Here is a 56805-nt window from a genome sequence, read left to right on the forward strand (position 1 = left end):
CCCAACGCACATCCTGTCGCGATGGCGATCTATCATCTTCACGTCAAGGTCATTGGCCGCAAGGCTGGGAGCAGTGCTGTGGCGTCGGCCGCCTACCGCTCGGCCTCCCGGCTGCGCGACGAGCGCATCGAACGCAGCCATGACTTTTCTGCCAAGCGCGGTGTCGTGCATTCCGAGGTTCTGCTGCCGGAGAATGCACTTGGGGCCTGGAGTGACCGCGAACGGCTGTGGAACGATGTTGAGGCGTTTGAGGTGCGCAAGGATGCGCAGTTGGCCCGCGAGGTGGAGTTTGCCCTTCCACGCGAACTGAGCCAGGCGCAAGGCATCGAACTGGCGCGCCACTTCGTGCAAGCCGAGTTTGTCAGCCGGGGCATGGTCGCCGATCTCAATGTACATTGGGACAGGGCAGAGGATGGCAGTCCAAAACCGCATGCCCACGTCATGCTCACCATGCGCTCCGTGGACGAGAACGGTTTTGGTCCAAAGGTGCGCGGCTGGAACCAAACCGAACTTGTCGAGCGCTGGCGCGAGCGATGGGCCGAACTTGCCAATGAGCGCCTTGCCGAACTCGACATAGACGCCCGCATCGATCATCGCAGTCTGGAGGCGCAGGGCATAGCGCTGGAGCCGCAGACCCAGATTGGTGCACCGGCTCAACGCATCGAGGGAAGCGGCCTTGACGCTGCCGGCATTGAAGCAGATCGCGCCGAACTGCACCGCGAGATTGCGCGCAACAATGGCGCGCGGATTATCGCGGATCCATCCGTGGCGCTGGATGCCATCACGCATCAGCAATCGACCTTCACCCGAAAGGACATGGCGAAGTTCTCGCATCGGCACAGCGACGGAATGGAGCAGTTCAATGCAGTCATGGCAGCCATCAGCAACGCGCCCGATCTGGTCGAACTCGGCAAGGACGGACGCGGCGAAGATCGCTTCACCACGCAGCAGATGATCGAGACCGAACAGCGCCTGCACCACGCGGCGGAACGCATGGCCGGACAGGAGCGCCATGCTGTGAGTGACGCACATCGCGAGGCGGCTGTGGCGCGGGCAGTGCAACGTGTTCTTGCTCTTTCAGGCGAGCAGATCGACGCCCTTGATCACATCACCGATGGGCGCGGTCTCGGTGTCGTTGTCGGCTTTGCCGGTACTGGCAAGAGCGCGATGCTGGGGGTTGCGCGCCAGGCATGGGCGGCCGCAGGCTACGAGGTTCGAGGTGCGGCACTCTCCGGCATCGCGGCCGAGAATCTCGAAAGCGGATCAGGCATTCCGTCGCGCACAATCGCCAGTATGGAACATGGTTGGGGACAGGGCCGCGATCTGCTTACCGCGCGCGATGTCCTGGTGATCGATGAGGCTGGCATGGTCGGCACGCGCCAGTTGGAGCGCGTGCTCTCCCATGCGTCGGACGTTGGCGCAAAAGTCGTGCTGGTTGGTGATCCGCAGCAGTTGCAGGCGATCGAAGCGGGCGCTGCATTCCGTTCCATTCACGAGCGACATGGCGGCGTCGAAATCGGCCAGGTGCGTCGGCAGCGCGAGGACTGGCAGCGTGACGCGACGCGCGATCTGGCAACTGGCAGGATCGGCGCGGCGATCGGCGTCTATGACGCGCAAGGCATGGTGCACCAGGCTGCAACGCGCGACGAGGCGCGCAGCGATCTTGTCGAGCGCTGGGATCGCGACAGGCAGGCAGAGCCCGAAGAGAGCCGGATCATTCTCACCCACACAAACGACGAGGTGCGTGCGCTCAACCAGGCAGCGCGTGAGCGCATGCGCGCTGCCGGCGATCTCGGCGACGATGTTCAGGTGGATGTCGAACGCGGGGTGAGAAGTTTTGCGCGCGGCGACCGTGTCATGTTCCTTCGCAACGAGCGCGGGCTCGGTGTCAAGAACGGCACGCTTGGCATCGTGGAGGACGTCAGCACACAGAGCGTGACGGCACGCACCGACGACGGCAGGTCGGTGCGTTTCGACCTGAAAGACTATGCCCACATTGACCACGGCTATGCCGCGACCATCCACAAGGCGCAGGGCATGACCGTCGACCGAACCCACGTTCTAGCGACGCCGGGCATGGACGCCCATGGGAGTTATGTTGCCCTATCGCGGCATCGAGACGGGATGAACCTGCATTATGGCAGCGATGACTTCGCGACAAGAGACCGGCTCATCCGCACGCTGTCACGCGACCGCGCGAAAGACATGGCGTCGGACTACGAGCAAGCCGATCCAGCTCAGAGCTATGCCGAGCGGCGTGGCATCACCTTCCGCGAGCGTGTGGTCGAGATCGTGCGCCGGATTGTTCCGGAAAAGCTCCGCGACCGGATCGACGGGCTGCTGGACGGGTTGCGCTCACCCGGAGACGCCGAGCCCGGGCGGGAGCGTGCACGCAGGCCGGGAAGGGAAGATACTGGAGCGCAGATCCGAGATGTTGGCGCCACGCCCGGAAGAGAAGTTCCCACCACGTTAGTGCCACGCGACAGGGATGTGCCGGGGGACCCGGAAGCGGTGTTGCGCAGCGCCCGCACGAAGGCGCTTGTGCGTCACGCGCGGGCACTTGACGCAATCCTCAGCACTGGAAATGCTGACGGACAGGGTAGCCCCGAGCAGATGCGCGAATTGAGGGATGCCCGGAGCGCGTTTGAGAAGGTTCGGCCGCACGGCTGGCGTGACGCCGAAGCGGCCTATGTCAAAAACCCCGAGCTTGTCCGCGAGGCGGGGGCCGGCCGCGTCAGCCGCATCGTGCTGGCGCTTCAGCTTGAGACGGAAATCCGCACCGGATTGGATCTCGATCCCGACCGCCGCGCGGACCGTTTCGTGGAACGCTGGCAAAAGCTCGAGCGTACGGGCCAGCGCCAATACCAGGCCGGCGACACGTCTGGCTACAAGTCGACCCGTTTGGAGATGTCCGATATGGCAAAGAGCCTCGAACGCGATCCTCAACTTGAGTCACTCCTTGCCAATCAAAAGAAGGCGCTTGGCATCGAAGTCGAATCCGGCCGGCGTCTAGGTGTGGAGCTCGCGTTCAATCATGGCATCAGCGTGGGAAGGGGGCGCGGCATAGGAATCTGATCCATCCGATTTGCCGCCATTTCCACGCCGCAGGCGGCTGAAGCGACAAACCTGATTGTCTCCAGCACGGGTTCGTCCTGTCTGTCTCAGCGGATACCAGCAACAACCACTGATGAGCAGGGCAAGCTATGTTCGAGCCGGATCGCATTATACGCCTCAGAACCGTCCTTCACCGGACCGGCCTGTCCCGCTCGACAATCTATCGCAAGATCGCCGAAGGCACGTTCCCGGCTCAGATCAAGATCAGCATAAACGGGGCTGGCTGGCGGGAATCCGATGTCAATCGGTGGATCGCCGATCCTGTTGCATGGCGAAAAGAGCGTCAGTTCTGATTGCGAGACAGACGAACGCCAAGGCCGCCGCCATTCTCTGGAATGAATTCAATGCCGGCGCTTTCGAACGTGCTTCTTATCAAATCCATAGTCGATTGCTTCAACGCCTCGCCTCTTTCGAAGCGAACAATCGTCTGGGTTGATATTTTGGCCTCTTTTGAGAGGTCTAAAACACCCCATCCTAATGCAGCCCGAGCCATGCGGCACTGCATCGGATTCATAAAATCACCATATTATGGTGATTTTGGTTGCTTAGGTAGTGCACTGTGTGTAGTCTCGGTTTCACTTGGCGGCCGGATGGGTGATGCAACCACCAATCCGGCCTGGCCACGCCAAAGCTGTTGAGGAGCTCGGATCATGGCTGATTCCGACAATAGCACGACTTTGCCTTCCGTCACGCACGGGCGAGGGCAACGGCAGATGGCCCACGGGGTAGACCGTTTCGACGAGGCGGACCCGGCTCTTGCACTGCTCCAAGGCTGGTTGCGAGCACAGCATGTGTCGCATGTCCTTTGCCGACTTCAACAGCGTCTAGAGAGGCGCGTCCTCGACGCTGCGGCCCCGGACGCGATGGATAAGAAGGTCGGCTATTCGATCGCCTGCCAAGCGGAAGTCGAGGCCACAACTGCTGCCCTGAAGCTTCAAGACAAAATCCCCCACGTGAAGGCCCGATCGCTTCTTGGCGTTGTCGCCAAGCTTGAAATCATCGCTGGGGCCGATCGCGACATCGACGATCCAACAGACTTTCCCTGGCCGCACATTGCTTCCGTCCTTGATGACTTGAAAAAGATTGCCGGGAGGCTCCCACTTGAACGGCCTGAGCGATCCGTCGTCCAAGGGGATTGCCGGCGATATCAAGCACTCGCGGCCGACAAAGTCGGTCTGAAAAAGCAGACAGCCGATCTGCATTTAGGGCAGTTGGCTACCATTGGCATTAAGTCGGAGTAGGAAAAGAACCTTAGGCGTAAAATCCGGCTGTGTGGCGCTGGAGCCGATTTGCGCGACTCCGTCCGAAGCAAATATGGTGCGACGTAAATAGTGAAAGCGGCGCGTTTCGAAAAGCGGCATTCAGCGCAACGCCCAGATCCATCTATTTCGTGCCAGCGCGCCATTGACAACGAATTCTTGGAACGCCGTTGAGCTATTTAAGGTTCTCATTGAGCTTCGCAATTTGGAACGCTAGGTGGACGGTCAATCCGGCCACTAGGCATTGGGTCAGCAGGAAAACGGCTGAGACATCGTCATAGCGGCAGCCATCCCTGCCCATACAACGGACCACGACGCATAGGAGTTGGAAGCTACGTGGTAAGAAAAGGATGAAAACGAGGGCTGCAGATATCGCTAGGGGGAGCGCGCGGTAATTTCTAATACGCCGAATGTCTCCCTTTTCTTTCGCCTTAATCGTAGCGTTCGCGGAGAACGTCTTGTTGATGGCTGCCTCTATGGAGGTGCTCCACGCGCCATAAACGAGCGCGAGCGCCGCGAGGAGTAGGCTTGCCGAGGCGAGTGCGTCGCTCATCTATTCAGGTTTCGCGACGCGAGTAGCTGCCACCGCGTCACAAAGCTTGTTGTAGGCCAGCTCGTTGATTGCGTATGTCGCGATGCTGTCGGGAACACGTTTGACCGACGGAAGCGTCGCGTCAAGCTCGGTCAGGCGTTGATTTATAAGCTCGATCACATTCTGTGCCTTGGACTCGACGTAGCATTTGTCTCCCTCCCAGCGAATGCTTTCCAGCAAAGATTTCACTGTTGCTTCCGAAGCCGCCTTTAGCTCATAGCGAAATTTGGACAGCGCATTGCGAATGATCGTCCGGCTCGCTGCTGGGGTCGTTTGAAACAGCCGTGATACGCGAGCATCGTCTGGTATCTGATTGTCAAATGCATGCTGTGTCAGAAGGCTGAGCCTGAACTCCAGAACATCGCCACCACGCGAAAACGAGCGGCGACCAAGGTAGCACTCAAGATATTCGCGAAGCGCCGCCTTGGCGTGTTTCGAGATTGTCAGGCCTAGTTCAGCGGCATTGCAGCCTAACGCTGCCATCAACGCATCTTGGTCGGCCTGATCCAGATCGATCTCAAAATCCACTTGCATGTGGTCCCCCGGTGTTCACGTCTCGGACGGCGCTCAGCCCGTCAAAATTCCTATTATCATTCCTAGCTTTAGCAGTCTCGGTGAGGAGCAAGAGGAAAATAGAAAAGTGCCATCTCAGTTTCTCGTTGCATAGCCCTTGCCAGTTCCTCAGTCCCAACTTTCAGGCATCATAGCCGGCCGCTTGCGAAGAATTATCGGACCGATTTGCTATTCTTCGACCGCAAGCCCTTTTGGACCGGAATGCCGCCCTTGAGCATTGCTGGGGCAGACCGATCGGCGGCTTGTCGCAGATCCAAGCTGTTAGCGGAGAGACGGCAAACGATCTCTTTAACTTGACCGGGTCAGGCGTTGGCGCATCTCCTGACCGATGCCGGTGCGAGGCGTAGCGTTACCGACGGATCTCCTACAGCTACAGCTTAAGCACATCGCGATGCCGCCAGGCTTGCCCTTCAACAAGAAGGCTCAACTAGCTATGAGCCTGGGCAGGGATTGCTACGTCGATCCTCGGCAATGGATTTGACGTGCAGCAACTCCTTGCGGAGTACTGCCTGCCATTACCCTCCTAGCGAGGCCGGAGCAACCACGAGGCAATGTCAAAGCAAAAATTGAAAGAAAAAGGCATGCTAGCGCCTTGCTCCAGCCTTGCAATTGGCCTTGAGTCCCCCTAGATAGGTGCTATCGGCTCGCTTGGAGCAGATCAGAGGAGCCTCTAATGAAGATGTATATGTTTGAAGGAACGCCCGAGGAAATCAGCCATGTCATACAGACGATGCAGCCTGATCAGCAGGTCATCGCAATTCCGGTTAAAAATGCCCCCGAGCAGCCGGTGCCGTTGGCTGCAGGCGACGGCTCAAAGTTCGTGACATTTGAGTTTGCGCGGCGTGTGTTGACGCGCATCCCACTCTCGGCCGGAGTCCTAGCTGTGCTCAAGAAGATCTATGAGGCCCATCCTGATTGGGCTTCAAGCGCGGACCTCTACGCAGCAAGCAATTATACCAATAGGCAGTTCTCCGGCCTTATGGGTGCCTTCGGCCGGCGCATGGCCAATACGCCGGGTTATGACGATCAGGCGAACTTCTTCGAATATCAATGGGACCATACGGCAGAGGCATGGCAATGGCGCCTTCCCGATTCTGTTCGCGAAGCGCTGGAAGCCGAGCATCTTGTGTAGACCGCTGCCTGAAGGCCCTCTTGCGAGGGCCTTCAGGGCCTTCTGGCGGAAAGCGTAGTACGATTTTACAATTTTGAGACGTTGCCCGTTGATGGCTTCGTCCGAACTCGGCGAGCTTGCGCCTCTCCTTTGAGCGATAAACCCGCGTACTCCTGATGACTGGCGTCTGATAATCATCAGCGCGGTTGCTGCCGCAGCCAGTAGTTAGTTTGGCGGAGAAATGGAGGCTGACTCGACGGCGATCGATATACGGCTAAGCCCAAACACAATGCCGCCTGCTTCCGTGGTGCTTCCGCGACGTCTTTCCCGATCTTTTCCCATCAAGAAATGGTCTTGCTAACTATATGTTTTTGCGATATAAAAGTGGCGCATCCGACAGGATTCGAACCTGTGACCTCTGCCTTCGGAGGGCGACGCTCTATCCAGCTGAGCTACGGGTGCCTCTTGCTTACGCAGTGCTTACGCGGAATTTCCGCGACTGTGAGGGACCGGACACCCCTCGCGTAAGTCCGAGGGTGTGGGGTGCCTCTTCGAGCGTGAGAAAACTCATTGCGGTACTTTTTGCGCTTTCGGATGGCTGGAATATGTCCTCAAGATGGGTGCATCAGGCAGCCGAAATCCGTGAGTTGGACGTGGGCCTTTCTTCCGGCGCAGAGCCATCGCGGCTATGCCTTAGCCTTCCGCTTTGCCGCGGCTTTTTTCGCGGGCTGAGGTGCTGCCTTGCGGCCGAGCCCGATCGCTTTCGCCAGCACTGATCTCTGCGCGGCGTAGTCAGGAGCGACCATCGGATAGTCGCGCGCTAAACCCCACTTCGCCCTGTATTCGTCCGGCGTCATACCCAGCAAACCAAGGTGGCGCTTCATCGACTTGAACTTTCGGCCGTCCTCCAGGCTAATTATGTGGTCCGGAAACACTGATTTCTTCGGGTTGACCGCAGGGATAAGCTCTGCCGCAGGTTCGATAGTTGGCTGACCCACACCCAGCAACGCTACGTTCACAATGGCGATCAGATTGGGGAGATCGGCGACGGGAACAGGATTGTTGCTGACATAGGCCGCCACAATGTCAGCGGTCAGTTCGATAAGTTCAATTTCATTTGACAAGTGCGGTCTCCTAAAGTTGTCGCCGATCCCTATTAGGGATTAGTTGCGAGAGCAATCGATAAGACGCGGTTCAACGAACCCTCTGGCGGCCGCCACAATGAACGAATTCGTAGGTTGCGGGCGCCCTACCGCGCGCAAGCATGTGTTCCCATTGGCGCAGTTAATCGACGCCAGACCCGCGGCGGGAACACGGCAAGTGCTGTCCTTAATCCTCAATCCTCGGCTCGCGTGGCTTTGGCTGATCCGCCCTTCGCCTCCTCTGGATGGTCGTCTTCCCATAGAAATGCTCAGGCAGGATTTGACGGCAGAAGTCATCCTGGCCGCCCCAGAATTTTCCGCGACATGAGTTGAGCTGACGAAGCTAGACTTTGCAAATCGGTTCATCGGCAATCGGTTGGCCGGGCCATGCCCCCCGACAGCTAGAGGGCTCGACTTCCGCGGAAGCTCTTGGACTTTGAGCAAATTCCCTCAGGAAGTGTTCGGGCAGTTGTGGCGATAGAATAGTGGGCGGTATAAAGTCCTTGGCCAGATGTACTTCGTGTCTGCTCACCGGTTCCACTGCGGGTGGCCACTGCATGGTCGGGAGGAACGTCGGGGAGGATCAAATGCGCAGGAATTTCCTTGGAAGCTGGGGGGCGGAGCTCGACGACTCCGAATACGCTTGCGCGCTCGCGGCGCTCGGCATTCTGGAGGCAAGAGCCACGCAGCAGTATCCGCACGCTGGCACGCCGGAGGATGTCGCCGACGCTATCCTCAAGGAAACCTGGCGAGGCACCGTGACGTGTGGCTGGCGGGGCGCTCAGCACATCGGCACCGACCCGGAGACGATCTACTCGGATGCCAACCTTCTTGCCGAGGGGTGGAGGGAAGTTCTCATGAGAGCAGAGCATCGCGCTATGCCCTCGATCTCTATTGATCCTTTGAAGTTCCGAGACACGAGCGACGCCGACGCGCTTATGGAGGCGCTTATGTCCGTCTGGGGCATCCAGGGGCTCGTTCTGAGGTCCCGCACCATCGGCAGAGAACGCACGACATGGCATTGGCCGGTCTCGATCGGCATTCTCGGCGGTCCCAGTCGTGAACCGCTCAGCCAACTGTTTGAAGAAGAATACGATGGGGACTGGCTCCCACGTCTTGGCGTTGAGGTGCGGATCGGGCGCGCGCACGACGCCTGCGACATTCTCCTGCTAACCCGGGACGAGGTCGAAGAGCTGCTGAAGCCGCCGCGGCCTCGCGTCCGCGCCAGCTTCATCGTGGTGTTCGATGATCCGATAGCCGCCAGCAAAGCGGCTGGCAGTTCCTACGACGCGCTAGCTCAAAGGGTTGGAGCGGCGGGGATAGCGCTGGTCGGCGCCCAGGCAGACTACCGCAAGGGGTGGTATAGGGAGTTCATCCGCAACTTGTCCCATGATCTTCCAGTTCATGCCGCGGTTCGCACTCCGACTTCGGCGCCAGCACCTACGATCATCGGCGTTCCCCGTGCCCTGGACAGGTTGCGGATCGCCGCGGTGGCGCAGCGGATCGATCGGGCAGCGGCGGCCTCGGGTGCGGAGCCATTCCTGGAGGCGTTCGTCGCCAACCGTGCGATGATCAGCGAAGGGGACGACGGCGTTCCAGTAGCCGAAGCTTTCAAGAAAGAGGCGCAAGCGGTCGCCGGGACTGCCCCGCCGCGCCGGATACAGGCCGCTTGGGCCGATCCTCATCTCGTGCCACCTTTCGCGTGGGAGCACTATCGCCCGGTTCCTGACGATGAAACGTTTTTGTCGATCCACGTCGGGCCATCGACTGACGGACTCCGAACGGATGTGGCCTTTCCCTCCGAGGGAATCGACTACCGAAGCGGAGCCGTCAAAATAGGTGTGAGCCTTGCGCTGGAAGGTGGCGTCGTTCACGGGTTCAACGAGAGAACGGGGTGGCAGAGAGAGGTACCCGCGAAAAAGGCGGGCGAGGCGGACGAAGGCGACACGGTCTCGACGGCCCACGGGGAAATCGCGTTGCCCGCGGCGGGCGCCAGCACGGCGGCTCACTTCGTCGTTCAAGGCGACGGGTCGTCAAAGGGGCGCATCACGCTTTCCCATGGCAACCGGATCGTGCAGACGGCACGGATCAACATTGGCGTGATGCCGGCCAGCCGCGATATCGGTGAGGGGGAGAGGACGCTCGAGGTCGTCCCCGAGGCGCCCATCGTTCCAAGCCTCGACGATCTCGACGAGCGGCGACAGTTCGATCTAGCCATCATCGCGGACGACCAACTTGGTGGACGCCTGCGGTTGGACGCCACGGCCGACGGTGACGACACGCCGGTGCTGCTCGACGATCTCGCGGGGCCGATCAAAGTGCTGCGCAAGGCCGTTGGTGCCGCGGCCTATCGGCTGGGCGACACGCTGACGCTCGACGAAGAGAAGATGCGGGGCGTGATGCTCTCGCTGGCGAACAACGGGCGCCTTCTGTACGACCACCTCAAGAAGAAACTTGGCCACCGTGTCGATGACGTCGAGAGAGTGCAGATCGTCAGTCGCGGCACAGCCTTCTTCCCGATCGAGTTCGTCTATTCCGGCCCGCGCCCGCGCGATACGAAGGTGTCGGTGTGTGAGCAGGCCGCGAGCGGACTGCTCACTGGGGATTGCACCGGTTGCCCAAACCACCAATCCGTCGACCGGACCTGCCCCCTTCATTTCTGGGGGTTCTCCAAACTGATCGAACGCCACGGTACGCCGCCCGATTTGCGGCGTGCGCCGGGCGGCGGCTCCCGTCGGGCGCCGTTGCCGACCCGCACATCGTTCGGCCGAGTGGCGTCAGTCGCCTATGCCGCTAGCACAAGGGCTTACGACTACGGCCCGAAGGGCAACGCGAAGAAGGCCGAGGACGCGCTCCATGACGCGCTGGTGGCGCTCGCCAGCCGGGTCAACCGCGCGGAAACCTGGCCCGGATGGCTGGACATCATTAGGAAGCACAACCCGAATCTCCTGGTGCTGCTCCCGCATGCGGCGCTGATCCCACCGGCTGACGACGAGGTGCTACGGATCGGAACCGAAGATGATCTGGCGAAGGGCTCGATCGACGCACCCTACATTGGCGGCCTCGAGGCGCCGCAACTGCTTCTGCTGCTCGGCTGCGCGGTCGCGGATGTCAGCGCTCAGTTTGCCCCCTACCCCGAGCTTTTCCGGGACCACGGCGCTGATATCGTTGTCGCCCCGATCGCGCCAATCCGCGGCGCCGACGCAGTGCCTATCGCCATTCGAATCGCCGAACTGCTGCGTGGCGCGCAAGACGGCCCTGAGATTGTCTTCGGCGATCTTCTTCGCGGCGTGCGCCAGCGGCTGCTCGCCGAGGGCCACCCCGGGGTCCTTGGTGTCGTCGCGTTCGGGGACGCGGACTGGATATTTGGCAATGCTGCGCCTTGAAGTACTGCCGGCCGGGTGTGGCGATTGCCTCTGGATCGAGTACGGCGAACCGCGTGACCGGCATATCCTCGTCGTCGATGGCGGTCTCAAGGAGACAGCCGAGGTCCTGACGCTCCGTATCGCTCGGGCGGCGAAGGAACGCAACGTCAAGCGCCTGTTCATCGACCTTCTGGTCGTGACGCACATCGACAACGACCACATCGGAGGAATCCTGGAGCTGTTCCAACGCAGCGACGTCACCGTGGATTTCGGCGATATCTGGTTCAATGGCAGCCAGCAGCTACGCAACCTGCTCGGACTCGCCGAAGGGGAGGCGATGTCAACGCTGCTCGAAGCGAGGGGCGGGCCGTGGAACGATGCTTTCGGCGGCAAAGCCGTCATGGTCGAGGACGAGGGCGAGTTTCCCTTCCGCATGCGTCAGGACAAGCTCCGGCTGACCATCCTCGGGCCGTTTCGATCGCGGCTGGACGCCCTCTGGGGCAAGTGGGAGGACTTCCTGCAGAAGGAGGCTGCCCGAGAGGCAGAGGAACCATCGGACCTCTTGGGCGAGGAATGGCCGCCTGTCTGGACCGAGCGGGAGTCGCGAGATAACTCGATCGCGAACGCGTCGAGCATCGTGCTTCTCCTCGAATACGCCGGCCGCCGTCTGCTGCTTGCCGCTGATGCTCATGCAAACGACATCGCCGCCGCCGTTGGCCGGCTGCCCGAGAGGTATCTGACGAAATGCAAGCTGCCCCTCGACGGCTTCAAGCTCTCCCACCATGGCAGCAAAGCAAACCTGTCGCGCGCGTTGCTGGAGAAGCTTGACTGCTCGCGCTACATCATCTCGACCGACAGTACGGCTCACGAACATCCCCACGGGCTCGCGCTACTGCGCGTCCTTCGCTACGGTACCGGCCGGCCTTCTCTGATGTTCAACTACGAAACGACCGCGACGGCCCGATGGCGGGACCAGAAGGACGAGATCGTGGGATTTGCTGATTTCGACACGGCCTATCCTGACCGTCCGGAACGCGGGCTGATCATCGAGTGGAACGACCGACCATGAGGGCAGCGGCGAGAGCCTCGGGTACTGCCGGCCGTCTCACTCTTTTTAGCTACGCGATAGGTGGGGTTGTGTCCGAAGAAACTGCCTCTGTGCGCAGCACCTCCTCATGAAGTTGCGAGGCGAATGTCGGGAAACCGTCCGGCGCGCCCATTGCCATTCACGACCGCTTAAGTCGGCGGTCACCGAGAACAATGCCCTATGGGCAGCGCTCAAGCGCCGCCGATGGCCAACTCAGGAATTCGATGGTGCGGGTGGCCGGGGTCGAACCGGCACTCCTCTCGGAACTGGATTTTGAATCCAGCGCGTCTACCAATTCCACCACACCCGCATGCTACCCACTAAGTCCGTTCGCGGTGTGTGCGAGACCCCGCGACTCCTGTGTGGCTCTTGGAGCGCGTATGTGCCACAAGGTGTTCCATGAAGTCCAGAGCGATTTCCCAGCGAAATTCGTGCCTTTTTATTCGCTCATGAACCGAACGCCCCCAAACTAGCCATTTGGCACCGACTCCTAGTTCGACCTAGTCCGCTTAGCATGACCCAAAGGCCGAGTTTGTTTCATGCCTCCGAGCCGGCTTTGAGCCGGGGCGGCCAAACACTCCCAAACCAAAATCGGCGCGTTGCCTTTATGTGATGATGACACGATTGTTCAGCAGCGCTACGTCGAAGTGCACGAAGTCGCTAATTTCGATCTGATCTCGCTTTCCACCATCGACCACGACGTCGTATATCGGCTTGGTGCCATCGCGCTTAATGAGTGGGTCCGGTGGCGGTTGACGGTACGCTCCGGACGGTGGAAGCCAGGAAAGGTGATACGCATTGTCTACGAAGGCGACCCTTCGTAGCAATTTCGGCGAGACATCGAGTATTCGTTTATTGGGAATGACTATCCCTGAGGTGCCAGTGAGGACCGCGTCAGTCCAGAAGGCCGGGCGTGACGCCAATCGCGCAACGGAATGAAAACTGGGCGCGCCGATGATGTGGTGGTCGATGAAGACATCGTCCGCATCGCCATACACTATGTATCGCAAACCATCGGGGTACTCCGCGTCAGGATCGAATTGGTGGAAGTGGAGCACCTTGTCGATCTTCACTGGAATTTTCTCTTCGAGTCCCGGTAGCGAAATTCCGCCGGGCGCTTCGAGGGGGTAGTACTCAACGTCGCATTCAGGAAGGTCAGTAATTTTTCCTTGTCCAACATCAACCAGTGAGATGTGGTCATGAAGGATTTGAACTTCGCGATTGCCGAAGGCTGATGCTCTCAACTTATCATATATCGCTGCGTGGTCGGGATTTACGAAGTGAGCGCGTAAAATAATCTGGAATCGATGGCGGTCATCCGCAATTACCGGAGTATGAGTCATGTAAAGTTTGCTGCCGGACCGGCCGCCGGTGACGAAGCCATGATAGTGTTGCAAGCTCATGTGGCCGGTGTGGTCCATGCCACCCATCGAGCCGCCATGTGGGATCGCAGTTTGAGCGGGTGTGACCTGTACGTTCGCGGCCGATGACACGTTCACTTCTCCATTCATGTCGAAGTGAAATCGGCATTGATACGGATACTTGCCCTCGTGATTGAACAGGACCGGGCTGGAGACCTCCCCCGTGGCGAGAGGTCCGACATTGAAATAGTCCGGTGATCGAGGATCCGTTTCTACGGTATGTGGTACAGGATCCAAGTTTCGCCAAACCACATACGTATTTGGCGGAATAGTTACAGAGGGAAACGAATTGTTCGTGATGTCGGCTATCACTGTCTTAACCATGGGAAATCCTGTCCTGCTTGAGCAACATAGAGGGCCAATCTGGGACGATTTGCCGGTAGAGCGAGGCCAAGGCGGCTGCATCACGTTCCCACCACTCGACTACCCAACATCCATATCTTTTGGCAGCAGTGGTTGGGGAGGTGGTGCCAGCGGCCACTTGGTGGATCTGATATGATGCCATCATGCCAGTCATAAGTGCTCGCAACACACCATGCGAGGATGCGGGGTCGAGTTGTGCCGCAGCATCGCCAACGACGTAGTACCCAGGAAACGCAAGTTGCGAAGCACGGCGCCACGTCACATCGGCTCCCCGCGCCGTTCCGATGTCCTCGAGAGGGTCAAGTTCTGCGGGTTTTCGTCGCTGGAAGGCGCCGTCGAATGAAAGGCGGACCCATCCAACGAGCTTTGGTGAGACTTGAGCTATCCAGGACCAGCCGAGTGCGCCGCCAAGCATTCTCGGCGCTTGCAAGAGGCCGGGCAAGGCTCCCGCACAATAGCCGTACGACGCGATGAGCGTTGGGGATTTCGCGCAAATGCCCAGGCCAAGTCGGCGAAAAAGAGGCGACTGACCTCCGGTGGCGTCAATTACATAGGGTGAGCGTATGCTACCGAAATCCGTCTCGACCCCAACGACCTGCTCGCCTTCGAGAAGCAGCCTTTCGGCCCTACACGGTTGATATACGTCCACCCCGAGAGCTACTGCGTGGTTCAGAAGAATAAGGTCGAAATGTTTGCGGCGGATCTGAAAGCCGCGCCATAGAACGCCTGCCTCGGCCCCATGGAAGCTTGATTGCGAGCGATCTCCCCACGCGACCGAAATTCCCTCATGTCGAGCTGTTGAGGCACGGACAATGGGTGCAGAAACCCCTAGACGAGTGAGTACAGACTCCGCTCCAGGGTGTAGGGTCTCGCCAGGTTTATGACGCGGAAAACGCTGGCGCTCAAGGAGTGTGACGGTCAGCCCAAGTTGACGCGCATGGATCGCCGCGGCAAGGCCCGCCGGCCCAGCACCGACGACGACGATGTTAGCGGCGCAGTTCACTGACGGTCCACTCACCCTTAGAGTCGCGCATCAATGCAAGCGTCGGGTCGACCAAACACAATTGAAGGCTTCCGTACTTCACCAAGACTTTCTTGAAGTCCTTGGGAGACGGGCTCCCACGGTCAGCGTGATCAAATATAATGTAGCGGTATTTGAACGCCCGATTGAGCCGTCTTCCCGTCGCTGCTTCGGCCGCGGCCAGGTCGGGGTCGTTGTCCTCAAGCGGCCGAAACGAGAGAACCGACCATTTGAGCTTGTCATCGTGTTTCTCCACACCAAGGGCATGATATACTAGCCCCATTGAGAGCGTGCGTGCCACATAGTCCTCGACCGTCGTCTTACCTATCTCGCTGATGTCAAAGCCTTGCTTGAGCGCTGTCTCAACATAGTCCGCGTAAGCGAGCGTCGGGTACTCAACGACGCCGTCTGCTTCCTTAAGGACCGGGCCGCAAACTCCATCCCATGGCGCAGCCGCGCCGAGTCCGATGACCTCGTCGGTAAGTGGCGTTGTGGTCGCATAGCTTCGGCTGGGCGCAAATGTGCGCGTGATATCTGGAGCGGCGGCAGGCCAGAAGGCGGCCAAGGCGGCGCAGAGCTTGGAGTCTTCCATAAAGGGAGAGCCAAGGCCGTAGTTGTTTAAAAAGGTGATACCAGGGTCTAAGGATCTTCCATCATCATCCTGGTCAGACTCGGAAGTCCGATCGTACGAGACATCCCAGCCGGGAGCGAATACGCCAGCTGCGGCGTCGGGAAGCATCGATACGCGCAAGCGAGTTCCGTTCGTTAACTGCGCTTGAGAAGTATCGCCAGAATCAAGGCACCCCACAATGGCGGTAATGGTATCGTCCAGCGGATCGAAGCTAGCACCTGTGAGTTGAAGATTTGCGGCATATCGCTGATCCGAGAGCGATTGAGGCAGCTGCGGCATCGTAGATTGCGGTGCATCCCAGAGAAGATTCAGCAATGAAGGAAGAACGGATTGATCGCTCCATTGCATGAGCGCTGTTTGATCAACAAATGGGAAAAAGTCTGGTGCAGCTACGATTGAATACGCAGGCAGTCGCTGAGGGAGGTCGAGTGCCAGCTCGCTGCACTCGACGTCGATCCAGCCGTCCCCGGTGTGATCGACGTAGTGTCGAGCCCAGTAGCCACCCTGACTAACCAAGTTGATGATATCAGGCAAATCGTTGAGATCCTCAGTCCTGCCGTCTGGATCGAGACGGTGCCTCGCATGAAGATACTCTGGTGCTGTGCGAGCACCACTCGGTTGGGCGGTAAGATTTAAGCTCGATTGAAAGGCTCGCCACGGGCCATCACCCGGCAAAGATTGGGGAACAAGGTAAGTCAGTGCTTTCCCTTTATACTCAGCTGGTTCGGCAAGGCGCTCATGAGGCATAGGCTTGAGAAGCCAGCTGCCGTCTGGCGAGGCGTTAGAGAACTCAGCAATTCCATCGTTGAATATGAAAGGAGTTTCGCTTATGTCGGGCTCCGACCACCCGGCGAAATGGCCGTTCGACAGAAATCGAAGATGCGCGCGCCGGATTTTTTCGTTGCGGTGCGTCGCGGCCAAACGGACACCAATCGTGCGATCTCTAACGCATTCGTTGCCGGAAAAGAGCTTGTGGAGTGGCACCCAGAAAAGACGATCTGCGTCTGTGACACCCTTGTCGGATACCGCGCTCGGTGCGGATCGACGACCTGCTGAGTTCCCGAGTAGGCTCAAACCGTTTGCCGCGTCCGTGCCGTCAATGAACCTCATTGGTCCATGGCCACCTTTCGTTCCGGGCACGAGGGCCGCAATGAAAGCGCTGTATCGGCACGCCAGCGCGCGGACTCTGTGGCCGTCGTGTGGAACAAACGGGGAAAAGCCTCGAGCAGCGTCGTCGTAGCGCGCTTCGTCGGTCCCTATGCGCGCAATGCCCGTCCGGGCGAAGACCAGATCGGCATGCTTCTGATGAACCGTTCCTACCCCCGGACGGTATTCGAGTGCGTAGACCGCAATAGCAAGGCGTGCTCCGGCGGCGGCGGCGCGCAAATCCTCGATCGACGGCGGCTCAACGCCAAAGACGTAGTCTTCAACTGCTTCGATTTCCGCAAGCGTCGGGAAGCCATTTAGAGGCTTCGCGTGAGCACCTCGTCCCACCACTCCCACGAGTGGAGAGGCGAGTGCATGATAGAGGAGACTTCGAGCCGGCGAACGCGGTTCAATTGCCCGAGCCCCTTCGCGACTGAAGTCGCCGAAGCCGCTAGCTGACCGATCTATATCCGGAAGTGGTCGCCTAAGTTCTGCAGCCAAGTCCTTCGCGTTGAGATCGAGGCCGTGCTGGGCCATTAGTTTAGTCCAACCGAGCGGACCCAATCGTTGCAATGCTGTTTGGACCCCGCTCAAAAGAGTATTGTGACGTCCACTATTCGCAGATTCGACAAATTTTCTGAAGGATGACATCACAGTAGTTCTCCCAAGCTAAACTTCGAAGCACGATGATTATGATCACATCAAAGACCACTACACTCAACTGAAATTTGCTCTTGGTCTGACGAAGAAGCCTCCCCATGCCCCAGCAACTCCGTTGTCTGATCGCACGCGTAGAACCAGACAATTGTTAGCGGAACCTTCCGCTCATCAGGTGCTCAAGCCAGTTATTGGATCGTCAAGCGCTCCAGCATTGATCCAATCTTGGATGACCTTGATCTGATTGGCAGTGGCAAATGGGCCTCTGAAAGGCATTTGCGGCAGGTCCTCCTCGTCAATCGGACCAGAGAGTATGCGGACGAGATATGTTTCGTCAGCCTTTCGATTGCCTACGAATTCGGGGGGTATCAGCCTGTAGGCTGTACCGCCAATCTGTGCCACGGCGCTTCGAAGTTCCCCGGCAGTGGTCCAACTGAAACTGTCGCCGCCATGACGCAGCTTCATGCGGCTTATGTCTTTCATTGCCACCAGAGCATCCAGTGTGTTCTTAACGTCTGTAAACGTTGCCATCGATGGACCTCAATTCGCCGCTTCGTCGAGTACTTCCAGAACCATGGTGAGCGCGGTCTTGAACTCTGTTGCACTGGCGGGGGTACTGTCGCTCACAGCTCGGATCCTGGTCTTCCAATCGTCGATCTGCGACGGCGGGAAGGGTTTGAATGATTCGATCGTCACCCGGAATGCGCCCGCCGCCTCGATCTTTCTGGATTCCGTCGGCGGAAGTGGGCTCTCCAAGTAAACGAGCAGTTTGGGAATAACGTCGCTCGTCTCGTGCATCAAACTCCGCATCGCCGCACGATTGATAAGCGGATCGATGTTGTCATCGTCGCGTTCTGTCAGTTTCAGACGACGAGCGCGACTATCGGAATCTCCCGCCAAGGCGCGGATCACAGCCAAGGCTGTTTCGGTATCGTTTTCCTGAAGAGCTTCTTCCAGCACGTCACGCAGTGTGGGAGCTACATTCGCTGGCGCGAGCGACATGGCTGCAATCAGCTGAGCTCTCGTTCCACCTCTAATGCTAGTGTTTTTCAGCAAACCGGTCAGATGCATTTCCGCGTCAGGATCCAGCATCTCGGCGAGAGCAATCGCGGCCGGAACGGCCAGTGTATCGTTCGGGTTCGACGCGATGTCCCTCAACAGGTGGTGCACCCGGTGGGCAACATGCATCGGCACCTTGGAATTGTGGTGCACCAGGAATCCAGTTTCGACAATGGCAGATTCCATCCCGTTTCTTGCTATCCCGCCCTTGTCGATGAGATCCAGAACGGTTTCCGCCCCTTTGGCCGGATCGGTTTCTATCAGGCTGGCTGCAGCTTCTTCGCGGACTTGTAAAGGTGCGGAGGTGTCGGCCGCGACTGCACGAAAGACATCTACCGGTCCAATGTTGCCGACCGCACGTAGGCTTGCCATTGCTACCAAACGCCGATCGGCGGGCGCGCTGTTGTCTCTGGCGGTGTCCTTGAGAAGCGCGGCGACCAAGGCCGAAGCGCCCGTCGCAGCCGGGGAGGCAGGTGGTGGTCGCACGCCGTAGGGAATATCGTCGTATGCCACACCATGCGGTAGTCGCGAACCGGACAGACCCAAATAGTCTATCATGTCAGCCGGTGTGGGTTTCGAGTCTGCCCCAGGCCAAAGGCCAGCTGCGGGGGCCGCGGGGAATGCGGAGAAAGGGTTCTGATCAGGACGGTTCGCGCGGCTTTTCGCATCGTCCATGATCCGGCCTTTGGTTCCGTCCCAGGGCCACATTGTGTCTTTGAGATTGTGCCCCAGATTAGTCGTGTTCGGGTCGTTGGGCACGAACGCGCCAGTATAGTCATAGCTGTCCTGGTTCGCGCCTTCCGCATCAAACCGGCCGTGAAACCACTGCCACTTCGCCCACAGCCTGTCGTGTTCGGCGTGAAACGGCCAGAAGGACGGGTCCGACGGTGAAATTAGGCAGTTAGCGTGCCAAGCTCCAAGCAACCCATGTCCCCTGTTGTGGGGGTCGGTTTCCAACGCATTTGTAAATGTGCCGAACTTGTCGGCATTGGCGTATGGTGGCACTGCACCGAACAAATCAGTATCCCCGATCAATGTTGCGCCACTGCCGCGACGCAGCAGTGAATCGTCCTTGGGGGCGCGAATGACCGTTTTGAGATTTTTGTACGAAATGTTCCAGCCGTATAGCCAGTTCGCGGGTGAGAAGATGACCTCCGTCTGGAACGTATCAACCGAGCGCCGATTGGTGCCAAGGAACATCGGGTCGAAGGCTTTGGTCGGAACATTGAGGCGCCAGTAGGGAATTGTAACGGCCGGGTTGATCGCCTGCAGACGGCGTTCAAACAGCAACAGAAACGCACGATGCCACGGCAAAAAGGCCGAGCCCTGATGGGCCGAATCGGGCCAGAATTTTGGATTAAGTGACCCGTCAGGAAAAGTTACATTTTGATACGGGAATTTACCTTGGGCCGCAAGATCGTGCATCTCCGGGAAGCTCTCGAAAGCCTTCTCCTTTACTTGCAGATCATGCATCGCCTTCAGAAACGCATCCCGCTCAGTTTCGGTAAGTCGGTCTATGTTCTTTCTCACGCGAACCATTGCGGCTTGAGAGCCGATGATTGGCCCCGAGGCATTGTCGAGATGGATCTCAACAACTGCATCTTTGTCGGCGCTGCTGGCCCTTGGAAAAGCTCCCGCGACAAAGAACGACACCCAGCCACCGTCGCCAGGCAGCGTCAAAGTCAACGTTTGCAAGGTTGCAGTTTCGCCCCGGACGAGTTGCCCTGCGAAAGCCACGTTGCCGTCTAACGGCTGATCGCGACCTGCCGGAACGGGTTGTTCGGGATCGTTCGTCAGCGTCACCTTCAAGGCCTGAGAGCTTGGAACTGACAGCCGTATGCGAGCCGGAGTCGGCGCCCACGTCAGGTAATCGTCGACCGGGGTCGGCGTATTGTTGATCTGGATTTCCGCCTTTACCTCCGAGGCTTGCGCACGCGCATCTGCGGCCAAAGGTGCCAGGATGAATGTGGTGCACAACAAAACATGCAACGACATGCCACGAAGCCATACGATTTTCATTCTTGCCTCCAAACTTTGAACCGCCTCGCCAGACGCCGCGGCACCATAGGATTTCCGATCGACTGTTAGTGTATTGAGAACGCTCTCGAAGCGATCTTGCGGTGGAAATCCGCGTCCCCTTGTAGGGTCGTCATCGAAGCGGCGCTGGCTGTCTGGAGGGATTTGCTTCGCCGCCGCTGCAAGGTCGCCTAAATCATCCTCAACCGCACGCCGGGATGCGGCGGGCCGCCGCCTCTTGTCGTGTGCTCGTCCCAACGATGAAACCGTTTGACCAAATCGTCACGTCGTCACCGCCGCCGCTAGCCGTGTAGCAGACGCCCGCCCCAAGCCCGGCCTCTCTCTCCGGGTTCAGGGTCGCGGCGCGCCTGTACGCAAGCACCGAAGCGCAATGAAGCATCAGATCCGTCACGGCGTGGTCGTCAAGTTGGCCTTTGCCCAGTGCGTCTTTGATATCCGCAACCTTCTTGGCATCGCCGCGAAGGGACTTCGTTGGTTTTTTCATCGTCAAGCACCTCTATTGGAACGGTGTCACCAAGTCTTTCAGTCCTGTCTGCAACTGCGAGTTCTGATGCGTCGCCTCAGCCAACGGGATCAGGCTTGTCGGCTTGCCTTTCACAGACTTGTCGAGCGGTCCAAACGTGAACACCAACTCGTGGGTCCGATCTCGACCTGTGCTGAACAACGTTCCGCCAGGATTTATCGTCGCCCGCACCAGCTTCCACGCCGGCGTCAGATTGCCCGACGTCACGATCTTAAATGACACTGACTGCGACAGGACGTTCTGATCCCCATGGATTGGCACAGGGTCCCCAGGGCTATTTGCGAAGTGAAGTATTGCGGCATCAAGGCGGCCTTGCAGCAGCGAGTTCAGTCTTAGATCACTGTCGACCAACAGCGAGCCATGCTTGTTCCCGCTCGGATCGCGGCATCCCCGCTCTTGCGAGTGAATGTCAAAGTGCTCCGGCCTGTACAAATCCGCTACAGTGAAGAAGACATTTGTCTTTTGAGTCCGAGTCGCTTCAGCCGAGCCGGTCAGTCCGCCCGCCAAGGTAAAGACGGATGACGGCCCCGATGCCGGTGCCAACACGGCCGTCGGATTTACCGACGTTCGCTCGACGATTGTGAGGTTGAGGGCGACCTCGACCCCCCAATCGCGGAGAAAGTCGGCATAAAGCTTATGGCTCTTGCGGTCGTTGGCAAGAGCCTCGTCATTCTTGATGACCTCCGTTACTGTATAGCTGAGTTCACAACCAACGCTTCGGATGATTGTGGCAACCATGCTGGCTTCGTCCTCATCGGTTGTGGCCGGCCATTCGCGCGTGCTGGGAACGTAAGTTCCGCAGCCTGCCAAGATGAGACACAGCAATGACGTCGAAACGTGACTCCGAAAGCTCATAACACTCCCCCAAGAGCCACCCAGCAAACCCTGAAGGCTCGCGAGAGCGCTGTTTTGCCCCTTTTTTGATCTATTACTAAATTCCTGAATTATTTCATCATTTTACCGCAAGCGTATCGTCGCCACACGGTGGTCAAGACGGCCACGTCTTCTAGTTTTTCTATAAACTATCGTAATTTATTATTTATCTGATTTGGCGCTCCTCTTGGATTGACAAAAGACGACTGTTTCCCGCGACGAACCAGCAGCGAATGATCGATCCTTAGGATTTTGCGGACGCTCGCCAGCGCCGCTTCATTCACCTCGATGTAAGCGACGATGTACCATTCGCCGTTTTGTTCCCTAGCCATACCCATCGGCTCGGCCCGCCATTTGAGTGCGCCGTGATGGGGCATGAAGTAGGTTTCCTGGACCCCGCCCACTGCACTGAGGCCCTCGTCGAGAGCGTATTCCATCACCGCACAGCATAGCTGGGTCAGCGTACCCCGCAGCCCGGTGGAGCGTTTGTCGGGAAGAACGAAAGTGCGGGTCCATTCGGCCCAATCGGGACGTCTTGGGACGCCCGATTTTTCACACATGTGCGAGAAGACCTCTGAGACCATGTGCGGCTCGCTCGTTGGGATCAACCGAGCCGAGGTCACCACCCGACCGTCTTCTAAACCCAGCAAGTAGGTCGCCGCATTTGTATCGAATTGGTCCAGTTCGCGACCGTCTGGGCTCGCAGGGCGCCAACGTTTCTGATGCACGAAAAAGTCGTGCCTCCTGCGCAAAAACTCGTCGAATTCGTTTTCGTAGAGATGCTTGTTATGCGCATTGACGACATGGGCACTTATCATTGCGCAGTCTCCCGACCATTCGCCGGGAGAATGATTGCAGCGATGCTAAAATACACCTGTCCGATCGGACAGTTGACGCATTCACGGGTGGATCAGGCGCCTGCGCACGGCCTCGACGACAGCCTGCGTGGTGGTGGCGACACCGAACGCTTCCCGAGCTCGGGTGGAATGCCATTTGACCGTGCGCTCACTCAGGCCGAGAATTTGAGATGTTTCCGACGAAGTCTTGCCGGCCGCCGCCCACAAAAGCACTTCCTTTTCCCGATCGGTCAACGTGCCTTCATCCCGGTCATCGTCATCCGACAAAGCTTGAATCGACATGCCGGCATAGACCGCCATCGTCACCAACTGCACTTGCTGTCGCGGTGAGAGCATGCAGGACTTCTGCGAGGAGGCGAAGGACAGGACGGACTGCCAATGGTGGACGCTCAGCATCGGCACGGCAAAGCCGCTCCAGATACCGAACTCCGTCGCCTCGCCCGACACGCGTCGGGAGCCTTCCGTGGTGGACCATTTTGCTGGAACATCGGCCCACAGGAAGGGCTTCAGCGTTTTTGCCGAGTAGATGCAAACGCCGTCGACAGCGGCATGCTCCGCTTCCACATAGCGTTCGAACCAGCCCTCGGGCCAGCCGTTCAGTTCGACCATCGGCGCCAGCTTCTGCCCACCGAGGGGAACGCCGCTGAGGATAAGGTGCTCGAAGCCGAGATTCCTCACGGTTCCGAGAAGATCACCGAGAAGTGTCGCGGTTGCCGTGTGTTTTCGGCAGCGCTCCACAAAGTCAAACACGTCAGCGTCGATCATGTAAAAGGCCCCCTCCTCATACAAATCAATCTAAGTATAGCTTAAATTAGGATCTCCGAATATCGGAAATCGCGTCGGCGAGGGACTTGGCCTGTCAGACGCAATGAGCTGAAGCCGTGCCGGGGCGCGATAAAGACCCTGCGTTTCGTCGCAGAATCGGCTTGCTCCGGAGCCCAAGTCTGGGCCTCCGTGTGCAGTCCTCCAAGATCAGCGAAACGCATCGCCGATTGACGACGTGCTTTGGACGAATGCCTTTTGTACGCCATTGGTGCCGGGAGCACTTGTGGTCGCGGCTCCTATTCTGCACCTACACGACCTTGCGACATTTCAAGGGGTGGAGGGGCTGATTCAGTACAGCATTGATTTTATTATTCATTTTTGGATTTGCGACACTCCGTCGCATGGTAGACAAACCCCTTTTTGAGTCGAGCGCGTCTACCAATTCCGCCATAGGGGCTCAGGCCGGGCGGCCTGGATGGGCGCGGACTATACGGTCGGAGGCCTGTTCGTCAACTGGCCAAATCTCGAGATCACCAGGATGCGACCAATCTTCGCCTTTTGATTTCGTGACCGCGCTGCCATTGTGCGTCGCGGAAAATCTTTCTAGACAGGCGGCGCATCAAAGCGAGGCGCGTCCCGGCGGATGGATGGCGCGCTTTGGGTTTTTTGTTTTGTGCATGCCATTGCCCCGAAATCGCTGCGCACCGTTTGGGCGACACGCATAGGAGTGCCGATGCTTCGCGGACTTTACGACTGGACCTTGTCGCTGGCGGCCAGGAAATCCGCGGAATGGTGGCTTGCCATCATCGCCTTCATTGAAAGCTCGTTCTTCTTCGTGCCGGCCGATGTACTCTATCTTCCGATGGCGTTGGCACGCCCCGACCGCGCCTACCGCTATGCGCTGACCGCCACCGCCGCCTCGGTGCTGGGCGGCATCGCGGGCTGGATGATCGGCTATTTCGCCTACGACACCATCGCCCGTCCGATCCTGGAGCATTTCGGCGGCCTGGAGACCTTCGAGCGCTGGCAGAATTCTGGCGTCGGTCTGATGCTGGTGCTGCTTGTTACTTCCGGTCTCGCGCACCTGCCGCCAATCAAGGTCGTCACCATCCTTGCCGGCGCCCTGCACGTCAATTTGCTGATCTTCATCATCTCGGCCATCGTCGCTCGCGGCGCGCGCTTCCTGCTCCTGGCCTGGCTGCTGCGGCGCTATGGCGAATCGATCCGCGAATTTATCGAAAAGCGCCTCGGGCTGATCGCAGGCGCCGCGGCGGCTGCCCTGATTTTGCTCTATATCATCGTCAAATACGCGTTCTAAGCGGGCCGGACCAACGGACAAAAGACCCATGACAGCGACCATGAATGCCGACACCGGACGCCAGCGGACACGGACCGCCCTGTTTCTCGCCGTCGCCATGGCCGCGACCGTCGGCTCGGCGCTCGGCTTCCAGTATATTGGCGGCTATATCCCCTGCCATCTCTGCCTCGAGCAGCGCACGCCCTATTATATCGGCGCGCCGCTGATGGTGCTGGCGGTGATCGCATCGATGCTGCGGGCGCCGGCCTGGCTGACGCGCGGCTTGCTGGGCATTGGCGGCCTGTTGATGCTCTACGGCCTCTATCTCGGCGTCTATCATTCCGGAGTCGAATGGCAGTGGTGGGCCGGTCCGACCGACTGCACGGCGGGCGCCGGCCCGGTCGACACCGGCGGCAAGGGCGTGCTCGACGCGCTCGACAAATTCGTGCCGCCCTCCTGCGACAAGGCGGCTCTGCGCATCCTGGGCCTGTCGCTGGCCGGCTGGAACGCCATCGCCAGCCTCATCCTGGCCGCCGTCGCCTTCCGCGGTGCGCTTTCGCGCGACTAGACCTGCGCGACGCGGAGTTCGTCCAGAAATTCGGCAGGCTGAGTCGAATGGCGCGGTTTTCGACTTCCGAGCCAGATCGACCCCCACTCCGTCTCGGCTTCGCCGAGCCACCTCTCCCCCGATCGACGGGGTAGAGGAAGGCGCCAGCCTATTGCAGCCAGCGCTCCGCCATAGGCTCCCTTCCTCTCCCTCCGGAGGGGGGAGAGGTGGCGCTGCGAAGCAGCGACGGAGTGGGGGAAGCCGGTCCTTAATCGCGAAGCCGCTGACAAGTAAGCGCGCCCGAACTGGTCCGATATCAGATTATCATGGTCAGGTAGACATGCGAGCACCGGAAGCGCAGAAAATCGCTTCAGGCGGCCAGCCTGCCGAATGATCGAACCATCTCAAGGTTCCAGCTCGACATCCCAGTAGAGATAATCCATCCAGCTTTCATGAAGATGGTTCGGCGGGAACAGGCGGCCGTTGTTGTGCAGATCATGCACGGTCGGCTGATAGGGCTTCTGCAGCGGCCACATCTTGGCATGCGCCGGCATCATGCCGCCCTTCCTCAGATTGCAGGGCGAGCAGGCGGCGACGACATTCTCCCAGGTCGTCGCACCGCCGCGATGGCGGGGGATGACATGGTCGAAGGTCAGGTCGTCGGGCGTGCCGCAATACTGGCACTGGAAGCGGTCGCGCAGGAAGACGTTGAAGCGGGTGAAGGCCGGGTGCCTGGACGGCTTCACATAGGCCTTCAGGCTGACCACGCTCGGCAGCTTCATCGAGAAGGTCGGCGAGGACACCGCATGCTCGTATTCGGCGACGATGTTCACACGGTCGAGGAACACCGCCTTGATGGCGTCCTGCCAGGACCAGAGCGACAGGGGGTAGTAGCTGAGCGGACGGTAATCCGCGTTCAGCACCAGTGCTGGAAGCCCATCCGGAGATACGGCAACCGTCACGTGTTTACCTCCTTGGTTCTAGACCCGAACGGCGCGGATACTGTAAGCCCGACATGACAGGGATGTGAAGCGGATTGTCGCTTGCCCAAAGCGTCAAAAAACCCCGATTTTTATGCTTTTTTGTAGATTCAGGACGGCGGCGCGGCATCCCTGCCCCTGGTTTCGCGATAATAGGACCAGAAAAGCCGCGATGCGACACCTCGCCACGGGCTCCATGATTCGGCCAATGCGATCAGTGTTTTCTCCGGCGGACGCGGGTCGATACCGAGCGCATGGCCGACCGCGCTTTGCAGCGCAACGTCACGCGCGGGGAAAATGTCGGAGTGCCCGGCGGCAAACAGAAGGTACACTTCCGCCGTCCACGGACCGATACCGGGCACCGCCGTCATCGCGGTGATCGCCTCGGTCGCGTCGAGCGAACAGAGGTGATTGAGGTCGAGCCCGTCGGCCACCGCCTGGGCAACCGCGATCAGTCCGCGCTGCTTGGGCCGCGACAGGCCTGCCTCGCGAAACATGTCCTCGCCGGCGGCCAGGATCGCCTGCGGCGTCAGCGGATCGACGAGCTTCGTCAGCCGGCCGAAGATGGCGTCGGCGCTCGCCCGCGACACTTGCTGCGAGACGACGATCGAGGCCAGGCTCCTGAATCCCGGCTCCGAAAGCCGGAGCGGCACCTCGCCGGCCATGCCGCGCACCTTTTCCAGGCGCGGGTCGATGATGCAAAGCGCATCGAGCCCCCGCGCAATGTCGTCCAGTGTCGCGATGCGTTGCATGGTATCCTTGTCCGCCAATGTGCAGCAAAGTAGCAACCGCCAAAAGCACAGCACAACCCGATTGCCGCCTCAGACATGACGCTCCTGACATTCCGCTTCGCGCCCAGCCCCAACGGAGAACTGCATCTCGGCCATGCCTATTCGGCGCTGCTCAACCAGAAGCTCGCGCAGACCCACGACGGCCGCCTGCTGCTGCGCATCGAGGACATCGACACCACGCGCTGCACGCCGCAATTCGAAGCCGGCGTGCTTGCCGACCTGAAGTGGCTGGGCCTTGGCTGGGAAGAGCCGGTGCGCCGCCAGTCGGAGCATTTCGCAGAATATCAGGCGGTGCTCGACCGGCTGATCCGCGAGGACCTCGTCTACCCCGCCTTCATGAGCCGTGGCGAGATCAGGGCCTTCATAGCCGACAGCGAAAAGCGCGGGCGTGACTGGCCGCGCGATCCCGATGGCGTGCCACTCTATCCTCCGTCCGACAAGGCGTTGCCGCTGAAGGAACGCAAACGGCGTATCGCCGAAAACGAGCCCTTCGCCTGGCGACTTGATGTCGATGCCGCTGTTACACGCGTAGGCAGGGACCTCGCATGGACCGAATTCAGCGATGAGACGCTATCGGCGACGCGCTCGGTCGAGGCCCGCCCGCACGACTGGGGCGACGTGATCGTGGCGCGCCGCGACATCCCGACCAGCTACCACCTGGCCGTCATTGTCGACGACGCCCTGCAAGCGGTCAGTCATGTCGTGCGTGGGCAGGACCTGTTTTCCGCCACCGGCGTGCAGCGCCTGCTGCAGGAATTTCTTGGGCTTCCGCAACCCGCCTATTTCCACCATCGGCTCATCCTTGGGCCGGACGGGCGGAAACTGTCGAAAAGCCTTGGCGACATCGGCCTTGGCAAGCTGCGCGAGGCCGGCGCATCGCCTGACGACGTCAGACGGATGGTCGGTCTCTGAGCCGGTGGAGCTCTGGGCACGCGTGACGAATCCGCCACCGATTGAATTCCGGTGATGCATGGATCAATCGTTTCGTTTTGCGCGCCGGGTAGAACGGGATTAGAGCAGCGCCACGGTCAGTTTTTCACCAGCGTGGCGGTCTCCGGAAAATGCAAAGCATCAAGCGGTTCATCCCCGCCACCTTCGTCGTCCTGTGGGCAACGGGCTTCATCGGCGCGCGCTATGCCATGCCATGGGCGGAGCCGTTCACCTTCCTCGCCGCCCGTTTCGTCATAGCGGCCATCCTGCTGGCAGCCCTGATGCCCGTTCTGGGTTCGAAGCGAGCCACCCGCAAGGAGGCGCTACACGCCACCGGCGCCGGCGTGCTGATGCATGGTGTCTATCTCGGCGCCGTCTTCTGGGCCATCCACAGGGGCATGCCGGCCGGGTTTTCGGCCCTGATCGTCGGCCTGCAGCCGCTGATCACCGCAGTGCTTGCCGGCAAGTTCCTGGGAGAAGCGATCCTGCCGCGCCACTGGCTCGGCCTTGGCATTGGCCTGATCGGCATCGTCATCGTGCTGTGGCCAAAGCTTGGCGCGCTCGGTGGTGGCGTGACCGCGGCGACGCTGACCGCCTCGCTGGTCTCGGTGCTCGGCATGAGCGCCGGCACCATCTGGCAGAAGCGTTTTGCTTCCGGCGGCGACCTCGTCGCCGCGACGATGTGGCAATATGTCGGCGGCGCCTCGCTGATGATCCTGGCCGCGCTCGCCTTCGAAACGCACACCGTCATCATCAACGGCGAACTGATCTTCGCCATGGCCTGGCTGGTGCTGGTGCTGTCGCTCGGCGCCATCTTCCTGCTGATGGTGATGATTCGTGACGGCGAAATGTCGAAAGTCGCCTCGCTGTTCTACCTGGTGCCGGCGGTGACGGCGGTCATCGCCTGGGCCCTGTTCGACGAACAGCTCAACGCGCTGCAGATCGTCGGCATGGCGATCACCACCTTCGGCGTCGGCCTGGCGACGGCGCGGCCTGCCAAGGGAAGAATTGAGGGATTGAAAAGAACTGAGGAATTGAGGAATTGAGGAATTGAGGAATTGAGGAATAAGCACACGGCGCCAGATATGGCCCCTTTTTTCTTCAATTCTCCAGTTCTTCAATTCCCCAATTCCTCATCGGCGCCGCCTCATCCGACCCGGGCACGCGCCTCGAGATAGCGACTGATCGCGGCATTGAGCTCGCCGCCGAGGATGAAGATCGCCGAGACGATGTAGAGGAAGACCACCGCGATCATGATCGAGGCCAACCCGGCGTAAGTCGTCACATAGGACGAGAAATGGTCGAGATAGGTGGCGAACATCGTCGAGCCGATGAGCCATGCGGCCAGCGTGAAGACGATGCCCGGCACCAGCGAGACGAAGCGGCGCTTGCCGGCCGGCAGCCAGTAGTGCACGGCAAACAGCCCGCCGATGATGACGGCCGAGGCAATGACGTAGCGCCACAGCGTGATCGTGCCGGTATAGGGCTTTATCCATTCGAAATGCGCCTCCGCCAGCCGCGCCAGCAGGGGTGCGAACACCAGAAGCACGCTGATCGCCAGGAAGCCGGCCGTCGCGATCAGCACGAAGAAGATGCTCTGCACGCGGCGATAGATGATGCCGCGCGTCTCGGTGACGCGATAGGCGCGGTTGAGCGAAGTGCGTAGCGCCTCGATGCCGTTCGAGGCAAAATAGGCGGCAAGCAGCACGCCGTAGGTCAACAGGTCGGTGCGCCGGACGGTCAGCACGTTCAGCACCTCATGCGCGATCGGCTTGGCGATCTGATCGGGCCAGGTGTCGAAGACCAGGTGCACGGCCGTGTCGGCAAAGGCCTGGGCGCCGAGGAAGCTGCCCAGCGTCGTGGCGAAGATCAGGAACGGAAACAGCGCCATCAGCGAGGTAATCGCCAGATGGCTGGCCATCGCCCAGCCGTCATCGGTGTTGAAATGGCCGAGCGCGTCGTAGAGCACGCGGCGCAGGGCGACTATATTCCGCAACAAGAACCCGCGTTCCCTTCGATTGTCTCGACGCCGCGAATATGGGAAGTGAATGCGGCAAATGGCAACCCTTGGCGAAACCACGAGTCCGACGGCGCAGCAATTGCGCACCATCATCATCACCGGCGCCTCGTCCGGCATAGGGGCATATTGCGCCCGGGCACTCAAGGCGGAAGGCTGGCGGGTCTTTGCAACAGCCCGAAAACCCGAGGACATCGCCGCCCTCGAAAGCGACGGCATCGAGGCTTTCTATCTCGATTACAGCGAACCGGACTCCATTGCAGCCCTGGTAACGGCGGTGCTCGAGCGCACCGGCGGCCGGCTCGATGCCCTGTTCAACAACGGCGCCTACGCCCAGGCCGGTGCGGTCGAGGATCTGTCGGTGGCCGCGCTCAAGCAGCAATTCGAGGTCAATTTCTTCGGCTGGCATGACTTGACCCGCCGCCTGGTTCCGATGATGCGCCGTCAGGGTCACGGCCGCCTCGTCCATTGCTCGTCGATCCTCGGTCTGGTGCCGGTGCGCTTTCGCGGCGCCTATTCGGCATCCAAACATGCGCTCGAGGCGCTGATGCTCTGCCAGCGCCAGGAACTGGTCGGCAGCGGCGTCCATGTTTCACTGATCGAACCGGGGCCGGTGAAATCGAAAATCGCCAGCAACGGCCTGCCCTGGTTCCTGAAAAACATCGACATCGACAATTCCGTGCACAGGGCGGACTATGCCGCGCAGCTGGAGCGTCTGCGCGCCGGCGGCAGCCAATCGGCGCTGAAGCCCGGGCCGGAAGTGGTCCACAAGGTTCTGCGTCATGCCCTTCTGTCGCCGCGCCCGCGTCCGCACTATGTGGTAACTGTGCCGGCCAGAATCGGCGCGGCGCTCAAACGCATCCTGCCGGCATCGATGCTCTACCGCCTGATGGCCAAACGCGCCTGAACGCGAAACAACTGGAAACGCAACAATGGCAACCGTCTTCAACATCCTCGCCATTCTGGTCATGGCCGCCGTGGCGATCGTGCTGATCCGAGGCCTCGTCAACATGATGCGTGGCGGTTCGAGCGTCACCTCGAACAAGCTGATGCAGGCGCGCGTCATGCTGCAGGCCGTGGCGCTGTTGCTGATCCTGCTGGCCGTGTATTTCACCCGCAAGTGAGGCCGTTCGGGAGGCGACATGGTCAAGCTCAACAAGATCTACACCCGCACCGGCGATGACGGCACGACGGGTCTCGGCACTGGTGAGCGGCGGCTGAAATCCGACCTGCGGGTGGACGCCTACGGCACGGTCGACGAAGCCAATGCCTGCATCGGCATGGCGCGCGTGCATACCGCAGCGAACCACCCGGCGATCGATGCCATGCTGTCGCGCATCCAGAACGATCTCTTCGACCTCGGCGCCGATCTCGCCGTGCCCGATGACGGCAAGCCGCTTGGCTACGAGCCGCTGCGTATCGTTGCCGCGCAGACCGACCGCGTCGAGAAGGACATCGACCTCCTCAACAAGGATCTTCAGCCGCTCAAATCCTTCGTGCTCAACGGCGGCACGCCGGCGGCGGCGGCGCTGCATCTGGCCCGCACGGTGGCGCGGCGGGCCGAACGGCTGATGGTGGCGCTGGCTCAAGACCCGGGCGAGCACGTCAACCCTGAGGGGTTGAAATACATCAACCGCGTCTCGGATTTCCTGTTTGTCGCCGCCCGGGCGGTCAATGACAATGGAAATGCCGACGTGCTATGGGTTCCCGGCAAGAACCGCTGAGCTGAACGGATCGAAAAGGCGGGAGGGGACCAGGCACGCATGTTCATCCCGCTTTACGACACAAACAGGCTGCGCCACATCCGCCTGCAATATGTGACGATCGGCCTGATCGTGGTCAACGCGCTGGTCTATTGCGCCACGGCACTCGGCGGCGAGAACTTCACCAATGCCGCCGTGCTTGGCCTCGGCTTTATTCCGTCCGTGGTTCACAACACGGCCGAGCTTGATCCTCGGTTCATCATCATTCCGGAAAGCCTGAGCTACCTTACCTATTCCTTCCTGCATGCGGACATCTTTCATCTTGGCGGCAACATGCTGTTCCTGTGGGTGTTCGGCGACAATGTCGAGGACGCGCTCGGCCACATCCGCTACCTGATCTTCTATCTCCTGTGCGCCATCGCCGGCGCCGCCTTCCAGGGGCTTGTCGCCTGGGATTCGCAGGTGCCGCTGATCGGCGCCTCCGGCGCCATCGCCGGCGTGGTCGTCGCCTATCTGATCCTCTATCCCAGGGTTAAGGTCTGGGTCCTGGCCTTTGCCCGCATCCCGCTGCGCATTCCGGCCTTCATCCCGCTTATCCTGTGGGTGCTGTTCCAGGTCTTCATGTTCGCCGCCGGCGGCGAGGACCAGATTTCCTGGGCCTGCCATATTGGCGGCATCATCGCCGGCGCGGTGCTGGTGCTGGTCCTGCGCAGCCGCGGCGTGCCGCTTTTTGCCGGCGCGGACGAGGATGCCGTGGCTCCCAAGCTCGACCAGCCGCCGGTTGCTGCCGAACCAGCGGCGCCTGAACCGCAGGCCACCACGACGCGCTGGGGCCGGGGAACCCCCCCTGGCCCAAACTGAACCGATTTGAGCCGCTTTCAGCGTATTGACGGCAAGGGTTACCGCAACTACGGAAACGTCTCCGTCCGAGCCCCAAGGCTGTTAAGGAGCAGTCCAAGACGGGCAAAGACCAGAATTTCCATCCGGAATGTCGGCTTTCGACAACTCAGAAGGGGCGCAAGCTGTTATAGCGCGCCCAACTAGCGTGAAGAGGTGACAGGCAAATGAAGATCCTTGTGCCCGTGAAGCGGGTTGTGGATGCGAACGTCAAGGTTCGCGTGAAGGCCGACGGTTCGGCGGTGGAACTCGCCAACGTCAAGATGGCGATGAACCCGTTCGATGAGATCGCGGTGGAAGAGGCGATCCGGCTCAAGGAAGCCGGCAAGGCGGAGGAGATCATTGTCGTCTCGATCGGCCCGCAGCAGGCGCAGGAAACCCTGCGCACCGCGCTCGCCATGGGCGCCGACCGCGCCATCCTGGTCAAGACCGACGAGCAGACCGAGCCGCTCGGCGTCGCCAAGGTGCTGAAGGGCGTCGTCGAGGCCGAACAGCCCGGCCTCGTCATTCTCGGCAAGCAGGCGATCGACGACGATTCCAACCAGACCGGCCAGATGCTGGCGGCCCTGCTCGGCTGGGCGCAAGGCACTTTCGCCTCCAAGGTGGTGCTCGACGGCGACAAGGCCAAGGTGACGCGCGAAGTCGACGGCGGCCTGCAGACGGTGGAATTGAAGATGCCGGCGATCGTCACCGCCGATCTTCGCCTCAACCAGCCGCGCTATGCCTCGCTGCCCAACATCATGAAGGCCAAGAAGAAGCAGCTCGACGAAAAGACTCCGGCCGACTACGGCGCAGACGTCAAGCCGCGGCTGAAGATCATCAAGACCGAGGAGCCGGGCGGCCGCAAGGCGGGCGTCAAGGTCAAGAGCGTCGCCGAACTGGTCGACAAGCTGAAGAACGAAGCCGGCGTTTTGTAAGGAAATCCGATGAGGCCGGCCTGCAAACGGCCGGTTTCTCCGCTTCCGGTGCTCACGTACAAAAGTACGCTCCGCTCCGGTTCTCGAAACCAACCGTTTTCGACTCGGCCTGACCGGATTTCAGGGAGCCTCGAAAACGAAAGTCAGGAATATCATCAATGGCTATTCTTCTGATTGCTGAACACGACAATGCCAGCCTTTCCGACCAGACCGCCAAGGCGCTTTCGGCGGCCCTGCAGATCGGCTCGGACGTGCATGTGCTGGTGGCCGGCAAGGGCGCCAAGGGTGCGGCGGACGCTGCCGCCAAGCTCAAGGGCGTCGGCAAGGTGCTGCTTGCCGAAGCAGACGAGCTCGCCGAGCGCCTCGCCGAACCGACGGCAGCCCTCGTCGTGTCGCTTGCTGGCGGTTACGACGCCATCATCGCGCCGGCGACCTCGTCGGGCAAGAATGTCGCGCCGCGCGTCGCGGCCCTGCTCGATGTCGCGCAGGTCTCCGAGATCATCGAAGTGGTCTCGCCGGACACGTTCAAGCGCCCGATCTATGCCGGCAACGCCATCCAGACCGTGCAATCGACAGACGCCAAGAAGGTCATCACCGTGCGAACCGCCTCCTTCCAGGCGGCGCCCGAGGGCGGCTCGGCCCAGGTCGAGACGGTCAACGCCGCAGCCAATCCCGGCCTGTCCACCTTCGTCGAGAACAAGCTCTCGGAGACGGACCGTCCGGAACTGACCTCGGCAAAGATCATCATCTCGGGCGGCCGCGCGCTCGGCTCGTCGGAGAAGTTCCAGGAGGTCATCCTGCCGGTCGCCGACAAGCTCGGTGCGGCGGTCGGCGCCTCGCGTGCCGCTGTCGATGCCGGCTACGCACCGAACGACTGGCAGGTCGGCCAGACCGGCAAGGTGGTCGCTCCGGACCTCTACATCGCGGTCGGCATCTCCGGCGCCATCCAGCATCTCGCCGGCATGAAGGATTCCAAGGTCATCGTCGCCATCAACAAGGACGAGGAGGCGCCGATCTTCCAGGTTGCCGACTACGGCCTCGTCGGCGATCTCTTCGTCATTCTGCCGGAGTTGCAGAAGGCGCTTTGACGCTCTCTGGCAAAGCGTATTAAATGCTTGGGGTGGGGTAGACGAAGTCGCCCCGCCCTTTTAGTTTGCACCGCACAAAAAGCAGGCTGCAAAAGCCTTTGGACGGGATCGGTGTAATGAGCAAGATCGAGACGATCGGCATCATCGGCGCAGGCCAGATGGGTGGGGGTATCGCCCATGTCTCCGCGCTTTCGGGCTACAAGGTGCTGATCTACGATATTTCGCCCGACCGCATTGAAAAGGGCATCGCCACCATCAGCGGCAACATGGCCCGCCAGGTGGGCTCCGGCAAGCTCGACGAGAAGCTGCGCAACCAGGCGATGGCGCGCATTGCCTCCGCACCGACGATGGCCGATCTTGCCGGCGCCGATCTGGTGATCGAGGCGGCGACCGAGGACGAGACGGTCAAGCGCAAGATCTACGCGCAGCTCTGTCCGCAGCTCAATCCTGAAGCCATACTGGCGACCAACACCTCGTCGATCTCGATCACGCGGCTCGCCGCGCAGACCGACCGGCCGGAGCGCTTCATCGGCATACATTTCATGAACCCGGTGCCGCTGATGAAGCTGGTCGAGCTGGTGCGCGGCATCGCCACCGAGGATCAGACCTTCGAGGCCGCCAAGACCTATGTGAAGCAGCTCGACAAGACGATCACGGTCTCGGAGGATTTCCCGGCCTTCATCGTCAATCGCATCCTGCTGCCGATGATCAACGAGGCGATCTACACGCTCTATGAGGGTGTCGGCTCCGTCGACGCCATCGACACCGCCATGCGGCTCGGCGCCAATCATCCGATGGGACCGCTGCAGCTGGCCGATTTCATCGGCCTCGACACCTGCCTGTCGATCATGCAGGTGCTGCATGACGGCCTGTCGGATTCGAAGTATCGCCCCTGCCCGCTGCTGGTGAAATATGTCGAAGCCGGCTGGCTCGGCCGCAAGACCGGGCGCGGTTTCTACGACTATCGCGGCGAGCACCCCGTTCCGACGCGCTAGGCCAATTCCACGAAAAGAGTGAACGGTTTCCCGGGAAGAGCGCGAAGCGCTTTCGCTTGGGAATTGCGTTAAAACAAGGAGATAGAGCGCGTCCGTTCACGACGCCGCGGCAAGCGGCGCCTGCGGCTCCGACTTGTCGTCGGGCGCCACGCAGACGCACCCGCGGCCGGCCGCCTTGGCGGCATAGCAGGCGGCGTCGGCCCTTGCGATGATCTCGTCTGCTTCGCCGCAATTGGCGTTGATTGCGGCAACACCGATGCTGGCGCCGATGGCATGCGGCCGGCCATCCCAGCTGAAGTTCAATCCCGCTATCGCATCGATGATGGAGCGCGCCGCGACCCTGGCGCCGGCGGTCGAGCCCGATTTCAGGATGACCGCGAATTCGTCGCCGCCCAGGCGCGCGACGAGGTCTTCGGGCCCGACTACGCCACGCACGGCCTGTGCGACCCGCTTCAGCAAGGCGTCTCCGGCGGCGTGACCGCCGGTGTCGTTGACCAGCTTGAAATGGTCGAGGTCGATGAACATGAACTGATGGCGGCTGCTGCCAGCCCCGGCGGCATCCTTGCGGGCCTGAACGACCAGTTCCTCCATGGTGCGGATGAAGCTCGAGCGATTGGCAAGGCCGGTCAGCGCATCATGCGCGGCGGCGTGTGCAAGCTGCCGCTGCAGGGCGCGTGCATCGGTAAAATCCTGGAAAACGATGACCAGCCCGCAGAATTCGTTGCGCTCGTTCATGATCGGCGACACGACCTGACGGATACTGCAGCGTGTGTCGTCGCGGCGGACCAGCACGGCGCGGCTGTTCTGGTCGGAGGGCGTCTCCGCACCGATCGCCGGCCGTGTCACGCCGATCCTGTGTCCCGTCTCCTCGTCCACCGCCCAATAGACATGACCGAGCGTCTTGCCGAGAGCCGCCTCCGTCGGGACGCCGGTCAGCTTCTCGGCAACCGGATTCATGAAGGTGACGCGGTTCGCCGCATTGGTACAGATGACGGCATCGCCGATCGATTGCAGCGTCACCCGGAGCCGCTCTTTCTCGTCGGCCAGCATTGCCGCCGATACGGTCAGACGCTCCTCGGCCTCCTTGCGCCGGGTGATGTCGGTCAGGCTGCCGATGGCCCGGATCAGACGCCCGTCCCCGTCACGCTCGATGGCCTTGCCGCGGTCGAGGATCCAGATCCAGCGGCCGTCCTTGTGACGCATCCTGAACTCGGCCTCGAAGAACTCTGTCTGGCCGTCTAGATGGGCGCGATCCGCCTCGGCGACGGTTTCGCGGTCGTCGGGATGGATCATCGTCAGCCAAAGATCGGGGTCGCCGTCGAGTTCGCCATCCGCATAACCCAGCATCTTGACCCAGGTCGAGGAGTAGGTCGTGCCGCCCTTGCGGATGTCGAGATCCCAGACGCCCTGGCCGGCGCCGGCAAGCGCGAAATTCCAGCGCGTTTCGGCCTCGGCGATACGCGCCTCGGCCTGTTTGCGCGCGTCGATGTCCTCGATCTGTGAAACGAGATAGAGCGCGCGGCCGCTCTTCTCCTCTCGAATGACGGAGCCGGCGAGATGCGCCCAGACGGCTGTACCGTCCTTCTTGAGGTAGCGCTTCTCGAATTGGAAGGCGTTGACCGTGCCAGCTTTGATGCCTTCCATGGTCTCCCGCCCGACATGCAGGTCGTCGGGGTGCGTGATCTGGAAGAAGGTCAGCGCCTCGATCTCTTCGCGGCTGTAGCCGAGCATCGAGGCGAACGCCGGATTGGTTTGCACAATGCGCCCATCGAGGCCGACGACGGCGATGCCGATTGCCGAGTCCTCCATCGCCTGGCGGAAGCGCTGCTCGCTCTCGGCGATCTGCCGCCGATCTTTCGAGATGCGGCCGATGAAAAGACAGGCGAAGAAAAGCGCGCCGATTGTCATCGCGACCGACATTTGAAGGCAAAGTCTGAGCGCTTCCGCGCCAAGGTCCAGCCTCGACAGCACGACCAGGACCGCGGCCACGGCGAAGCCGGCCACGAGCAACGCCGGAGTTGCATGTTTGTCGAACCTGATCGGTCCTCGCAGTCTCACGATCCGTGCCACCCCCGTGGGCAATCGCTTTTTTCTCGAGAGAACCCTGAAGGATCGATTTTAAGGAAAGGTTGCGTGGGGGTACCGCGATATGGTCAACCGGCAAACAATCGCCGGCATGATTAAGGATCGGTGTGCACGGGGTGTGGTCGCTTCTATCCTGCTACCAGCGCACGAAAAACCGTCCGCCGAGCGCGCCGAGCAAGGTGAGAAGGGCGATCGCGATCGTGTACCAGGTGGCGACGAAAAGCGGCGAATCGTCGAAACAGTGCGCGGCATAGAAGGTCGCCGCCAGCCCGCCGGCGAGCAACCCCGCCACCGCGCCGGCAAGCACCGGCCGTGTCGGCGCGCCATAGCGCAGCATCCACAGGAAAATGGCCAGCGGGCCGATGCCGATCAGCGGGATGAAGCCCATGCAGATCATCATGTTGGAGCCGATCATCCTGGTGCCCCACAACGCCTCCGGCACCATGAAGAGCTCCAGAACCACCGCCACGGCCACCAGCAGAGGAGCCGCGGCCATCCAGGCCATGGCCCTGGCCGTTGAGGCGCCAGGTGTCGACAGCGCCCGGATCAGGCCGAAGGCGGTGACGGCAAGCACGATGGTGAAAACGAATTTGGACAGGAAGCGCATCGTGTGCGCGGCCACCATGAAATCGGGGCGCGGGCCGATCGTCAGCAGGAAAACGATTGCCGCGATGACAATGGCCACGCCAGCCGCCAGCCACCAGGCCGAGCGCAGCGGCATCGCCCTGCTGCTTGCATCGGCGTCGAGCGCCTTGATGAGATCTTCGGTCCTCATGTCATTCCCGCCCGACTCGCCCCTGCCCGAATCGCTTGGCTATGGCGGCTAGCCCGCGATGCAGCGACACACGCACCGCCGTCTCGCTGATGCCGAACTTCGCTGCCGTCTCGCCGATCGAGCGGCCTTCCACGGATACGGCCGAAACCACCGAACGCTGTGCCGGCGGCAGCCCGTCCAGGGCCCTGTTGATGTCGCGCTCGCTGACGGTTTCGGTTTCCGGTTCGGCGAAGGTCTCCGCAATATCGTCGACATCGATTTCGATGCGCCGACCGCGCCGCCGGAACGCATCGATCAGCTTGAAGCGGGCAATCGCATAGATCCACGGCAGCACCGGCGCGTCCTGGCGCCAGGTATGCCGTTTCACATGAATGGCCAGCAAGGTTTCCTGCACGACATCCTCGGGATCGACTCCGCCCTGCACGATCTTGCGCCGGACAAAGCCGCGCACCAGCGCGGCAATCCGGTGCAGAAAGTCGGCATAGGCCTTTTCATCTCCGGCGATCGCGGCCCGCAACAGCCGGGAAAGCTCGGCCTCGTCCTTGCCGCTCACAAGAGTTCACTCCCCCGATTTTCGTGCCTCGGCACTGATTTGTTACGTGGCCGGCGAAATAATGTCCAAGCCAAACTGCGGGCAAATCACGAAAGTTTGCGGGTCCTGGAGGCTCAGCCTCAGACCGGACGACTTCATGGGCCTTGCTCGTACGTCTTGCGGAAACCGTCGGTCCGGGATGCCATCACATGGAATTGTCCGCCTCGCGCCGCTCTTTGTGCCTCAGCGACCGATTGAAGCAGGCCAACAATGTTGACTATTCGTGTCATGTATCGATAGGTGCGGCGTGCCAAGACCAACGAAAGCGAGGATGACGCCATGAGATACACCCTTTCCGCCCTTGTCGGCGCCACCGCACTTGCAATCGGCCTGGCCGCCGGTCCGGCGCGGGCCGAGGATGCCGGCATCATCGTCTACAACGCCCAGCACGAAAGCCTGGGCAAGGAATGGGCCGAAGGTTTCACCAAGGAGACCGGCATCAAGGTCACGCTGCGCAATGGCGGCGACAGCGATTTCTCCAACCAGATCGTCGCCGAAGGGGCCGCCTCGCCCGCCGACGTGTTCCTGACGGAGAATTCGCCCGCCATGGTGCTGGTCGAGAATGCCGGCCTGTTCGCGCCCGTCGATGCCGACACGCTGGCACAGGTGCCGCAGGACTATCAGGCGGCCAGCGGCAAATGGGTGGGTGTGGCCGCGCGCAGCACCGTCTTTGCCTACAACACGACCAAGCTCAAGACCGAGCAGTTGCCCAAGTCGCTGCTCGACCTCGCCGACCCGAGTTGGAAGGGCCGCTGGGCGGCCTCGCCGTCGGGCGCCGATTTCCAGGCCATCGTCAGCGCGCTGCTGCAGCTCAAGGGCGAGGCCGCCACGGCGGACTGGTTGAAGGCGATGAAGGAGAACTTCACCGCCTACAAGGGCAACAGCACGGTGATGAAGGCGGTCAACGCCGGCGAGATCGAGGGTGGGGTGATCTACCACTATTACTACTTCGGCGATCAGGCCAAGACCGGCGAGAACAGCAAGAACGTCGCGCTGCACTATTTCAAGAACCAGGATCCAGGCGCCTTCGTCTCGGTCTCGGGTGGGGGCGTGCTCGCCTCGAGCAAGCATCAGAAGGAAGCCCAGGCCTTCCTGAAATGGGTGACCGGCAAGGGCGGCCAGGATGTGCTGAAGAACGGAAACTCCTTCGAATACGCCGTCGGCAAGGGTGCCGAGTCCAACCCGAAGCTCGTTCCGCTGGCCGACCTGCAGGCACCGAAAGTCGACGCCACGACGCTGAACTCCAAGAAGGTCACCGACCTGATGACGGCAGCCGGCTTGCTTTAGTTGCCGTTCGTCCTAATAAGGACAAACCGACCGTGCTCCCGCGGGAATCCACCTTCCGCGGGAGCGTTTTGTTTTCGAGATGGCATTCGTCGATGACGACACGCTGCGTTCCTGACCTCCGACCGTGGTCCCTCGATTGCCGGCACGCCGCCGCAACCGTCGGGCGTCCGAGCTGATGCAGTCCGCCGTCGATCTCGGGCGCGCCGGCTTGCCGTCGAAGATGCGCCGAATGCCGCATCGGCGGGCGGCACGCTGGCTTGTCTCCGCCGCCGTCTTCGTCGCGCTGTTCGCCCTTTTGCCGCTTGCCTTCATCGTCTGGATCGCGGTGCAGACCGGCTGGGAGACCGTGTCGGCGCTGGTCTTCAGGCCGCGCGTCGGGGAACTGCTGGTCAACACCACGCTGCTGGTGCTGCTGACCGTGCCGATCGCCATCATACTGTCTGTCGCGCTGGCCTGGCTGACCGAGCGCAGCGACCTGCCCGGCGCCAGGCTGTGGGCCTGGCTGTGCGTGGCGCCGCTCGCCATCCCCGCTTTCGTGCACTCCTATGCCTGGATCACCATGGTGCCCGTCCTGCATGGCCTGTGGGCCGGCGTGCTGGTGTCCGTGATCGCCTATTTTCCCTTCCTCTATCTGCCCATATCGGCAGCGCTGCGCCGTCTCGATCCGGCCCTGGAGGACGCGGCAGCCGCCCTTGGCCTTGGGCCATCGCGCGTCTTCTGGCGTGTCGTGATGCCGCAGCTCAGGCTCGCCATCTGCGGCGGCTCGCTGCTGGTCGGACTGCATCTGCTGGCCGAATACGGCCTCTATGTCTTCATCCGCTTCGACACCTTCACCACGGCGATCGTCGACCAGTTTCAATCGACCTTCAACGGACCGGCCGCCAACATGCTGGCCGGCGTGCTGGTGACCTGCTGCTTCGTGCTTCTGGGCCTCGAAGTGCTGGTGCGCGGCGAGGAGCGTTATGCCCGTGTCGGCGCCGGCGCGGCGCGTTCCCAGCAGCGCACGAACCTCGGCCGCGCCACCATGCCGAGCCTGCTCTTGCTGGTCGCCACCACGCTGCTGGCGCTCGGCGTGCCGTTCGTGACCATCGGCCGCTGGCTCATCGCCGGCGGCGCCGAGGTCTGGCGTCTCGACGAGATTGGCCTGGCGCTCGGCCAGACGCTGTTCCTGTCGCTTGCCGGGGCACTGCTTGCCACTGTCGCTGCCATGCCGATGGCCTGGATCTCGATCCGCGCCCCAGGGCCGCTGCAGCGCCTGCTGGAAGGTTGCAACTACATCGTCGGATCGCTACCGGGTGTCGTCATTGCGCTGGCGCTGGTCACCATCACCGTGCGGACCGCGCTTCCGCTCTATCAGACTCTGTTCACCATCCTGGTCGCCTATGCCCTCATGTTCCTGCCGCGCGCCCTGGTCAGCCTGCGCGCCTCGATCGCCCAGGCACCGGTCGAGCTCGAGCGCGCCGCGTCCAGCCTCGGCAGGCGTCCACTCAACGCGCTGTGGTCGACCACCATCCGCCTGTCGGCCCCTGGTGCCGCGGCCGGCATGGCGCTGGTGGCGCTCGGCATCATGAACGAACTGACCGCGACCCAGATGCTGGCACCGAACGGCACCCGCACGCTGGCGATGGCATTCTGGTCCTACAGCAGCGAGATCGACTACGCCTCGGCGGCCCCCTACGCCTTCATCATGGTGGCGATGTCGCTGCCCCTGACCTGGCTGCTCTATGTCCAGTCGAAACGGATGGCCGGACGATGAGCTTTCTCGAAATCCGCGGCCTGCACAAGCATTACGGCCCGGTCGCCGCATTGGCCGGTGTCGACCTCGATGTCGCCAGCGGCAGCCGGACCGCGATCGTCGGTCCCTCCGGCTGCGGCAAGACCACCTTGCTGCGCCTGATCGCCGGCTTCGAGGCACCGGACCAGGGCCGCATCGTGCTCGGTGGCGAGGTGCTGGCCAATGGCAGCGCCGCCGTCCCGGCGCATCGCCGCGGCATCGGCGTGGTGGCGCAGGACGGCGCCCTGTTCCCGCATCTGACCATCGGCGACAATATCGGTTTCGGCATGGGCCGCGGCGATGACAAACGCGCCGAGCGCATCGTCGAGTTGGCCTACATCGTCGGGCTCGACAAGGCGATCCTCAAGCGCCGCCCACACGAGCTTTCCGGCGGCCAGCAGCAGCGCGTGGCGCTCGCCCGCGCCATGGCGATGAAGCCGCGGCTGATGCTGCTCGACGAGCCGTTCTCGGCGCTCGACACCGGCTTGCGCGCCTCGATGCGCAAGGCCGTGGCCGAACTTCTGGAGGCGGCCGGCATCACCACCATCCTGGTGACACACGACCAGGCCGAAGCACTGTCCTTCGCTGCCCAGGTGGCGGTGATGCGCGATGGAAAATTCTCGCAGGTCGGCACGCCTCGCGATCTCTACCTCAAGCCGAAGGACAGGATGATCGCCGAATTCCTCGGCGACGCCATCATCCTGCCGGCGAGCATTTCGGGCGGCTTCGCCAACTCGCCGCTCGGCCGCATCGCCGTCGATACCAATGACAGCCGCGATGTCGCCCGCATCATGCTGCGGCCGGAGCAGATCGGGCTGAAACGCACGTCGCGCGAAGGCATGTCGGGCACCCCAGACATGCTGTTCGGCGAAGTGACGGAATCGGAATTCGCCGGCTCGACATGCATGATCGCGGTGCGGCTCCTGAACAATGCCGATCCCCCGGACGCCGCCGCCATCGGCAACACGCCGCTGATCCTGCGCAAATCCGGCATGGACGCACCGACGGTCGGTGAGATCGTCCGGCTCACCGTGTCGGGAAAGGCGCATGTGTTCGTCTAAAGCGCGTCGCGTTGAAATGGATTCATGCGACGCGCTTTAGGTCTCTGCTTTATGCATGTCGTTTCTCCCAAAACCGAGGTCACTTTTGGGCGACATGCATTAGGCGACCGAAGGCCGGCGCCCGGCGCGCGGTTCATGCCGTGATGCGTTCGCCGGTTTCGGCTGAATAGATCGGCCAGCGCTCGAGAAAATCACAGCCATGCACGACAACCCTCTCGTTGGCGCTGTCGACAAGGATGACGGCGTAGGCGGGCGGCGCCTGCTCGACAATTTCGCTCGACCGGTCAAGCGCAAGTTCGAACCTTGCGTGCAGGCCGCGCTGCGCCGAGAACGGAATTCCGGCGACGGTGCCAGCGATGTCGCGATGGACATGACCGAAGAAGATGTGGCGGACATCGCCATGGCGCTTCAGCAGGCCGAGCAACCGCTCGGGCTGCTCGAGCGCCAGCGGATCGAGCTGCGGCAGGCCGAGCGCGACCGGCGGATGGTGCAGGAAGATGTAGGCGGGCCTGCCGGCTGATCGGTTCAGGCGGGCTTCGAGCCAGGCAAGCCGCTTGTCGCACAATTCGCCTCCGATGCGCCCTTCCGCCAGGCAGTCGAGGAACAGCAGCACTTCGTTGCCGGTGTCATGGACCGACTGCACGAAGCCATTCTCGTCGACCGGATTTTCCGGGAACGCCGCGACGAGATTGGCCCGCCGGTCATGGTTGCCGGGCAGAAGCCTATACGGCACCGACAGCGTGTTCAGGGCAGCCCGCAGATCCGCGTAACTCTCCGGCGCGCCGCTCTCGGTCAGGTCGCCGGTGAAGACGCAAAGGGCGGCGTCGGCGTGATGCGCATTGATATGCGCGATGCAGAACGCCAGCCTTTGATGCAGGTCCGCGCCATAGCGGCGCTCGCCTTGCCGGCCAAGATGCACATCGGTGACCTGGATGATTTTCATCACGCTTTCAGAGCGCCGGCTCGGGTACGGACGCCTTGAAGACATCGAGGCGGGCTCCCGTCTCCGACGAGAAGAAATGCATGTCTTCAGGCGAAATCTTCAGGCCGACCTGGCTGCCGGGCTCGGGGTGGACCGCCTCCGACGTCATCACCGAAAACGGTGCGCCGTCGAGATCGACATAGATGACCCGCCCCGCCCCCAGTTCCTCGACCAGATCGACGGTGGCGTTGAGCGCGCCGGCCGTGCCGGGCGCCACCAGCCGGACGGCCTCGGGCCGGATGCCCATCGCGACCTTGGTGCCGACTGGCAGGCCGGTGCGTGCCATGGCCAGGCGCCGGCTGCCGCCAAGCAGCGACAGCCCGTCGAGCTCGACCGTGCCTTCCAGAATGTTCATGGCCGGCGCGCCGACGAAGGTGGCGACGAAGCGGCTGGCCGGACGGGTATAGATTTCGCCCGGCGTGCCGACCTGCTCGACGCGTCCGCCATTCATCACCACCAGCCGGTCGGCCAGCGTCATCGCCTCGACCTGATCGTGGGTGACGAAGACGGAGGTGGCGTTCAGCCGGCGATGCAGCTTGCGGATTTCCGAGCGCATCTGCACGCGCAGCTTGGCATCGAGATTGGACAGCGGCTCGTCGAACAGGAACACCTTCGGCTCGCGGATCATGGCGCGGCCCATGGCGACGCGCTGCCTTTGGCCGCCGGAAAGCGCCATCGGCTTGCGGTCGAGCAGATGTTCGAGCTCCAGTGTGCGGGCGACCGCCTGGATGCGCTGCTGGCGCTCGGCCGAGGGAACGCCGGCGACCTTGAGCGAATAGCCGATGTTCTGCGAAACACTCATGTGCGGATAGAGCGCGTAATTCTGGAACACCATGGCGCAGCCGCGCTCGCGCGGTTCCAGCCTGTTGACCACCGTGCCGTCAATCGCGATCTCGCCGGCGGAAATCTCCTCCAGCCCGGCGATCATCCTGAGCAGCGTGGACTTGCCGCAGCCGGAAGGTCCCAGGATGACGACGAATTCGCCTGAGGCGAAGTCGAGGTCGACGCCGTGCACGACCTGCGTCTTGGCGTAGTTCTTCTTGACGCCGCGTATTGTGATGGAGGCCATTTTTGTCTCCTTATTTCTCGGTGGCGATCAGGCCGCGCACGAACCAGCGCTGCATCAGCACCACGACGATCAGCGGCGGCAACATGACGATCAGCGTGCCGGCCATGGCGATGTGCCATTCCGGAATGCCGCCGACATTGGGGATCAGTTGTTTGAGCTCGGTCACCGCCATCGCATGCGACTGATCGGTGGTGATGAGCAGCGGCCACAGATACTGGTTCCAGGCCCACAGGAACATGATGGTGCCGAGCGCCGCCATGTTGTTGCGCGACAGCGGCAGCAAGATATCGATGAAGAAGCGCAGCGCGCCCGCGCCGTCCATGCGCGCGGCCTCGGTCAGTTCGTCCGGCACGGTCAGGAAGAACTGCCGGTAGAGGAAGGTGCCGGTCGCAGTGGCAACCAGCGGCAGTATCAGGCCGCTGTAGGAATTGAGCAGTCCGAGGCTGAGCTGGACCTGCACGCCCGAGACTTTTTCGATCAGCCAGGAAATGCCGGTCAGGTCCAGGATCGCCTGGTACGGCTCGAGCACGTTGGCGACCACGGCGTAGGTCGGCACGATGCGCACTTCGAGCGGCAGCATCAGTGTGATGAAAATCAGCCAGAAGATCAGCATGCGGCCGGGATAGCGGAAGTAGACGATCGAGAAGGCGGTGAGCGCCGAGACGATCACTTTGCCGGCGGCGACGCCGGTCGCCATGATGAAGCTGTTGAGCAGCTTGGGACCGAGATCGGCGGTCGTCCAGGCGGTCTTGATGTTGACCCAGAAGTCGCTGCCCGGCAGCAGCGACATCGGCACATCGTTGACATCCTTGAGGTTGTGCGACGCCGCGATCACCACGACCACGAACGGCGCAATGCAAAAGATGAAGCCGATGAACAGGATCAGATGCGTGAAGAAATTGAGGAACGGGGTGCGCTCGACCATATCCATCTCACCTGTAGTGCACGCGCCGCTCGATGAAGCGGAACTGGAAGATGGTGAGCACGATGATGAGCAGCATCAGGATGATGCTCTGCGCGGCGGCACCTGAATAATCGAGGCCTTTGAAGCCGTCGGAATAGATCTTGTAGACCATCAGATTGGTCGCGTTCGCCGGACCGCCAGCGGTCATGATGTCGACGATGCCGAAGGAGTCCTGAAAACTCTCGGTGATGTTGATGACCAGCAGGAAGAAGATGGTCGGCGTGATCAGCGGAAACTGCACGTCCCAGAAACGCCTGATGACACCGGAACCGTCCATCGCCGCGGCCTCGATCAGCGAACGCGGGATGGCCTGGAACGCCGCCAGGAAGAAGATGAAGTTGTAGCCGACATATTTCCACGAGAAGGCGACGATGATCGAGGCCATGGCGTCGGCGCCGTCGAGGCCGGGATCCCAGAAGCCGGGCCAGACCCGGTTGACCACGGCCATGAAGCCAGCCTCCGGCGCCAGGATGAAGCGGAACGCCATCGCCAGCGCGGGCGCGGCGATGCCGTAGGGCCAGATCAGCACCACGCGATAGAGACGCGAGCCGGCCAGCTGCCGGTCGGTCAAGGCGGCGAGCACAAGCGCGATGAACATTGCGAGACCGGTACTGATGCCGGCGAAGACAAGGCTGGCGGTGATCGAGTTCCAGTAGTCGGCGTTGGACAGGATCGAGCGGAAATTGTCGAGCCCGACCCAGATGTTGCCGCCGCCCCAGGGCTGTTGCAGCGTCAGCGACCAGTACACGGCCTGGCCGGCCGGCCAGTAGAAGAACGTGAAGATCAGGAGGAGCTGCGGCACCGCGAAAAGGATGCCGATCGTCCATTTGCCGAAAGTGACGCGTTTTTCCATCGATCCGCCGATGCCGTTGAACCGTCAGCCCGCTTCTTGGGCAAGACTAGATATGAAATGGCCGCCCGTCGAATCTCGACGGACGGCCGTTCCGCAATCGGAGGTCAGGGCAGGGTCTTGCCCGGATAGGTCTGCTGGAAGCGTTCGAGGATGGCGTCGCCGTTCTTGACCAGAGTGTCGAGGCCTTCCTGGACGCTGACCTTGTTGGCGAAGATCGCCTGCATCTGCGTGCCGAACTCGGCGCGGATCTGGGTGAAGTTGCCCAGCCGGATGCCGCGGGTGATTTCGGTCGGCTCGGACGCCGTCAGGCTGGCGATGGCGACTTCACGGCCCTTGTAGGGCGCCTTGTCGTAGAAGCCCTGGCCCTTCATGTAGTCGAAGCCAGACTTGGTCACCGGGATGTAGCCGGTGTTGGTCGACCAGAACAGCGCGGTCTTGGGGTCGTGGATGAAGTTCAGGAAGGCGGCAGCGCCCTTGTACTCGGCGTCCGACTTGCCGGAGAGCACCCACAGCGAAGCGCCGCCGACGAGCGAATTCTTGCGCTCGGTGCCGGCATAGACCGGCAATTCGGCGACATCCCACTTCATGCCTTCCTTCTGGGTCCTGCCGACCGTGCCGTGGTCGCCGACCGAGGTCAGGATGACTTGGCAGGTACCCGAGGCGAAGGCCTGGACCATATCCTGGCCGAGATCCTTGGACTTGATCTTGATCAGGCCGGCGTCATACCACTTCTTGAGATCGGTGACGTACTGGACGAACTTGGTCTTGTTGACTTCCAGACGCGCGTCGAGACCGTCATAACCATTGTTCTTGGTGGCGATCGGCTGGTTGTGGAGCGCCGAGAACTGCTCCATCAGCTGCCAGCTTTCATTGGCAGAGATGTTGATCGCCATCGGGCACTCGTAGCCGGCGTCCTTCAACGCCTTGAGGTCGGCGCCGACATCTTCCCAGGTCTTGGGTGCTTCGGTCTTGCCGATCTTGGCGAAGGCGTCCTTGTTCCAGTACATCAGCGGGGTCGAGGAATTGAACGGGAAGGACAGCATCTCGCCCTTCGACGTGGCGTAGTAGCGCGCGATGCCTGGGAAATAGTCGGCATAGTCGATCTTGTAGCCGTTTTCTTCCATCAGCTTGTCGGCGGGCTTGTAGGCGCCCGACAGCATCATGGTGGCGGTGCCGACATCGTAGACCTGGACGACGGCCGGCTGCTTGCCGGCGCGGAAGGCCGCGATGGTGTTCTGCAGCGTGGCGTCATAATTGCCCTGGCTGGTGCAGACGACTTCGTAGTCCTTCTGCGAGGCGTTGAAGTTCTTGCACAGCGTGTCGACGACACGGGCAAGGTCGCCCGAAAGGCCGAACCAGAAGTCGAATTTTACCGGTTCCGCAGAGGCAGGCATTGCCAGCGCGGTGCTGAGCGCACCAGCGGCAAGGGCAGCAAAGCCCCGCTTGATCATGGTCATGGTTTTTCCCTCTTGAGTGGCTGGTGACAAGGGTCTTGCGCAAGTCCTTGCCCGCTCTCTTAGAGAAGGTATGTGACAGTTCTGTTGTGGCTCCCCGGCCTTTGCACAGCTGCCCGTTCCTCTCCCTCGGCGGCTTTGGCCGGCATTAAAACGCACCGGCGTTTTAGGTAGCTAGGGCGACTGTCGAAGACGTAAAGACCACATCGGCCGCCATGATTATCCGGCTAAGGGGACAATGATATCCAGGTGCGGCAGCAGGCGTAAATGCGCCGGGGAAGCACGCCAGGGCTACTATCTCGGCAAACCGGCGCCGATCGAGGCATTCGACGACCTGACCGGCCACGGCAAGCGCACTCCGGCGCGCACCGACCATCGGGATGGCAGTCTCGTATTGCTCAAGCCAAGCGTGCGCTCGGCTTGATCGCTCACGATCCGAGCGCCGTGTCGATCAGCCGCCTGGCGTCAGGCCCCGACCATTCAGCCGGGCCGTTCATATGCGCGATCAGGCAGCCTTCGCCGTCGATCAGCATGGTGGCGGGAAGGCCGAGCGCCAGGCCGCGTGCCTTGAGGTCGTTGAACAGGGCCACCGTCGAATCCCGGTAATAGCCCAGCGCTTCGACGCCTGTTTCCTTGAGGAATTTCTTCGGCTTCACATCGTCGCCGGCATCGACATTGACGGCGACCACCTGAAAGCTGTCGCTGCCCTTCTCCTTCTGCAGCGCATCGAGCGCCGGCATTTCGGCACGGCAAGGCGCGCACCATGTCGCCCAGAGGTTGAGCAGCACCGTCTTGCCGGCATGGTCGGCGATCGTCATCGGCTTGCCGTCCGGACCATTGAAGGCGAGGCTTTTCATCGACTGCGGCGGATCGGCGGGCAACAGGGCCGCGACCTGGCCGGTGGCGGCGGCCGCGATCTTCTTGGCGCGGTCGCTCTTGGCGGCGCAGGCGACGTCATCCTTGCTGCCGCCGACCGCCACCTGGGCCGGTGCATTGTTGCCAGACCGGCTCTCGCTGACATATACCGCGACCGCGCCGGCCAGCGCTCCCGCCACCAAAGCGGCGAGGATCAGGCGCGGGGCCGGGAAAAATCTGTTTCCGTCTGCCATTTTCTCAAAACTGCTCCGAAGCACGGGTTTTATAGCGATGAGCGACAAGAAGACCAGCAACCAGATGTGGGGCGGACGATTTGCCTCGGGTCCGGCCGCGATCATGGAAGCGATCAACGCGTCGATCTCGTTCGACCGCAAACTCTACGCACAGGACATACGCGGCTCGATCGCCCACAGCGAGATGCTGGCGCAAACGGGCATTATTTCGGCGGCCGATCAAGAAAAAATCGCTCACGGGCTGAACACGATCCTGAAAGAGATCGAGGCCGGCCGCTTCGAGTTTTCGACGAAGCTCGAAGACATCCACATGAATGTCGAGGCCCGTCTCGCCGACCTGATCGGCCCGGCCGCCGGCCGCCTGCACACCGCGCGCTCACGCAACGACCAGGTGGCGGTGGATCTGAGGCTCTGGGTCAAGGACGAGTGCTTCCGCGTCGCCGGGGCGCTGAAGGGCCTGATCGCAGCGCTGCTGGAGCGGGCCGGGGAGCACGCGGCGACCGTGATGCCGGGCTTCACCCATATGCAGGCGGCGCAGCCGGTGACCTTCGGCCACCACTGCATGGCCTATGTCGAGATGTTTGCACGCGACCTGTCGCGCGTGCGCGATGCGATCGAACGCATGGACGAGAGCCCGCTCGGTGCCGCCGCCCTTGCCGGCACCAGCTTCCCGATCGACCGCCACAGAACCGCCAAGGCGCTGGGTTTCCGCGAGCCGATGCGCAATTCGCTGGACAGCGTTTCCGATCGCGACTTCGCGCTGGACTTCCTCGCCATGGCGGCGGTCTGCGCCACGCATCTTTCGCGGCTGGCCGAGGAGATCATCATCTGGTCGACGCCGCAATTCGGCTTCATCAGGCTGTCGGACTCGTTTTCCACCGGCTCCTCGATCATGCCGCAGAAGAAGAACCCCGACGCCGCCGAACTGGTGCGCGGCAAGACCGGCCGCGTCAACGGCCATCTGGTCGGCCTGCTGACGGTGATGAAGGGCATGCCTTTGACCTATGGCAAGGACATGCAAGAAGACAAGGAATCGGTCTTCGACGCCGCCGAGACGCTCGACCTGATGCTGGCGGCGATGACCGGCATGGTCTCCGACATGACTATCAACGCGGCCGCGATGAAGAGGGCCGCCGGCTCCGGCCACGCGACCGCGACCGACCTCGCCGACTGGCTGGTGCGCACGCTGGGCCTGCCGTTCCGTGAGGCGCATCACGTCACCGGCCGTGCGGTGGCGCTGGCCGAGGAGAAGAAGGTAAGCCTGGAAAAGCTTTCGCTGGTGGATCTGCAGTCGATCAATCCCGGCATCACATCGGATATCTTCTCGGTGCTGGCGGTGCAGAATTCGGTCAAGAGCCGCACCAGTTTCGGCGGCACCGCGCCGTCGGAAGTGAGGAAGCAGATCCGCTATTGGAAAAAGCGGCTGGTCAAAGCCTGAAGCCCGATATGCGACGGCAATATCCCGGATATTGCAACCGGCAATATCCGGGGTGCAATGCGCCGAGAACTCGGCTAAAAGCGGCGGCTGACAAAACGTTTCGGACGGATGGATCGATGACCGGAAGCAGGATTTTGGTGACGCTGACGCTGCTGGCGGCGATGGCCGCCGTGACCGCCTGCGGCCGCAAGGCCGGTCTCGACACGCCCTATGAGGCGGCCGTCCAGGCGCGCAAGGATGCCGAGAAGGCCAAGCAGCCGCTGCCGCCGGAGCCGGAAAAACCAGTCAAGGACAAGAAGTTCATCCTCGACCCGCTGATCTAGAACCGATCAGGCCGGGTTTGGCTTCCAAGCCCGATCTTATCGTGCTCCAACTTCCGGAATCACTCTCGTGAACCATTTCGACTACCGCGACGGCGTGCTGCATGCCGAGGACGTGGCAATCCCTGATATCGCCGCTCAGGTCGGCACGCCGTTCTACTGCTATTCGACGGCCACGCTGACCAGGCACTACCGCGTCTTTGCCCAGGCTTTTGCCGGCCTCGACGCACTGGTCTGCTACGCCATGAAGGCCAACTCCAACCAGGCCGTACTGCGCACCCTTGCCAGGCTCGGCGCCGGTGCTGACGTGGTCTCGGAAGGCGAGCTGCGCCGGGCGCTGGCGGCCGGCATCCCGGCAAGCAAGATCCTGTTTTCCGGCGTCGGCAAGACCGCGCGCGAAATGGACCTTGCGCTCGAAGCCGGCATCCTTTGCTTCAACGTTGAATCGGAGCCTGAACTTGAACTGTTGTCGGCGCGAGCCACGGCACTCGGCAAGGTGGCGCCGGTCTCGCTGCGCATCAATCCCGATGTCGACGCCAAGACGCACAAGAAGATTTCCACCGGCAAGGCCGAGAACAAGTTCGGCATCGCCTGGCAGCGCGCGCGGCAGGTCTATGCCCGTGCGGCGACGCTTCCGGGTATCAAGGTCACCGGCATCGACACCCATATCGGCAGCCAGATCACCGAGTTGCAGCCCTTCGACGACGCCTTCGCCCTTTTGGTCGATCTGGTCGGCGCACTGCGCGCCGATGGCCACGCCATCGAGCATGTCGATGTCGGCGGTGGCCTCGGCATCCCTTACCGTGTCGACAACAACCCACCGCCCTTGCCCGACGCCTATGCCCAGATCGTCAGGAAGCATGTCACCAAGCTCGGTCTGAAGGTGATGTTCGAGCCGGGCCGGCTGATCGTTGGCAATGCCGGCATCCTCGTTTCGGAAGTGATCTTCGTGAAGGAAGGCGACGCCAAGAATTTTCTGGTCGTCGACGCCGCCATGAACGATCTGATCCGGCCAACGCTTTACGACGCCTTCCACGACATCAGGCCGGTCGTGCAGCCGCCGGCCGACACGCCGCGCATGATGGTCGACGTGGTCGGCCAGGTCTGCGAGACCGGTGACTATCTCGGCCTCGACCGTGACCTGCCCGGGCTGAAGGCCGGCGATCTCATTGCCGTTTCCACCGCCGGTGCCTATGGCGCGGTGCAGGCAGGCACCTATAACACCCGCCTGCTGGTGCCGGAGGTGCTGGTCGACGGCGACCGGTTCCACATCGTGCGCCCGCGCCTGACCTATGACGATTTGATCGGGCTGGATTCGGTGCCTGACTGGCTGGCATAGAAGCCACAGCCGGCAGCGCTACAGCCGGTTCTGCAGGAGCGTCCTTGTCTCGGCGATCCTGTCTTCGTCACGGCGGTAGAACGTCCATTGCTTGATGCGCTTGGGCCGCAGCAGGCCGGCCTGGGTGAGCACGCGCATATGCTCGGAGAGCGTCGCCTGCGTGATACCGAGCTTTTCGGCGATCAGCAGCGCGCAAACGCCGTCCTCGATCAGATCGCCGTCGGCCTGAGCCGGGAAATGCGCGCGCGGATCCTTCAGCCAGTTGAGGATCTGCAGCCTGCGTTCGTTGGCGATCGCCTTGAAGACATCAACCTCTTGCATTTAGTCATTTTGCCAAGTTACTAATTGCTGTCAATCCCAAGGAGATCGCCATGGCGCAGGGCAACCCCGTTACACGCGAGCGCATTGCCGCGATGGAACCGCGCATCCGGCCCTATATCAGGCACACGCCGGTGCTGCGCGTCGACATGGCCGACTTCGACCGGCCGCCGCTGGCGGTAGACCTCAAGCTCGAATGCCTGCAGCATTCCGGTTCGTTCAAGGCGCGCGGCGCCTTCACCAATCTTTTGGAAAGGCCGGTTCCCAAGGCCGGCGTCGTCGCCGCCTCGGGCGGCAACCATGGCGCTGCCGTCGCCTATGCCGCCATGCGGCTCGGCCACAAGGCGACCATCTTCGTTCCCGAAGTGAGCCCGCAGGCTAAGCTGGACCGCATTCGTTCCTATGGCGCCGACCTGGTGGTTGGTGGTGCCCGCTATGCCGAGGCGCTGGCCGCCAGCGAACGTTTCGCGCAGGAGACCGGCGCCTTGCAGATCCATGCCTTCAACCAGGAGGAAACGTTGGTCGGACAGGGCACGCTTGGGCTCGAGATCGAGAACGACCTGCCCGAGATCGACACGCTGCTGGTCGCCGTCGGCGGTGGCGGCCTGATCGGCGGCATCGCCGCCTGGTATGCCGGCCGCATCCGCATCATCGCCATCGAGCCCGAGGGCGCGCCGACGCTTCATCGCGCCTTCGAGGCCGGCCATCCCGTCGACGCGCCGGCGGAAGGCATCGCCGCCGATTCGCTGGCGCCGAAGCGCGTCGGCGAAATGATGTTCCCGATCGCCGAGGCCTTCGTCGAGCGCTCCATCCTGGTCAGTGATGACGACATCATCGCCGCGCAGAAGGCGCTGTGGCATCGGGTGCGCATCATCTCCGAGCCGGGTGGGGCGGCCGCCTTCGCCGCGATCCTGTCCGGCCGCTACACGCCGGCACCGGGCGAACGCGTCGCCGTGCTGGTCTGTGGCGCCAACGCAAACCCCGCCAATTTCTGATTGCAACTATTTCGGCCGGGTTCACATTTTCTGAGAACGCCTCGCCTTTGCCGTGTTTGCTGGTATTCTTCGAGTCGTGAGGATCGGGCTATCCCGCCTGATTCCAGGAAGGGCCGATGACGCAACGACCCACCTCTAGCGATCGCGGTCTCGCCGGGCGCCTTGCACTCAGCCGGCTGGCGACGCGGGTCTCGATGATGGTCGAGCGCGGCTGGCCGCTGCTGCTGCCGCTGATCCTTATCGCCACCCTGTTCCTGAGCATCTCCTGGTTCGGCGTTTTCTCACGGTTGCCGGATATCGCGCGCATCGGCCTTGTCGCCGCATTCGGCCTGGCAGGGCTGGCGGCGCTCTATCCGCTGCGTTTCTTCCGCCTGCCCGGCGCCGCCGAGGTCGACCACCGCATCGAGGCCGCCAACGAATTGCTGCACAGCCCGGTGCTGGTGCAGGCCGACCGGCCAAGCGGCCGCGAAAGCAGCTTCTCGCAGGCGCTGTGGCGTGAACACCAGAAGCGCATGGCCGCCAGGCTCGACAGCCTTGGCGCCGACCTGCCGCGCACCCGCGTGCCGGAGCGCGATCCTTGGGGGCTGCGCGCCGTGGCCGCGCTGCTGCTCGTCACCGCCTTTGCCTTCTCCTTCGGGCCGACAGGCGGCAGGATAGCCGACGGCTTCAGCACCCACGGCGCGCACGATGCCGTGCCGCCACGCATCGATGCCTGGGTAACGCCGCCTGCTTATACCGGCAAGCCGCCGATCTTCCTGACCGCCGACGCCAACCAGGCAACGCCGACGTTTCATGTGCCCGAGGGCAGCGACGTCTCCTTGCGCGTCACCGGAGGCTCGGGCGAGGAAACGCTCGCCTATGCCGACAAGGATGGCAATGCGCGCACCATCGACCCCGCCGGACCACAGGCGGCCAGCGCCAAGTCAGCCGCGAGCCCGGCGGCGCCGACCCCCGCATCCCCGTCGAAGGTGCGCCAGTTCATCGGCAAGCTGACCGGCGACGGCACGCTGACGCTGAAATCGGGCGAGGATCAGCTCGGCCGCTGGGCCTTCGCCGTGATCGAGGACAAACCGCCACAGATCCGCTTCGTCGGCGAGCCCAAGCGCGCCGCCAACGGCGCTTTCGAACTCAACTACCAGATCGACGACGACTATGGCGCCGCCACCGCCAAGGCGGTCTTCGCGCTGGTCGACCCGCAGGCGCCGGGCGCGCATCCGCTCTACGGCCCGCCCGAAATGCCGTTGGCGCTGCCGCGCCGCGGCGGCAAGTCCAATGCCGCCAAGACCACCAAGGACTTGACCGAGCATGTCTGGGCCGGCAGCAGCATCAAGCTGACGCTGGTCGCCACCGACGACGCCGGCCACACCGCGTCGAGCGAGACCAGGACGCTGGTGATGCCGGAGCGGCCTTTCTCCAACCCGCTGGCGCGGGCTGTAATCGAACAGCGCCGCCTGCTGGCCCTCGACGCCAATGCCAAGCCGCACGTGCTCGACCTGATCGACGCCATCACGCTGCGGCCGGAGGACACGTTCGACAACATGTCCCACTACCTTGCCATCATGAGCGCGCGCAGCCGGCTGAAACTGGCCGGCAACGACGATCAGCTGCGCGGCGAGGTCGCCTATCTCTGGGAAATCGCGCTCGGCATCGAGGAGGGCAACCTCTCGGCCGCCGAGAAGCGGTTGCGCCAGGCGCAGCAGGCGCTGCAGGACGCCATCAAGAACGGCGCCAGCGATGCCGAAATCGAGAAGGCGATGAAGGAACTGCGCGAGGCGATGAACCAGTTCCTGCAGGAATTCGCCGAACGCGCCAAGCAGAACCCGAATGCGCCGCAAATGCAGCAGAACGGCCAGGAACTGCGCCAGAGCGACATCGACCGGATGATGGACCAGATCGAGAACCTGGCGAAGTCGGGCGACCGCGACAAGGCGCAGCAATTGCTGTCGCAGTTGCAGGACATGATGAACAATCTCCAGGCCGGCCGCCAGCAGCAGGGCGGCGAGCAGGACAGCCAGATGCGCCAGCAGATGGACAAGCTTGGCGAGATCCTGCGACGCCAGCAGGAGATGATGAACGACACTTTCCGCATGGACCAGATGCAGCGTGGCGAGCGCCAGCGCGGGCAGAACCGCGATGAGCAGCTTGGCCAGGGCGGTGGCGAGGACCAGGACAAGCCAGGCGCCGGCGAGGACCGCGATCCGCTGGCCAGGCAAAAGCCGATGACGCCGCAGGAATTCGCCGATGCACTGAAGCAGTTGCAGGAAGGCCAGGGCCAGCTGAAGAGCGATCTCGAGCAGTTGAAGAAGAACCTCGAAGGCATGGGCATGGAGCCCAATGAAGGATTTGGCGAGGCCGGCAAGTCGATGGGCAGCGCCGAGCAGGCGCTTGGCGAGGGCCAGGGCGACGAGGCCGTCGGCCACCAGGGCCGGGCACTCGAGGCGCTGCGCAAGGGCGCCAAGGACATGATGAAGCAGATGCAGGCCATGCAGGGCGACCAGGGCGGCAGCCAGGAAGGCGGGCGTCAGCAGAATGCCGACCGCGACCCGCTCGGCCGGCCGCGCGCCAGCCAGGGTCCCGATTTCGGCGATTCGGTGAAGGTCCCCGACGAGATCGACGTCCAGCGCGCCCGCCA

Annotated in this window: 52 protein-coding genes and 2 tRNA genes (1 of these 54 only partly in view); 27 read left to right on the forward strand and 27 right to left on the reverse strand. The window is 61.8% G+C overall.

Features of this window, described 5'->3' with window-relative positions; genetic code table 11:
* Positions 1-21: 21 nt before the first annotated feature.
* Positions 22-3075 (forward strand): Ti-type conjugative transfer relaxase TraA, encoded by a 3054-nt coding sequence (traA, locus tag FJV80_RS12095; RefSeq protein ID WP_142876470.1) that lies wholly within the window; start codon positions 22-24, stop codon positions 3073-3075.
* Between the two features lie 128 nt (positions 3076-3203).
* Positions 3204-3407, forward strand: a complete 204-nt coding sequence (locus FJV80_RS12100; protein ID WP_142876471.1) for an AlpA family phage regulatory protein — start codon at positions 3204-3206, stop codon at positions 3405-3407.
* On the opposite strand, the gene FJV80_RS12105 is transcribed toward FJV80_RS12100, so the two are convergent.
* The gene (locus FJV80_RS12105; protein WP_210251482.1) at positions 3398-3628 is read right to left on the reverse strand and encodes a transcriptional regulator; all 231 of its coding nucleotides are present in this window, start codon (positions 3626-3628) and stop codon (positions 3398-3400) included. The genes FJV80_RS12100 and FJV80_RS12105 overlap by 10 nt on opposite strands.
* Positions 3629-3764: 136 nt before the next feature.
* Between FJV80_RS12105 and FJV80_RS12110 the strand changes: the two genes are divergently transcribed.
* Entirely contained in the window at positions 3765-4355 is a 591-nt protein-coding gene (locus FJV80_RS12110; RefSeq protein WP_142876472.1) for a hypothetical protein, read from the forward strand.
* Positions 4356-4548: 193 nt separating this feature from the next.
* On the opposite strand, the gene FJV80_RS12115 is transcribed toward FJV80_RS12110, so the two are convergent.
* Positions 4549-4926: a hypothetical protein gene (locus FJV80_RS12115; RefSeq protein WP_142876473.1), complete on the reverse strand. Its 378-nt coding sequence runs from the start codon at positions 4924-4926 to the stop codon at positions 4549-4551.
* On the reverse strand, positions 4927-5499 hold the full coding sequence (locus FJV80_RS12120) for a hypothetical protein (RefSeq protein ID WP_142876474.1): 573 nt from the start codon (positions 5497-5499) through the stop codon (positions 4927-4929).
* Positions 5500-6211: 712 nt separating this feature from the next.
* Between FJV80_RS12120 and FJV80_RS12125 the strand changes: the two genes are divergently transcribed.
* A complete protein-coding gene (locus FJV80_RS12125; RefSeq protein ID WP_142876475.1) occupies positions 6212-6670 on the forward strand; it encodes a hypothetical protein in 459 nt (152 codons plus the stop codon).
* Positions 6671-7034: 364 nt separating this feature from the next.
* Here FJV80_RS12125 and FJV80_RS12130 read toward each other — a convergent pair.
* Positions 7035-7111, reverse strand: a tRNA-Arg gene (locus FJV80_RS12130).
* Positions 7112-7335: 224 nt separating this feature from the next.
* Positions 7336-7773, reverse strand: coding sequence for a MucR family transcriptional regulator (locus FJV80_RS12135; protein ID WP_185975191.1), 438 nt, complete (start codon positions 7771-7773; stop codon positions 7336-7338).
* 605 nt (positions 7774-8378) lie between these two features.
* Between FJV80_RS12135 and FJV80_RS34510 the strand changes: the two genes are divergently transcribed.
* Both FJV80_RS34510 and FJV80_RS12145 read left to right on the forward strand, forming a co-directional pair.
* The gene (locus FJV80_RS34510) at positions 8379-11177 is read left to right on the forward strand and encodes a hypothetical protein (RefSeq protein ID WP_185975192.1); all 2799 of its coding nucleotides are present in this window, start codon (positions 8379-8381) and stop codon (positions 11175-11177) included.
* Positions 11164-12225 (forward strand): MBL fold metallo-hydrolase, encoded by a 1062-nt coding sequence (locus FJV80_RS12145; protein ID WP_185975193.1) that lies wholly within the window; start codon positions 11164-11166, stop codon positions 12223-12225. Before FJV80_RS34510 ends, FJV80_RS12145 begins: the two co-directional genes overlap by 14 nt.
* A gap of 243 nt (positions 12226-12468) precedes the next feature.
* Here the strand turns inward: FJV80_RS12145 and FJV80_RS12150 are convergent.
* The 3 genes from FJV80_RS12150 to FJV80_RS12165 form a co-directional block, all read right to left on the reverse strand.
* Positions 12469-12553: transfer RNA gene (locus FJV80_RS12150), tRNA-Leu, on the reverse strand.
* A 295-nt stretch (positions 12554-12848) separates the two neighbouring features.
* Complete coding sequence (locus FJV80_RS12155; RefSeq protein WP_142876478.1) at positions 12849-13988, reverse strand: hypothetical protein; 1140 nt, start codon at positions 13986-13988, stop codon at positions 12849-12851.
* Between the two features lie 1025 nt (positions 13989-15013).
* Positions 15014-16789, reverse strand: coding sequence for a hypothetical protein (locus tag FJV80_RS12165; RefSeq protein ID WP_210251483.1), 1776 nt, complete (start codon positions 16787-16789; stop codon positions 15014-15016).
* Positions 16790-16795: 6 nt separating this feature from the next.
* Here FJV80_RS12165 and FJV80_RS34815 point away from each other — a divergent pair, with 6 nt between their 5' ends.
* Positions 16796-17146 carry a hypothetical protein gene (locus FJV80_RS34815; RefSeq protein WP_210251484.1) on the forward strand — a complete coding sequence of 117 codons (351 nt, stop codon included), beginning with the start codon at positions 16796-16798 and terminating at the stop codon, positions 17144-17146.
* Between the two features lie 507 nt (positions 17147-17653).
* Here the strand turns inward: FJV80_RS34815 and FJV80_RS12170 are convergent.
* From FJV80_RS12170 to FJV80_RS12195, 6 genes are all read right to left on the reverse strand, one after another.
* A complete protein-coding gene (locus FJV80_RS12170; RefSeq protein WP_142876480.1) occupies positions 17654-18013 on the reverse strand; it encodes a hypothetical protein in 360 nt (119 codons plus the stop codon).
* Between the two features lie 9 nt (positions 18014-18022).
* Positions 18023-20560 carry a tyrosinase family protein gene (locus FJV80_RS12175; RefSeq protein ID WP_142876481.1) on the reverse strand — a complete coding sequence of 846 codons (2538 nt, stop codon included), beginning with the start codon at positions 20558-20560 and terminating at the stop codon, positions 18023-18025.
* A 199-nt stretch (positions 20561-20759) separates the two neighbouring features.
* Positions 20760-21062 carry a hypothetical protein gene (locus tag FJV80_RS12180; RefSeq protein WP_142876482.1) on the reverse strand — a complete coding sequence of 101 codons (303 nt, stop codon included), beginning with the start codon at positions 21060-21062 and terminating at the stop codon, positions 20760-20762.
* Between the two features lie 12 nt (positions 21063-21074).
* Positions 21075-21839, reverse strand: coding sequence for a hypothetical protein (locus tag FJV80_RS12185; protein WP_246688951.1), 765 nt, complete (start codon positions 21837-21839; stop codon positions 21075-21077).
* A 284-nt stretch (positions 21840-22123) separates the two neighbouring features.
* A complete protein-coding gene (locus tag FJV80_RS12190) occupies positions 22124-22792 on the reverse strand; it encodes an acyl-homoserine-lactone synthase (protein ID WP_142876484.1) in 669 nt (222 codons plus the stop codon).
* A gap of 81 nt (positions 22793-22873) precedes the next feature.
* Positions 22874-23596, reverse strand: coding sequence for a LuxR family transcriptional regulator (locus FJV80_RS12195; RefSeq protein WP_142876485.1), 723 nt, complete (start codon positions 23594-23596; stop codon positions 22874-22876).
* A gap of 733 nt (positions 23597-24329) precedes the next feature.
* Between FJV80_RS12195 and FJV80_RS12200 the strand changes: the two genes are divergently transcribed.
* On the forward strand, positions 24330-24914 hold the full coding sequence (locus tag FJV80_RS12200) for a YqaA family protein (protein ID WP_095772374.1): 585 nt from the start codon (positions 24330-24332) through the stop codon (positions 24912-24914).
* Positions 24915-24942: 28 nt separating this feature from the next.
* Complete coding sequence (locus tag FJV80_RS12205) at positions 24943-25461, forward strand: disulfide bond formation protein B (RefSeq protein ID WP_142876486.1); 519 nt, start codon at positions 24943-24945, stop codon at positions 25459-25461.
* A 383-nt stretch (positions 25462-25844) separates the two neighbouring features.
* On the opposite strand, the gene FJV80_RS12210 is transcribed toward FJV80_RS12205, so the two are convergent.
* Positions 25845-26402: an HNH endonuclease gene (locus tag FJV80_RS12210; protein WP_010911702.1), complete on the reverse strand. Its 558-nt coding sequence runs from the start codon at positions 26400-26402 to the stop codon at positions 25845-25847.
* 128 nt (positions 26403-26530) lie between these two features.
* Positions 26531-27172, reverse strand: a complete 642-nt coding sequence (locus FJV80_RS12215) for a DNA-3-methyladenine glycosylase (protein WP_142876487.1) — start codon at positions 27170-27172, stop codon at positions 26531-26533.
* Positions 27173-27247: 75 nt separating this feature from the next.
* On the opposite strand from FJV80_RS12215, the gene gluQRS reads away from it, so the two are divergent.
* On the forward strand, positions 27248-28123 hold the full coding sequence (gene gluQRS / locus FJV80_RS12220; RefSeq protein ID WP_142876488.1) for a tRNA glutamyl-Q(34) synthetase GluQRS: 876 nt from the start codon (positions 27248-27250) through the stop codon (positions 28121-28123).
* Between the two features lie 149 nt (positions 28124-28272).
* Positions 28273-29187 carry a DMT family transporter gene (locus FJV80_RS12225; protein ID WP_095787865.1) on the forward strand — a complete coding sequence of 305 codons (915 nt, stop codon included), beginning with the start codon at positions 28273-28275 and terminating at the stop codon, positions 29185-29187.
* Positions 29188-29288: 101 nt separating this feature from the next.
* Here the strand turns inward: FJV80_RS12225 and FJV80_RS12230 are convergent, their stop codons facing one another.
* Complete coding sequence (locus FJV80_RS12230; protein WP_027047430.1) at positions 29289-30140, reverse strand: YihY/virulence factor BrkB family protein; 852 nt, start codon at positions 30138-30140, stop codon at positions 29289-29291.
* A gap of 58 nt (positions 30141-30198) precedes the next feature.
* Between FJV80_RS12230 and FJV80_RS12235 the strand changes: the two genes are divergently transcribed.
* From FJV80_RS12235 to FJV80_RS12265, 7 genes are all read left to right on the forward strand, one after another.
* Positions 30199-31065, forward strand: a complete 867-nt coding sequence (locus tag FJV80_RS12235) for an SDR family oxidoreductase (RefSeq protein WP_095772372.1) — start codon at positions 30199-30201, stop codon at positions 31063-31065.
* 25 nt (positions 31066-31090) lie between these two features.
* A complete protein-coding gene (locus tag FJV80_RS12240; RefSeq protein WP_095772287.1) occupies positions 31091-31282 on the forward strand; it encodes a twin transmembrane helix small protein in 192 nt (63 codons plus the stop codon).
* 18 nt (positions 31283-31300) lie between these two features.
* Positions 31301-31882 carry a cob(I)yrinic acid a,c-diamide adenosyltransferase gene (locus FJV80_RS12245; protein ID WP_095772286.1) on the forward strand — a complete coding sequence of 194 codons (582 nt, stop codon included), beginning with the start codon at positions 31301-31303 and terminating at the stop codon, positions 31880-31882.
* Positions 31883-31921: 39 nt separating this feature from the next.
* Positions 31922-32722: a rhomboid family intramembrane serine protease gene (locus FJV80_RS12250; protein ID WP_095772285.1), complete on the forward strand. Its 801-nt coding sequence runs from the start codon at positions 31922-31924 to the stop codon at positions 32720-32722.
* 203 nt (positions 32723-32925) lie between these two features.
* Positions 32926-33675 (forward strand): electron transfer flavoprotein subunit beta/FixA family protein, encoded by a 750-nt coding sequence (locus tag FJV80_RS12255; protein ID WP_095793239.1) that lies wholly within the window; start codon positions 32926-32928, stop codon positions 33673-33675.
* Between the two features lie 158 nt (positions 33676-33833).
* Complete coding sequence (locus FJV80_RS12260) at positions 33834-34763, forward strand: electron transfer flavoprotein subunit alpha/FixB family protein (protein WP_142876489.1); 930 nt, start codon at positions 33834-33836, stop codon at positions 34761-34763.
* Between the two features lie 116 nt (positions 34764-34879).
* Positions 34880-35758, forward strand: coding sequence for a 3-hydroxybutyryl-CoA dehydrogenase (locus tag FJV80_RS12265; RefSeq protein WP_015315562.1), 879 nt, complete (start codon positions 34880-34882; stop codon positions 35756-35758).
* A 96-nt stretch (positions 35759-35854) separates the two neighbouring features.
* On the opposite strand, the gene FJV80_RS12270 is transcribed toward FJV80_RS12265, so the two are convergent.
* From FJV80_RS12270 to FJV80_RS12280, 3 genes are all read right to left on the reverse strand, one after another.
* Positions 35855-37762: a PAS domain S-box protein gene (locus FJV80_RS12270; RefSeq protein ID WP_246688952.1), complete on the reverse strand. Its 1908-nt coding sequence runs from the start codon at positions 37760-37762 to the stop codon at positions 35855-35857.
* A 217-nt stretch (positions 37763-37979) separates the two neighbouring features.
* On the reverse strand, positions 37980-38618 hold the full coding sequence (locus tag FJV80_RS12275) for an NrsF family protein (protein WP_142876491.1): 639 nt from the start codon (positions 38616-38618) through the stop codon (positions 37980-37982).
* A 1-nt stretch (position 38619) separates the two neighbouring features.
* On the reverse strand, positions 38620-39171 hold the full coding sequence (locus FJV80_RS12280) for a sigma-70 family RNA polymerase sigma factor (RefSeq protein WP_095772280.1): 552 nt from the start codon (positions 39169-39171) through the stop codon (positions 38620-38622).
* Between the two features lie 318 nt (positions 39172-39489).
* Between FJV80_RS12280 and FJV80_RS12285 the strand changes: the two genes are divergently transcribed.
* The 3 genes from FJV80_RS12285 to FJV80_RS12295 all read left to right on the forward strand — a co-directional run bounded on the left by FJV80_RS12285 (position 39490) and on the right by FJV80_RS12295 (position 43332).
* The gene (locus tag FJV80_RS12285; protein WP_095772371.1) at positions 39490-40497 is read left to right on the forward strand and encodes an iron ABC transporter substrate-binding protein; all 1008 of its coding nucleotides are present in this window, start codon (positions 39490-39492) and stop codon (positions 40495-40497) included.
* A 175-nt stretch (positions 40498-40672) separates the two neighbouring features.
* Positions 40673-42253 (forward strand): iron ABC transporter permease, encoded by a 1581-nt coding sequence (locus FJV80_RS12290; RefSeq protein WP_185975195.1) that lies wholly within the window; start codon positions 40673-40675, stop codon positions 42251-42253.
* Entirely contained in the window at positions 42250-43332 is a 1083-nt protein-coding gene (locus tag FJV80_RS12295; protein WP_095772278.1) for an ABC transporter ATP-binding protein, read from the forward strand. The genes FJV80_RS12290 and FJV80_RS12295 overlap by 4 nt, the downstream gene beginning before the upstream one ends.
* Positions 43333-43465: 133 nt before the next feature.
* Here FJV80_RS12295 and FJV80_RS12300 read toward each other — a convergent pair whose 3' ends face one another.
* From FJV80_RS12300 to FJV80_RS12320, 5 genes are all read right to left on the reverse strand, one after another.
* Positions 43466-44275 carry a phosphodiesterase gene (locus FJV80_RS12300; RefSeq protein WP_095772277.1) on the reverse strand — a complete coding sequence of 270 codons (810 nt, stop codon included), beginning with the start codon at positions 44273-44275 and terminating at the stop codon, positions 43466-43468.
* 7 nt (positions 44276-44282) lie between these two features.
* Positions 44283-45383, reverse strand: coding sequence for a sn-glycerol-3-phosphate import ATP-binding protein UgpC (locus FJV80_RS12305; RefSeq protein ID WP_142876493.1), 1101 nt, complete (start codon positions 45381-45383; stop codon positions 44283-44285).
* 10 nt (positions 45384-45393) lie between these two features.
* The gene (locus FJV80_RS12310; protein WP_095772370.1) at positions 45394-46308 is read right to left on the reverse strand and encodes an ABC transporter permease subunit; all 915 of its coding nucleotides are present in this window, start codon (positions 46306-46308) and stop codon (positions 45394-45396) included.
* A 7-nt stretch (positions 46309-46315) separates the two neighbouring features.
* Entirely contained in the window at positions 46316-47200 is an 885-nt protein-coding gene (locus tag FJV80_RS12315; RefSeq protein WP_095787875.1) for a sugar ABC transporter permease, read from the reverse strand.
* A gap of 104 nt (positions 47201-47304) precedes the next feature.
* Positions 47305-48657, reverse strand: a complete 1353-nt coding sequence (locus FJV80_RS12320; RefSeq protein WP_095793234.1) for an extracellular solute-binding protein — start codon at positions 48655-48657, stop codon at positions 47305-47307.
* 235 nt (positions 48658-48892) lie between these two features.
* Between FJV80_RS12320 and FJV80_RS12325 the strand changes: the two genes are divergently transcribed.
* On the forward strand, positions 48893-49078 hold the full coding sequence (locus FJV80_RS12325; RefSeq protein ID WP_142876494.1) for a hypothetical protein: 186 nt from the start codon (positions 48893-48895) through the stop codon (positions 49076-49078).
* Positions 49079-49082: 4 nt separating this feature from the next.
* Here FJV80_RS12325 and FJV80_RS12330 read toward each other — a convergent pair whose 3' ends face one another.
* On the reverse strand, positions 49083-49763 hold the full coding sequence (locus tag FJV80_RS12330) for a TlpA disulfide reductase family protein (RefSeq protein WP_095772272.1): 681 nt from the start codon (positions 49761-49763) through the stop codon (positions 49083-49085).
* 37 nt (positions 49764-49800) lie between these two features.
* Here FJV80_RS12330 and argH point away from each other — a divergent pair, with 37 nt between their 5' ends.
* The 3 genes from argH (at position 49801) to lysA (ending at position 52860) form a co-directional block, all read left to right on the forward strand.
* Complete coding sequence (gene argH, locus FJV80_RS12335; RefSeq protein ID WP_142876495.1) at positions 49801-51201, forward strand: argininosuccinate lyase; 1401 nt, start codon at positions 49801-49803, stop codon at positions 51199-51201.
* Between the two features lie 116 nt (positions 51202-51317).
* A complete protein-coding gene (locus FJV80_RS12340) occupies positions 51318-51524 on the forward strand; it encodes a hypothetical protein (protein ID WP_019861402.1) in 207 nt (68 codons plus the stop codon).
* Positions 51525-51591: 67 nt separating this feature from the next.
* On the forward strand, positions 51592-52860 hold the full coding sequence (gene lysA, locus FJV80_RS12345; RefSeq protein WP_142876496.1) for a diaminopimelate decarboxylase: 1269 nt from the start codon (positions 51592-51594) through the stop codon (positions 52858-52860).
* Positions 52861-52878: 18 nt separating this feature from the next.
* Here the strand turns inward: lysA and FJV80_RS12350 are convergent, their stop codons facing one another.
* The gene (locus tag FJV80_RS12350; RefSeq protein ID WP_095793229.1) at positions 52879-53181 is read right to left on the reverse strand and encodes a metalloregulator ArsR/SmtB family transcription factor; all 303 of its coding nucleotides are present in this window, start codon (positions 53179-53181) and stop codon (positions 52879-52881) included.
* A 50-nt stretch (positions 53182-53231) separates the two neighbouring features.
* Here FJV80_RS12350 and FJV80_RS12355 point away from each other — a divergent pair, with 50 nt between their 5' ends.
* Complete coding sequence (locus tag FJV80_RS12355; protein WP_142876497.1) at positions 53232-54173, forward strand: threonine/serine dehydratase; 942 nt, start codon at positions 53232-53234, stop codon at positions 54171-54173.
* A 116-nt stretch (positions 54174-54289) separates the two neighbouring features.
* Positions 54290-56805: the 5' portion of a TIGR02302 family protein gene (locus FJV80_RS12360; protein ID WP_142876498.1), read on the forward strand. Its footprint extends 91 nt past the window's final position; only the first 2516 of its 2607 coding nucleotides appear in the window; it begins with the start codon at positions 54290-54292; its stop codon lies off the right edge, out of view.

The organism is Mesorhizobium sp. WSM4310 (assembly GCF_007003935.1).
In the GTDB taxonomy this organism is placed as follows: domain Bacteria; phylum Pseudomonadota; class Alphaproteobacteria; order Rhizobiales; family Rhizobiaceae; genus Mesorhizobium.

Coding starts and splice junctions, on each gene's coding strand:
- FJV80_RS12250 (WP_095772285.1), top strand. CDS start 31,922: ATGTTCATCCCGCTTTACGACACAAACAGGCTGCGCCACATCCGCCTG.
- FJV80_RS34510 (WP_185975192.1), top strand. CDS start 8,379: ATGCGCAGGAATTTCCTTGGAAGCTGGGGGGCGGAGCTCGACGACTCC.
- FJV80_RS12125 (WP_142876475.1), top strand. CDS start 6,212: ATGAAGATGTATATGTTTGAAGGAACGCCCGAGGAAATCAGCCATGTC.
- FJV80_RS12315 (WP_095787875.1), bottom strand. CDS start 47,200: ATGGAAAAACGCGTCACTTTCGGCAAATGGACGATCGGCATCCTTTTC.
- FJV80_RS12245 (WP_095772286.1), top strand. CDS start 31,301: ATGGTCAAGCTCAACAAGATCTACACCCGCACCGGCGATGACGGCACG.
- FJV80_RS12265 (WP_015315562.1), top strand. CDS start 34,880: ATGAGCAAGATCGAGACGATCGGCATCATCGGCGCAGGCCAGATGGGT.
- FJV80_RS12260 (WP_142876489.1), top strand. CDS start 33,834: ATGGCTATTCTTCTGATTGCTGAACACGACAATGCCAGCCTTTCCGAC.
- FJV80_RS12205 (WP_142876486.1), top strand. CDS start 24,943: ATGACAGCGACCATGAATGCCGACACCGGACGCCAGCGGACACGGACC.
- FJV80_RS12165 (WP_210251483.1), bottom strand. CDS start 16,789: ATGAGGTTCATTGACGGCACGGACGCGGCAAACGGTTTGAGCCTACTC.
- FJV80_RS12185 (WP_246688951.1), bottom strand. CDS start 21,839: ATGGTTGCCACAATCATCCGAAGCGTTGGTTGTGAACTCAGCTATACA.
- argH (WP_142876495.1), top strand. CDS start 49,801: ATGAGCGACAAGAAGACCAGCAACCAGATGTGGGGCGGACGATTTGCC.
- FJV80_RS12200 (WP_095772374.1), top strand. CDS start 24,330: ATGCTTCGCGGACTTTACGACTGGACCTTGTCGCTGGCGGCCAGGAAA.
- FJV80_RS12175 (WP_142876481.1), bottom strand. CDS start 20,560: ATGAAAATCGTATGGCTTCGTGGCATGTCGTTGCATGTTTTGTTGTGC.
- FJV80_RS12235 (WP_095772372.1), top strand. CDS start 30,199: ATGGCAACCCTTGGCGAAACCACGAGTCCGACGGCGCAGCAATTGCGC.
- FJV80_RS12240 (WP_095772287.1), top strand. CDS start 31,091: ATGGCAACCGTCTTCAACATCCTCGCCATTCTGGTCATGGCCGCCGTG.
- FJV80_RS12180 (WP_142876482.1), bottom strand. CDS start 21,062: ATGAAAAAACCAACGAAGTCCCTTCGCGGCGATGCCAAGAAGGTTGCG.
- FJV80_RS12285 (WP_095772371.1), top strand. CDS start 39,490: ATGAGATACACCCTTTCCGCCCTTGTCGGCGCCACCGCACTTGCAATC.
- FJV80_RS12110 (WP_142876472.1), top strand. CDS start 3,765: ATGGCTGATTCCGACAATAGCACGACTTTGCCTTCCGTCACGCACGGG.
- FJV80_RS12120 (WP_142876474.1), bottom strand. CDS start 5,499: ATGCAAGTGGATTTTGAGATCGATCTGGATCAGGCCGACCAAGATGCG.
- FJV80_RS12190 (WP_142876484.1), bottom strand. CDS start 22,792: ATGATAAGTGCCCATGTCGTCAATGCGCATAACAAGCATCTCTACGAA.
- FJV80_RS12295 (WP_095772278.1), top strand. CDS start 42,250: ATGAGCTTTCTCGAAATCCGCGGCCTGCACAAGCATTACGGCCCGGTC.
- FJV80_RS12225 (WP_095787865.1), top strand. CDS start 28,273: ATGCAAAGCATCAAGCGGTTCATCCCCGCCACCTTCGTCGTCCTGTGG.
- FJV80_RS12170 (WP_142876480.1), bottom strand. CDS start 18,013: ATGGCAACGTTTACAGACGTTAAGAACACACTGGATGCTCTGGTGGCA.
- FJV80_RS12215 (WP_142876487.1), bottom strand. CDS start 27,172: ATGCAACGCATCGCGACACTGGACGACATTGCGCGGGGGCTCGATGCG.
- FJV80_RS12275 (WP_142876491.1), bottom strand. CDS start 38,618: ATGAGGACCGAAGATCTCATCAAGGCGCTCGACGCCGATGCAAGCAGC.
- traA (WP_142876470.1), top strand. CDS start 22: ATGGCGATCTATCATCTTCACGTCAAGGTCATTGGCCGCAAGGCTGGG.
- FJV80_RS12310 (WP_095772370.1), bottom strand. CDS start 46,308: ATGGTCGAGCGCACCCCGTTCCTCAATTTCTTCACGCATCTGATCCTG.
- FJV80_RS12300 (WP_095772277.1), bottom strand. CDS start 44,275: ATGAAAATCATCCAGGTCACCGATGTGCATCTTGGCCGGCAAGGCGAG.
- FJV80_RS12330 (WP_095772272.1), bottom strand. CDS start 49,763: ATGGCAGACGGAAACAGATTTTTCCCGGCCCCGCGCCTGATCCTCGCC.
- FJV80_RS12115 (WP_142876473.1), bottom strand. CDS start 4,926: ATGAGCGACGCACTCGCCTCGGCAAGCCTACTCCTCGCGGCGCTCGCG.
- FJV80_RS34815 (WP_210251484.1), top strand. CDS start 16,796: ATGGCCACCTTTCGTTCCGGGCACGAGGGCCGCAATGAAAGCGCTGTA.
- FJV80_RS12350 (WP_095793229.1), bottom strand. CDS start 53,181: ATGCAAGAGGTTGATGTCTTCAAGGCGATCGCCAACGAACGCAGGCTG.
- FJV80_RS12320 (WP_095793234.1), bottom strand. CDS start 48,657: ATGACCATGATCAAGCGGGGCTTTGCTGCCCTTGCCGCTGGTGCGCTC.
- FJV80_RS12155 (WP_142876478.1), bottom strand. CDS start 13,988: ATGGTTAAGACAGTGATAGCCGACATCACGAACAATTCGTTTCCCTCT.
- FJV80_RS12355 (WP_142876497.1), top strand. CDS start 53,232: ATGGCGCAGGGCAACCCCGTTACACGCGAGCGCATTGCCGCGATGGAA.
- FJV80_RS12290 (WP_185975195.1), top strand. CDS start 40,673: ATGCAGTCCGCCGTCGATCTCGGGCGCGCCGGCTTGCCGTCGAAGATG.
- FJV80_RS12145 (WP_185975193.1), top strand. CDS start 11,164: ATGCTGCGCCTTGAAGTACTGCCGGCCGGGTGTGGCGATTGCCTCTGG.
- FJV80_RS12195 (WP_142876485.1), bottom strand. CDS start 23,596: ATGATCGACGCTGACGTGTTTGACTTTGTGGAGCGCTGCCGAAAACAC.
- FJV80_RS12325 (WP_142876494.1), top strand. CDS start 48,893: ATGATATCCAGGTGCGGCAGCAGGCGTAAATGCGCCGGGGAAGCACGC.
- FJV80_RS12305 (WP_142876493.1), bottom strand. CDS start 45,383: ATGGCCTCCATCACAATACGCGGCGTCAAGAAGAACTACGCCAAGACG.
- gluQRS (WP_142876488.1), top strand. CDS start 27,248: ATGACGCTCCTGACATTCCGCTTCGCGCCCAGCCCCAACGGAGAACTG.
- FJV80_RS12255 (WP_095793239.1), top strand. CDS start 32,926: ATGAAGATCCTTGTGCCCGTGAAGCGGGTTGTGGATGCGAACGTCAAG.
- FJV80_RS12100 (WP_142876471.1), top strand. CDS start 3,204: ATGTTCGAGCCGGATCGCATTATACGCCTCAGAACCGTCCTTCACCGG.
- FJV80_RS12105 (WP_210251482.1), bottom strand. CDS start 3,628: ATGAATCCGATGCAGTGCCGCATGGCTCGGGCTGCATTAGGATGGGGT.
- FJV80_RS12340 (WP_019861402.1), top strand. CDS start 51,318: ATGACCGGAAGCAGGATTTTGGTGACGCTGACGCTGCTGGCGGCGATG.